The organism is Rhodophyticola porphyridii (assembly GCF_003688285.1).
Classification (GTDB): Bacteria; Pseudomonadota; Alphaproteobacteria; order Rhodobacterales; family Rhodobacteraceae; genus Rhodophyticola; species Rhodophyticola porphyridii.
Genome location: NZ_RCNT01000001.1, coordinates 331,193 through 385,802 on the forward strand (window position 1 = coordinate 331,193; position 54,610 = coordinate 385,802).

Sequence of the window (54,610 nt, forward strand, 5' to 3'; positions counted from 1 at the left end):
CGCCGGTGGTATCTGGCGCGAAATTCTTCTGTTTTTTCATGTGCCTGACCCCTTTAGCCTGAACTCACCTGAAGACCTTGCATGAAGTGCCGGCGCAGCACAAAGAACAGCAGGATCGTTGGCAGAGACGCCAATAGGGAGGCTGCCATAACGACGGTTTGGGACACGTCCGCATAGGCGCCCTGGAACACCTGCAACGTGCTCATCACCGAGCGGACTTCGACCCGTTGAGTCAGCACGGTAGAAAAGATCAGATCGTTCCAGATCCAGGTGAACTGCAACAGGAACAGCGCGATGAACGGACCCTTGCAATTGGGCAGGATGATCGAGAAGAACAGCCGAAACTCCGAACATCCATCCATCCGCGCCGCCTCGTCCATTTCGGACGACATCTGCGTAAGATAGTTGCGCATCACCAGAACCGGAAACGGGATGCAGATCGCGGTGTAGAACAGGATCATCCCGATCCGCGTGTCGAGCAGGCCGAGTTCCAGGTAGGTGAAGAACAGCGGGATGAGATACATCTGGAACGGGAAGATCGTGCCGGCGAAGATCAGCATGAACCAGAAGGTTCGCCCCGAGAATCTGTACCGTGCGAGCCCGTGGGCCGCCATGATCGCGATGAAGACCGCAACGCCGGCGCCCACGACCCCGTAAAGCAGAGAGTTCAGCACACCGAAGCCCATCCGCGCCTCCACCCAGGCATCGGTGACGTTGGCAAACAGCGGCATGATGCCCGAGGGCAGGGCGAGCGGATGCGAGGCCACATATTCGGCAGGTGATTTGAGAACCGACACGATGAGGTAATAGAAGGGCGCGAGCCAGACGATGCTCAGCACCATCATGAGGACGAAGACCCCCCTGTTTTCGCGATTGCGGCGCGCCTCGTCCCGGGCGATCACGCCATAGTCGAGGGTGGTGAGATCTACGGCCATCCTCATGCCCTCCTACTTGGTCATCCGGTCGATCCGGTCCTGCAGGATCACCTGCAGCCAGGTCACGCTCAGCACGATCACCCCAAGCACCACCGCGATGGCGGAGGCATAGGCCCAAGAGGACCGGTCGAAGGCCTCCACATACATGTAGACGGTCAGTGACAGTGTGCGTTTGCCCGGGAAATCGCGCGCCATGACCCAGATGTGGTCGAAAACCGTGAAGCCCGCGAGAACCGACAGGATCACCACCACCAGAATCGTCGGCAGCAGAAGCGGCAGCGTCACATGCCGGAAGATCTGCCACCGCGTCGCGCCTTCGACGGAGGCGGCCTCCAGCGGATCTTTCGGCACCGCCGCCAGACCAAGCAGCAGAAGCACCATCGCAAGGCCCACCGTCTGCCAGAGATAGGCTACGATGATCGAGGGTGTGACCGTGCTTTCGTTGTAGAGCCAGCCGATGGTGACAGGCTCGGCTGTAAAAAACGACAGGATCGAGTTGAGCACGCCATCCGGGGCATAGACGTAGAACCACATCACGCCGGCTGCGGTCGGGGCCAGAACACGCGGCAGAAAGAAGATGCTCTTGGCGGTTTCCTCCATTTTCTGGCCACGCAACATGACGGCGATGAAAAGGCCGATAGCGACCGGCAGGACCAGCGAAACCCCGACCCAAATGATGGTGTTGGCCATTGCCTCGGAGAAATTCGGATTGCCCAGAAGGCGTTGGTATTGAGACAGCCCGCCCCATTCATCGAAGCCGGTAAAGCGGCGCCAGCGGGTGAAGCTGATATAGACGTTGTAGGCGACCGGGTAGAGCAGGAAGAAGCTTACAAGGATTATCGCGGGCGACATGAAGCCGAGCGCAGTCCACATACTGCGGCGTCGTTCGCGGCGTTCCTGTTCAGCATAGCGCGAAAAATCGAGCTGCTGGAGGTCCGCGTCAGGCATGTTGTGTGGTGACGTCATCGGTCCGCTTTCCTGCGTCTGTCGCGGTATTTGTGGCCCCCGCCGGATGGGAGAACTCCGGCAGGGGCCGGATCAGGTCAACCTGGTCAGGTCACTGATCAGCCCAATAGTCGGCGTTGAATGCCTGCATGTTGGCCATGGCCTCAGCGGCTGTTTCCGGCGTTGGATCGAGCATGAAGCTCGACAGTTCCGCCACGATATCCCCCTGCAGGTCGGATGGTACGGCCTCCCACCAGCGCGTGATGGCCGTGTGGCCGCCGGCCTCGATGTCCGAGGAGATTTCCTGGATGATCGCGTTGGGCGCGGTCGCTGAGAGGTTGCCGGTGTAAAGGCTCTGTGCTTCGGCCCAGACATTCGCACCGTCGGTAGAGGCCCAGAACTCGTAGACCCTCCGCGCCTCGGGGTTCTCCCATGCTTCTTGTGAAATCAGGATCGGGGCCCCTTCGACGATCACGCCCGGCGCCTGGGATGGGTTGGCGTTGGGCATGATGAAGACACCGAGATCTTCACCGATGGTCATGCCGTTTTCGAGCAACGTGCCTGTTGCCCATTCCCCCATAAGATACATGGCGGCTTCGCCGCGGGCAAACTCCTCCACTTCCTCGTTCGAGCGGGGGTCCGAGAAGTAGCCGGCCTCGTACCATTCCAGCCATTGATCGAAGACCGCCTGAACTTCCGGTCCGTCATAGGGAACCGAACCGTCGTGCAGCCCGTGGTAGGCTTCGACATTCTGCCGGATCATGATTTCCGAGAACCAGATGAAGCCGCGCCATCCATCCTGAACGGTAGCATGGAACGGTGTGATACCGGCAGCATGCAAAGTTTCGGCGGCCTGTTCCAACTCGTCCCAGGTCGTGGGTTCGCTCAACCCATGCTCTTCGAACATTTCCATGTTGTAGAATACGACCCACCGCGCCAGCAGCATCGGTATCCCATAGGTCACGCCATCCACGGAAAAGAGGTCGCGCGTGCCTTCTGAAAACTCGCCAGCGGCGATGCGTTCATCCCACAGTTCACCCACATCGGCCACTTGCCCCGAGGCCACGATGTCGGCCAGGGCGTTGCCTGTCCACCATGTGAAGATATCGGGCGGGTTGTTTGCGGACATCGAGCTTTGCAGGAAGGCGCGGTATTGCTCGGTGACGTAGCCGGTATGTTCGAAGTTGCCGGCCTCGGCCATCACGTCCATGCCGTCGCGCCAGAAATCCTTGTCATGGGCCATCAAGACCTGGGCCTCAGCCGAAACGGTCATCGCCGCCGACAGGGCCAGCGCGCAAGCAGCCGTTCCCAGTTTCCAATTCTTCATCTCGTTCCTCCTCTGATATGTCTTTAGTCCGGGCCCCTGCGAAGGGTGGACCCGCTGTCCTGGTCAAAAAGATGGATCTTGCCGGTGTCTGCCTCGAAGGTCAGGATCTCGCCTTCTGCAACCGCTCTGGGTTGCTGCATCCGGGCGGCGAAACTGACGGTGCCGGTTTCGGCAAACAGAATGCTCTCGTTACCGAGCGACTCGCTAAGCGGTACGCTTGCCTGAAACTCGACGGGCCGTTCCGGCTGGACGCCATGGCCAAACGGCACGATGTCCTCGGGCCGCAACCCGATTGTTACAGGCTCGCCCGCGGCGGGAAGATCGAACCGCGCCGGATCGATCGGAAAGACCCCTTCGAGACCGTTGATCGTGACACCGCCTGCGACCACGGTGCCGTCGAAGAAATTCATCTGCGGCGCCCCGATGAAGCCCGCGACGAACTTGTTGGCCGGGCGGTTGAAGACATCCAGCGGGGCGCCCACCTGCTCGATATAGCCATCGCGCATGATCACGATGACATCGGCCATGGTCATCGCCTCGACCTGATCGTGGGTCACGTAGACGATGGTGTTGTGCAGCCGCTGGTGGAGCTTCTTGATCTCCACGCGCATCTGGTTCCGCAGTTTTGCGTCAAGATTCGACAAGGGCTCGTCGAACAGAAAGACCTTGGGCTCGCGCACGATCGCCCGGCCCATGGCGACGCGCTGACGCTGCCCGCCCGACAGGTTCGCCGGTTTGCGGTCCATGTAGGGGCCCAGTTCCAGCACATCGGCGGCAAAGGTCACGCGCCGCTCGATCTCGTCCTTCGCGACACCCGTGATACGCAACCCGAAACTCAGGTTCTTGCGCACGGTCATATGCGGATAAAGCGCATAGGACTGGAACACCATCGAGACACCGCGCTTTCGCGAGGGCAGATCGTTCACAACCTCGCCGCCGATAGAGATTTCGCCGTAAGAGATGCTTTCCAGCCCTGCGATCATCCGCAGCGTGGTTGATTTGCCACAGCCCGAAGGCCCGACCAGCGCCACGAAGGACTTGTCTTCGATCTTGAGGTTGATGCCCTTGACCGCGGGGTGGGTGCCATAGGCCTTTACGGCATTCTTCAGAACGACCTCTGCCATCTCAGGTCTCCGGTATGGTGAGAGACGCGGTTTTTACCGAAGGGTCGGCGTAGCGGCGTTCCGGAAACACCGAATACCAATCCGCACGGGCCGGGTCCCGATCATAGGGGTAGCCGCCCACCCGTTTGTAATACTCGCCATATTCGGCCAGCTTGTCGCGGTCGACCTCCACCCCGAGCCCCGGCCCCTCGGGAACCGCGATTGCGCCGTCGCGATAGCGGAGTTTGCCACCGGTGATGATGTCATCGCTCAGGTGGTGGTAATGGGCGTCTGCCGCGAAACTCAGGTTCGGCAGCGCTGCCCCGAGATGCAGCATCGAGGCCAGCTGTACGCCAAGCTCTCCCGAGGAATGAACCGCCGCGCCGTATTGAAAGGTTTCAAGCACCTGCCCGGCCTTATGCGCCTGTCGCAGGCCGCCCCAGAAGGTCGTATCCAGCAAGATCACATCAACCAGATCGTGGCGTATACATTGCGCAAGCTGCTCGAAGTTGACGACAACGGCGTTGGTTGCCGTTGGGATACGCACGAACTGCCGGACACGGCGCATACCTTCCAGACCCCAGGTGGGGTCTTCGAAATACTCGTTGTTCAGCCCCTCAATCGCCTGGCCGACACGGATCGCCTCTTCCACCGACCAGACGGAGTTTGGATCGAGCCTGAGACCATCTTCGGGAAATGCCTCCGCCAGCGCGCGAAACACTTCGACGTCGTGGTCGGGCGCGAAATGGCCACCCTTCAGCTTATGCGTTCGGAAGCCATATTGCTGCTTGAGCGCCTTGGCATGGGCGACAATTTCGTCGGCATTTGTCTCGCCGCCTTTTCCGGTTTCGGAGTTTTCGTAACGGTAGAAAATGTAGCTCGCGAACGGCACGTCCTCCCGCAACGCGCCGCCGAGCAGATCGCAGGCGCGCAGGCCCAGAGTCTTGCCTGCCAGATCGATGCTTGCCATTTCAAGGGCGGCATGGAGCTGCACCCGGTTGTTATAGAGCGACCCGACCGGATTCATGATCTTCCAGCGCATCTGCTCCAATTGCAGCGGGTCATGGCCCTCCAGATAGGGCTTCAGGGCCAGAATGGCGGCCTCTGCCGAGGCGCCGCCGCCGCCCATTTCGCCAAAGCCGCTCAGCCCATTATCGCCCACCACCTCGACGATGGTGCGCACGAAACGGCCCCAATGAGCCCCGTTGGAGTGCCGCAGCGGGGCCTCCAGCGGGACGGCGACGGTATAGGCTTTGAGATCGACGATACGCGTCATTTCGGATCCTTTGGAGTGCCTGCGATCTGGCTGAGAAGGCCGCCATCCACCCGCACGGTCTCTCCGGTTATGAAAGAAGCGTCGTCGGACAATAGGAAAGAAACGACGGCGGCCACCTCCTCCGCCCGTGCGATGCGACCCAGAGGGTGCATTGCGTTCAGCACATCCCGGACCTGGTTGGGCGCATCGGCCAAAGATACGGCCCAATCGAGCATCGGCGTCTGCACCGCACCGGGTGCGACCATGTTCACCCGGATGCCACGTTCGGCGAAATCCATCGCCATCGACCGGACAAGTCCCAACAGCCCGTGCTTAGAGGCCGTATAGGCGGCCACGTTCCTTTGCGAGGCAAGGCTTTGAACAGACCCCATGAAAACAAAGGCGCCCCGTGCATCCAGGACATGCGGCAGGGCGGCCTTCGCGACGTTGAACGCGCCCGTGAGGTTGACCGAAAGGACTTCGTTCCAAAGCTCCAGATCGGTATCGGCCGCGGTGCCGTAGCGCTGGATGCCTGCGTTGTGAGATACGCCGGAAAGCCCTCCGAAGGACTCAATGCCAGCGCGGACGGCATGCTCGCATGAGACGGGATCGGCCACCGACCCTTCTATAAGAGCTACTCGGGTCTCCGAGCCGGGCGGCAGTGCCTCCGGGTCGACAGGCCGGGCATCCAGCAATACGGCCTGTCCGCCATCGGCCAGAATGCGACAGGCAACAGCCAACCCAATGCCGCTTGCTGCGCCGGTTATCAAAACTGCTGCCATCCCGAATCTCCCTGTTGGTATGTCTACCATACTAGTTCATTTTGTAAACTTTCGATCTGTGCCAAGCCTATTGGCTGCATTTGGGGCTTCTTTGAGCGGATGCGTAAACGACAAGACGGAATGTTTTTCGGGATCTGCTTGTCATTTCAGAGAGTCGGGAGACCGTATTTCACAAGTCAGATGTTCTTTATTTGTTCTCAAATGTGCGGTAAGATTCCCGGACAATGCAACTTCTGCTCAACCTTGATGACCGAATGCGCGAGCTGGCCGATATCCACCAGCGCCTTGAGCAGCATTTTGGTCGTCAGGGGCCCTATCGGGAGCTTGATCCGATTAGCCAGCTGGTGATGGGGCTGATCGGTGGAAAGACCCGGGGCGACGTTTCGCTGTCCGCTTTTGAAGCTCTCGTCGCCCGGTTCGGGCATTGGGAGGCTGTGAGGGACGCGCACGTCGCCGAAATCTACGAAGTTATCCGAGGGGTCACTTTCGCGGAACTCAAGGCGCCGCGTCTCAAGGCATCACTTCTGGCGGTGACCCGGACCTACGGTGCCCTGACGCTCTCTCCTCTCGAAGACATGGCTGTTGAGGATGCTCTTGCATGGCTGGAACGTCTGCCTGGCGTCGGCCGGAAGGTCGCGGCTGCAACACTCAACTTAAGCACATTGCGGAAAGCGGCACTGGTCATAGATTCGCACCATTTGCGAGTGCTTCAGCGGCTTGGCTATGTCGGCTCGCGGACCGGCATCGCACAGGCCTATGATCTGGTCATGCCGCTGATGCCCCAAGGCTGGACCGCGATGGATTTCGATTATCATCATCAGTTCATGAAGGTTCTTGGTCAGGATATCTGTCGAAACGGCAGTCCGATCTGCGAGCGTTGCCCTCTGCGCGACATCTGTGCGACAGGGCTTCGCGATTGATCCACCCATTGTGAGCCAAGCGCAGATCCTGTTCGTGTGATGTCCTACTCGGTCTTTTCCAGGATCCGGTTCACCAACATGATCATGTCCCGCATGTTGAGCGGTTTCGCGATCTCCGCAGTCTCCTGCTCGAAGGAGAGCCGCTCTACGCGATAAGGGTTCTCCCGGCCGAACCGCGCGAAAAGCGCGTCATTCTCAGCCTCGAATGTCGCGACGATCGCGGCGCGATCTCCCTTGGAAATGTCCAGTTTGGGTCGCTCGGAAAAAAGGCCAAGGGCAATCCGAAACAGCCGCGCCTGCCGCTCGGCGGGCATGTCGATCATCTTTGAGAGGCGTATGATTTCGCCGACGATTCCGGGAACTCTCGGGTTGTCGCGTTGGAGCGGTGGCGCGAGGTGACCGGCCAGGCCGAGATGGTCGATAATGATGTCGACGGGGGATTTCGCTTCGTAGTCGAGTAATGTGACGTTGTCCTGGCCGAACAGCTCGATCCAGTTTCCGATGCATGCATTGGCCTGCATGTCGGGGTCGATCTCACGTGGGTTCTCAAGATAATATTTGATCGGCCGGCGAAATGAATTTCCAGGGTGCTTGATGTTCTGATTGTAAAGCGAAAGCAGCATGTCATCCGGTCTGCGCACGACCGCTATGATCCTGACCGGCCATTCGCCAAGCCGCTCGGCCAGAAGCCGAAGCTTGCCAAGCGGGATCGAGAACAACTCCTCGCTGGAGACGAAGACCTTTTCGGCTTTTGTCTCGGAAATTGCACGGCACAGCTCGTTGATCTGCTCTCGCGCCTCGGCACATCCGCCCGCCACTTCGAATGACTGGGCGCGAAGCGCGAAGGCCAGCCGATGCTGCGCATAATGGTACCAATTTGACTCGGGGTAGAGCACCCCACGCTCTTGCAGAAGCGCGCGGTTTTCCGCGAACAGCCGTTGCAGGGTGGTCGTGCCGGTCTTGTGCGCACCGATATGCAGGATGATTTCGGTCATTGTTCGGTCATCCCTTCAAATCTGTGCCACCAGGGCGGCATTGTCCTGCGCCATGCTGCGCAAAGCCTATCGGCATGATTGTTAACGATGGCTTGATGTCGATTCGATTTAGCCACTCCGAAGTTCAATCCAGAAAGCACAGTCCCGTTCTGCGGACAACGCGGCTGCGTTGCCTTGGGCTGCGATCGGGGGATGCCCGCCGATTGCCGGGGACAGTTGCAGACCGTGCGCCGCCAAGGTCTTGGTCGCGGTCAGCGGGCGAGGCCCTCCGCCTCAAGAAAACGCATCGACGCGGGAATTTTCGAGGCGTCCCGCAGTTCCATCACAAGACGCGGACGTACCGGCAGCGCCGCGATGGCTTCGAAAACCTGATGCCACCGGATCGTACCCTGACCAATGGACCAGTGCCGGTCTGCATAGCCGTCGCTATCCTGAAGATGGACATGGTCGAGCCGCGCGCCGGCCCGGGTGACAAAGTAATCGACAGGGGGTGCGCCGGTGGCATGATGGGCATAATGTGCATGCCCCGTATCAATCGAGAGCTTCACTGCATCCGAGCCGAAGCTTGCCGCCAACTCAGCCCGATCATCGGGCGCGATGTCTTCGATGTTTTCGATCACCAGCGTCACCCCTTGCGCCTCGGCGCGGTCGACCACCTTGCGCATGACGGCGTGAGTCTGTGCGATCTTCCGTTCTCGCGCTGAAGGGGAGTTACCCACACGCGGATTGTTGTCGAAGTTATTGTAATCCCATGTGGTGTAAGGCGAATGGACCACCATCTGAGTTGCCCCGAGCGCGGCACAGATATCGAGTCCGATCATGAACCGGCGTGTGATGATTGGCGCGATTTCCGGGTCGTCATTGTCGACCGGCACACCGATGAACGGCCCGTGAATGCCTAGCTGGCCCTCGAAACCATCGAGAAGAGATTTTGCAGCGTCCACCCGGGACTGCCAGTCGCCAAGGAGGATTTCTGTGTAGAGGAAATCCTGGAGTTCGAGATCGCGCTGCCCGCCGATCAGCCAGTCGCGGAAGGTGGGCAGATCGGCCGTGGTAAGGGCTGCACCGATCGTCAAAGGGGTCGACATCTGCGGGACCTTTCGTTCAGAACACACGTTGGCCGGCGCGCCATACCGCGCTGACCTGAGGCTGGTGCCCGACCAGCCGTATCGCAACCAGATCTGCGCGCAGGCCTTTTTCGATACGGCCCCGGTCGGTAAGTCCCGCAACCCGCGCCGGGGCATCCGTCACCATCGCCACGGTTTGTGGCAGGTCGTATGGCAGGGCCGGGTCACTGGCGATGGCGAAGGCTGCGTCAAGCGGGCTGCGGGGGACGTAATCGGAAGCCAGAACATCCACCAGCCCCTCGGCCAGCAGCTCGCGCACGGCGACATTGCCGGACTGGGATCCGCCGCGCAGATAATTCGGAGCCCCGGCAACGACCGTCTGGCCGTGGCTGCGGGCGCGGCGCGCCGCCTCGATTGTCGTTGGAAACTCCGAAATGGTGACACCTTCGGCCTGTGCCTGATCCACATGCGCCAGGGTGCGGTCGTCATGGGCCATCAGCGGGATGTCGTGGCGCTGAGCGGCGGAAACCACGTGGCTGCGGACCTTCGGTCCGAACCGCGCGGAGCGTTCCAGAAGTTCGGCCATCCGTTCGCGCCCCTCGGCCTCGCTCACTTCCATATCGCGGACCATGTGCCAGAACCATTTCTCGATGTTCGGGCTCTGCCTGTCGCCCGGCGTATGGTCCATGACCGAAATCAGATGGGCGATGTCGCGCGTTATATTTGCATCGACCAGCGCGATGGTCGTGGGATCCGACACCTCGCAGCGCATGTGCAGAAAGTGGTCGGCCCGGAACATGCCCTCGCGCTGACCATGCTCCAGAGCGTCGATCAGCGGACCGAGTATCGTTCTACGCTCTGGTCGCTGCATGGAAGCACCGACGGACAGGCTGTCGAAAACGGTTGTCGTGCCGCCCGAAATTACAACCGCATCATGGGCCATGAGGGCGGGCAGGAAGGCCCACTGCACGTGACTTCGCGGATGAATATGGGTCTCCACATGGTCGGTGTGCAGGTCGACGATACCGGGGATCAGGATTTGACCGCTCAGATCAAAGCCGCCGGTGATACCCGGGCCGATATCGGCGATCTTACCGGTCTCCACCGCCACGCCACCCGTCACGCACCCGGTCGGGGTTACCACGGTGGCGTTGCTGATCAGCAGAGGTCGATCGGCGGAGGCATCGAACATCGCATTGGTCCTTGTTCGGAGGTGGCGGGAAGGGTGTTCGGGATTCGGCCTTTTCTTGACAATGCTAGTGTAACGGATCGGTGCAAGGTCGGTGACAGTTTCATGACAAGGCCGGCTTTGTCTTCCGACGGGCGCGATATCGCGATTAGGGTCGCCTCAGACACACCATATCCCGCGAGACCAGCCGATGGACCAAACACGCCTGAGCCCCAGCCCGAGCATCCACCCCGAGGCGGAGGTGGCCGACGATGTCACCCTTGGCCGTTGGACCGAAGTGGGCCGCCGGACCCGTATCAAGGCCAGCGAGATGGGCGATTACTCTTATATCACCGAGGATGGTCACGTGGTCTGGACCACGATCGGTAAGTTCTGTTCCATCGCCAATGGCGCGAGGATCAACCCGGGCAATCACCCCACGTGGCGGGTTTGCCAGCATCACGCGATCTACCGGGCCGAAGCTTACGGTCTGGGAGAGGATGACACGGAGTTCTTCGAATGGCGCAAGGACAACTGGGTGACACTCGGCCATGATATCTGGATCGGCCACGGCGTGACCGTTACCGCGGGTGTCGCTATCGGCACCGGGGCCGTGATCGGCGCCGGCGCCGTCGTCACGCGCGATGTGCCACCCTACACGATCATGGGCGGCGTTCCGGCCCGGGAGATTCGGCCGCGCTTCTCCAGATCGCAGGGCGAGGCACTGATGGAAATTGCCTGGTGGGACTGGTCCCATGATCAATTGCGGGACGGTCTGCCCGATTTCCGGGCACTCGATATCGACGCTTTCATCGAGAAATACGGCCCCTGCGCATGACGCTTTGCTAGGTGTCGCATTGGAAAGCGCGGCTGCGTCAACGGCTTGCGCCCGCACTCGGCGGATTTGTCTAGGCGCGGTTTACAGAGGTTTAACAATTCCGTCGCCAAACCGTGATGTCAGGCCCCTACGCAGCCCCTGCACCTACGGGGACCGGGGCCATAAGGGACGGCCCTGGCTCTGAACACAGAAACGTTCAGGACAGGACAAACCAAATGCTCAAGATGACATTGACCGCCGCGATTATCGGCGCCACCGCATTGACCTCCACCGCGGCACTTGCCCAGGCCGCTGACTGGCGCGAAGAAGTTCCGGTTTTCAGGATCGGCATTCTGGGCGGGGAGAACGAGGCCGACCGTCTGCGCGAACATTCCTGCCAGCAGGCCTACTTGGAGGAGCGTCTCGGTGTTCCCGTCGAGCTTTATCCGGCATCCGACTACGCGGGTGTGATGCAGGGCCTTCTGGCCGGCCAGCTTGAGTTCGCCGGCCTCGGGTCCTCGGGTTATGCGGGCATCTCCCTGCAGAATCCCGACGCCGTCGAGCCGCTTTACACCACGATGCAGATCGACGGCTCGCTTGGCTATTACGCCGTGATGTATACCCGCGCCGACAGCGGCATCACCTCGCTTGAGGAGATGGAGGGCCACTCTCTGGCCTTTGCCGACCCCAACTCCACCTCCGGCTACCTGGTGCCATCCTACGAACTGGCCGCCGAAGAGGGTCTCGTGCTGGAGGCCTTCTTTTCGGAAACGGGTTTCGGGGGCGGTCATGAACAGGCGGTCATCGCGGTTCTGAACGGACAGTACGACGCCGGCGTGACCTGGACCTCGGGCGTTGGCGATATCAACGAAGGCTACAGCCGCGGCAACCTGCGCTCGATGGTGGACAAGGGCATGCTGGACATGTCCGAGATCCAGATCATCTGGCGGTCGAACCTGATCACCAATGGCCCCCGTGTGATCCGCTCCGACCTGCCGCAGGAACTGAAAGATCTGGTCATGGGCGCGATGATGCAGTTGCAGGTCGCTGATCGCGATTGCTTCGACGCGATCAATGATGGCGAGTCGATGGGCTACTGGCCGATCAACCATGAGTTCTACGAGCCGATCATCAACATGCGTCGCGAGCTTCAGGGCGATCGCTGAGCAAAACCGGTTCATATCGGGGCCGGGCCATGTGCCCGGTCCCGTTTCGTGTTTCACCTTCGCGTCAACCGACCGGGACGGTCACGGCGCGAGGTCTACTTCTTCAAGGGGACACCTTTAGATGCTGAAGCTAGACAACCTGACCCGCCGGTTTGGCGATACCGCTGCCGTCGACCGGGTGAATCTTGAAATTGCCGAAGGCCAGATGGTTGGCATCATCGGCAGGTCGGGGGCGGGCAAATCGACCCTTTTGCGCCTCCTGAACCGGCTGACGGATCCCTCGGAAGGGCAGATCCTGTTCGGAAACAGGGACATCGCGCAGTTGAAAGGCCGCGATTTGCGCCAGTGGCGATCGGACTGTGCGATGATCTTTCAGCAGTTCAACCTGGTGGGTCGCCTTGATGTGTTGACCAATGTCTTGACCGGTCGGCTTTTCGATTTGCCGGCCTGGCGGGCCCTGGCGCAGATCTATACGCCAGCTGAGCGTGCCTTTGCCGTTCAGGCTCTGGACCGGCTGACCATGGCGCATACCGCATTGCAACGGGCCGAGACGCTTTCGGGCGGCCAGCAGCAGCGTGTGGCCATCGCCCGCGCGCTCGCACAGGAGCCTAAGATCCTGCTGGCGGACGAGCCGATCGCGTCCCTTGATCCACTGAATGCGAAGATCGTGATGGACGCACTGCGTACCATCAACCAGCAAGACGGCATTACCGTCATCTGCAACCTCCACACGCTGGATACCGCCCGCGACTACTGCGACAGGATCATCGGCATGCAGGCCGGACGCGTGGTGTTCGACGGCACGCCCGCGCAACTCACGCAAGGCATGGCGCGGGAGATCTACGGGGCGGAAGCGGATCAGGCCTTCAATGAGGCCGCGACCTCCACCAGTCTGGCATCAGGTCCGCGGGCCCGCGCCAAGGAAGCGGTGTGAGGGTCCCGCGATGAGTGATCAGACCGCAGACAGCTCCGTTGCACTCTTCGAACGGCACAGGGCCGAGTTGAAGGCCTCCAAACGCACCATGAACCTGATCATGCTGGCGGCCTTTCTGGTCTGCCTCGCGCTCTCGGTCTGGATCAGTCAGTTTTATCCCGAGCGTTTGGCCAGCGGGATCCCGAGAATATTCGAATACTTCGGTACGATCATCCCGGATCTGAGATGGGACACCCTGCTGGACGGTCGGACGGAGGAGGGCCGCGCTGTACCGGGCTCCATCACCTACTGGTACACGGATTTCTGGGTCTATCTGGAACTGATCTGGGAAACGATCCTGATGGCTATCACGGCAACTTTGCTCGGAACGGCAGTTGCCTTTCTACTCAGCTTCCCTGCCGCGGCCAACCTCGCGCCCAACAGCTGGATCTATTGGGTGTCGCGTCGCTTTCTCGAAATTTGCCGTGGCATCCCCGAGATTCTGTTGGCGCTCGTCTTCGTGTTCATGATCGGGATCGGCCCGCTTGCCGGGGTGATTGCCATCGCGATCCATTCGGCCGGTGCATTAGGTAAACTTTTCGCCGAAGTGAACGAGAACGCCTCGTCGCGCCCGGTGGAGGGGATCACGGCGGTTGGCGGCACATGGGTGCAGAAAATGCTCTACGGTGTGGTGCCGCAGGTCACGCCGAATTTCGTGAGCTACGCGCTGCTGCGGTTCGAAGTGAATGTCCGCGCCTCCTCGATAATCGGTTTCGTCGGCGCTGGCGGCATCGGTCAGGAACTCAACCGGGTGATCAGCTTCTATTCCGATGACCGGGTGCTGGCCGTCCTTATCCTCGTTGTGCTGACAGTGACGATCATCGATCTGCTGAGCGAGCGTTTGCGCCTTGGCTATATCGGGCGGGAGAATTTCGCATGACCCTGGCTACCGTTACTGCAGTCTCCGATGCCGAGATCGCGGCAATCCGCGCACAGCATCCCGGCGTTTTCGATACACCCGGCAAGATCGTCAGACGCTGGGCTCCCTGGGCTGTCGCCGTCCTCTACGTGTTCTGGTCGCTCTGGTACTTCGACATCGCGCGGTTTTTCGAGACGTCCGACCGTGTTCTGTCGCTTCTTCGGGCCTTCGTGGTCTGGGAGGATATGGCCAACTGGCAATATGCCAACATCTATCGCGGGATCGCCGAAACGCTCGCGATGGCCTTTCTGGGCACGCTTCTGGGTACGATCGGCGCCTTGTTCGTAGGGTTCATGGCGGCCCGCAACATCGTGACCTTCGCGCCGCTTCGGCAAGTGGTGCGACGGTTTCTCGACATTCTGCGCGGCATCGACCAACTGGTCTGGGGCCTTGTTTTCGTGCGGGCCGTTGGGTTGGGGCCGCTTGCCGGCGTGCTGGCGATCTTCGTCAGCGACGTGGGCACATTGTCCAAGCTATATTCGGAGGCTATCGAGAACATCGATCGCAAACAGGTCGAGGGCGTGAAATCCACCGGGGCAGGGCCGCTTCAGGTCATCCGCTATGGCTATATTCCCCAGGTTCTGCCGGTATTCATCTCCCAATCGCTCTATTTTCTGGAAAGCAACACGCGCTCGGCCACGATTCTCGGCATCGTCGGCGCGGGGGGTATCGGGATGATCATCATCGAACGGTTCCGGGCGTCGCTCTACGATCAGGTCGCCTTTGTCGTTCTGAACGTGCTGATCCTTATCTTCGCCATCGACTGGCTCTCGAAACGGGTACGGGGCTGGGCCATCGGGGCGCAGGAACGCTAGATCTTTGCTGCTCTGACACGGTCGCTCCGGTCGCAGAACTTGCGTCTGCCCATAGTTGCATGCTCAATCATTCCCGATCGTAGGGGAGGAGAGCATGAACACGGCCCAGTGGTTGTTGCGAACCGCCGGTGTTGCGGGTGACTGCCCCGCCTTGATGCGGGGCGCGGAGCCGGTGGCGAGCTATGCCGAATTTGCCGCGCGTGCTGAGGCTCTGGCCCGCGCACTTGCCGATGGCGGGCTGATGCCGGGGGACCGCATCGGGCTTTTCATGACCAATTGCCCGGATTACCTGATCGTCTGTTACGGCGTCTGGCTTGCCGGTGGCGTCGTCGTGCCGATCAACGCCAAGCTTCATGCGAAGGAGGCTGCGTGGATCGTGAAGGACAGCGGCGCGCGCGGGATCTTTGTGACCCCGGATCTGGCGGAGGCCTTTGCCGCCGAGACGGATACCGACCTGATCGATATCTCCGGCAGCCGCTTTGCGCGCATGATCTCGGGCGGTCGGTTCCCGCCGGTCAGCCGGGGTTCGGACGATCTGGCATGGCTGTTCTACACCTCGGGCACGACCGGCAAGCCCAAGGGAGTACAGATAACCCACGGGATGCTGGCCGCGACCTCGCTCTGCTACCCTATCGATGTCGATCCGGTCAGCCCGGAAGACGCTGCATATTACGCGGCCCCGATGAGCCACGGGGCGGGCTTGTACGCCCTGATCCATGTGCGCATGGGCGCGCGGCATATCTGCCCGGTCGGCGGCGGGTTCGACCCGGTGGAACTGCTGGAGCTTTCGGAACGTCTCGGTCCGACCTCGATGTTTCTGGCGCCAACCATGGTGCGTCGTCTGACGGATGCGGCTAAGGCGACGGGCCGAGACGGCAGTGGGATCAAGACCATCATCTATGGCGGTGGCCCGATGTATCTGGCCGATATCGAAGAGGCGGTCGACTGGTTCGGCCCCAAATTCGTTCAGATCTATGGACAGGGCGAATGCCCGATGGCCATTTCCTCCCTGTCGCGCGTGGATGTCGCGGATCGGACGCATCCGAACTGGCGGGCGCGGCTTGCCTCGGTCGGTCGGGCCCAGTCCATGGTGGAAATCGTCATCGGGGATGACACCGGCACGCCCTTGCCGCATGGCACGCCCGGCGAGATCATGGTGCGTGGCGCGCCTGTGATGCCCGGATACTGGAATGCCCCCGACACGACGGTGAAAACCCTGAAAGACGGCTGGCTGATGACCGGCGATATCGGACAGCTGGACGCCGACGGTTACCTGACGCTGCAGGACCGGTCAAAGGACGTGATCATTTCCGGCGGCAGCAATATCTACCCCCGCGAGATCGAGGAGGTGCTTTTGCAGCACCCGTCGGTGCATGAGGTTTCTGTTGTCGGGCGTGCCTCGGCGGAGTGGGGGGAGGAGGTGGTCGCCTTTGTGGTCAGCGCGCCGGGTGAGGAGATGGACCCGGCAGTTCTGGAGGCCCATTGCATCGAGTATATCGCCCGGTTCAAGCGCCCGAAATGCTTTATCTCGATGCCGGATCTGCCCAAGAACAACTATGGGAAGATCCTCAAGACCGAACTGCGCAGATTTCTGGAGGAAGAGGCATGACCGATCTGAGAGGGAAAACCGCGCTGGTCACCGGCTCGGTCCAGGGTATCGGACTGGCGATTGCCGAGGCGTTGGCCGGCGCCGGCGCCCGGATCGCGGTTCATGGGCTGGCGGGCGATGCGCAGATCCATGAGGTTTGCGAGCACCTTCGCAAGCTTGGTGCGCCGCAGGCGGAGTTTTTCAACGGGGATCTGCGCCACCCCGACCGCATCGCGGAGTTGATGGAGGCGGTAGAGGCATGGGGTGGCGCGGATATTTTGGTGAACAATGCAGGTATCCAGCATATAGCACCCTTGGCCCGGATGCCGCGTGAGGCATGGGAGGCAATCCTTGCGGTCAACCTTTCCGCGGCGTTTCACACGATGCAGTCGGCCCTGCCGGGCATGGCCGAGCGGGGCTATGGCCGGGTCATCAACATCGCTTCCGTTCACGGGCTGGTCGCCTCGACGGAAAAGGCGCCCTATGTCGCGGCGAAATTCGGGCTTGTGGGGCTCAGCCGCGTTGCAGCCCTGGAATATGCGACAGCGGGTTCCAGCGCATCGGGTGGCGTGACGGTCAATTGCATCTGCCCGGGCTGGACCGAGACCGCGATCATCGCGCCGCAGATCGAAGCGCGCGCCAAAGCGCATGGCGATGACCGTGACGCGGGGATCGCCGATCTTCTGGCAGAAAAGCAACCGACACTCAGGATGTCAGATCCGGCTGAAATCGGGGCGCTGGCGCTGTGGCTCTGCGCGCCGGTGGCCCATAACATCACGGGGACCTCAATTCCGGTGGATGGTGGCTGGACCGCGCAATAGCGGCTACCCCGTGCCAACGCGCTCCTGGGTGACCGACATGGATTTCACGATGGCATGCAGCGCCAGCCCGGGTTTCAGGCCAAGCGCGCGGACAGATCGTTTGGTGACCCGCGCGACTAGAGCCTGACCCTGATGATCCAACCTGACCAACGCGCCCGAGCCGGGCCCTGCCGCGATACCCAGAACCGTCGCGGGAAGGACATTCAGTGCACTGATCCCCTGCGGTAGCTCGCGCATCAACATCACGTCGCGGGCATCCAGCCTCAGCCGCAGCCGGTCGCCAACCGCGCCGACACGCCCCGGCACCCAGATCGGATGCTGACCAATTCGCGCTTCCGTCAGACCGTCCCGCTCGTCATATCCGGCGACAATGACATGCAGGATCGCCCCGGCCACATCCCGGCTGATCTGGTCGCCGGTCTCGCCGCCCGCGAACACATCCGCCGCCGGGCCGATTGCGCGCATCTGCCCCTTTTCCATCAGGATGACGGTATCTGCGAGGCGCGCAACCTCGCTCACATCATGACTGACATAGAGGATCGGAACTCCGACCTGATCGCGAAGCCGTTCGAAATAGGGCAGAAGCTCCGCTTTTCTTCTCGTGTCGAGGGCCGAAAGCGGCTCGTCCATCAGCAGAAGATCCGGGGCCGACAGCAACGCGCGGCCGAGGGCGACGCGCTGGCCTTCGCCTCCGGACAGTGTGGCGGGACGACGCTTCAGCAGATCGCCAAGGCCAAGCAGAGCGACCAGAGGGTCGAACCCGAGAGGCAGGGCGTGGCCCTTTGCGCGGGCCTCGCCATAGCGCAGATTGGCGGCAACGGTCATATGCGGGAACAGGCGGGGTTCCTGAAAGACATACCCGATGCGGCGATCCGCCGTGGCCACGCTGATACCAGCTCCGGTGTCCAGCAGCAGGCGTTCGCCGATCTGGAGTCGACCCTGATCGGGATGCAGCAAACCGGCGACTGCGCGCAGTACGCTTGTCTTACCCGCACCTGAGGGGCCGAAGATGGCCGTCAGCCCGCCCTCCAACGTGCAATCGATGGAAAGCTCCATATCCGGAAACCTATGATGCAGGCTCAACAGAATGCTCATGACCCGCGCACCCGTTTCGCCATGTTGCGCGCCAGCCATTCCGAAGCGACGAGAGCTGCCGCCGACAGGGCGATGGAGATCAAGATCAGCCGCAGCGCCGCGTTCTCCTGCCCCGGAACCTGCAGCAGGCTGTAGATTGCCGTGGGGATGGTCTGGGTCTGCCCGGGGATGTTGGAGACGAAAGTGATCGTCGCACCAAATTCGCCCAACGCTTTTGCGAAGCCCAGAACGCTGCCGGCCAGTATGCCCGGCAGCATCAGGGGCAGGGTAACGGTTGCAAAGATGTGCAGACGGGAGGCTCCAAGCGTGGCCGCGGCCTCTTCCAGCTTCGGGTCCACCGCTTCAAGCGCCAGACGGATCGCGCGAACCATCAATGGGAATGCCATGATCGCGCAGGCCAACGCCGCCCCGGTCCAGCGGAAGGCGAAGGTCAGGCCAAGGGTGGTCTCGAAAAAACGCCCCAAAGGCCCTTGGCTGCCAAACAGGACCAGAAGAAGGTATCCGGTCACCACAGGCGGCAGCACCAGCGGCAGATGAACCGCGATGTTCAGCACCTCGCGCCCCCAGAACCGGCCCCGGGCCAGTGCGATCGCCGCAAGGATGCCGAACGGCAGGCTTGCGAGCGTTGCCCAGATTGCAACCTTTAGCGACAGGTTCACAACCTGCCATTCCGCCGGGCCAAGTCCAAGCGTCATTCCGGCACCTCGAACCCGTGGGATCGAAAAACCGCCATGGCCTGGGACGAGGTGAGAAATGCCAGAAACGCAGCCGCTTCCGGGTGCGTGCTGGCCGTTGTCAGAGCGGCGGGATAACGGATCGGGTCATGCAGCGTCTCGGGGATCAGCACCTCGATCGCGACGCCGGGCTCCGCCAGGGCGTCGGTGCGGTAGACAATTGCGCGTGCGACCTCGCCACGCGCGGCAAGGGCGAGGGCTATGCGCACATTTTCGGTCTGGACAATCCGGGGCATAAACTCTTCAAGCACATCCGCGGCCTCCAGCGCCTGACGCGCGTATATCCCCGCAGGGACAGACTCCAGAAACCCGGTCGCAATCCAGGCATCTCCTGGCAGCGCGGCCAGTGCAGCGACAAGATCGTCGAATGGATGAACGGCATCCGCTGGCCCTGCGAGGACCAGCCGGTTAGAAAGCAGTGCGACAGTCCGTGAGGGGTCGGTGATGCCGCGTTCGGCCAGGTGTTCGATCCAGGCCATGTTGGCGGACAGGAACACATCCGCCGGCGCTCCTGCCTCGATCTGCCGGGCGAGGGCGGAACTGCCGGCATAGGAAACCGAAAGAGGCGCGCCGGTCCAAATGGCTCCCACATCGTCCAGCGCTTCGCGCAGGCTGGCGGCTGCAAAGACCAGGATATTGTCGGCGCGCGCCTGGCCTGCCCAGACAAAGGGCGCAACGGTCATGCAAAGGGCTGTCAGAGCCGTCAGAAGACAGCTCGCAAAAGCTCTGGAATGCGGGCGGCTGGAGGGTTCGGATCTTGCACTCATCGGCGCAATTGCGCGTCAGTTTCGAGCCAAAGTCCAGCGCCGATGACGGTTTTTCCGGCCCTGCTGCCACATGACGGGCACATAGACCCTATTTCTTGGGGCTGTGCCTTGTTCGGACCCGGCCTGCAGGCTACATGCCGTCCCATGAAACGCTTCATACCATTCATGAAAAACGACCCTCTGGTGGCGATCGTACGCCTTCATGGCGTGATCACCGGAGCGGGCCGGGGGCCAGTTCTGAGTGATGCAGCGATGGGTCCGATCCTCGAAAAGGCTTTCGCCCGCGGCAAACCGTCGGCGGTGGCGCTGTCGATCAACTCGCCGGGCGGTTCGGCAGTGCAATCCTCGTTGATCGGGGCCCGTATCAGGCGTTTGTCCGAAGAAAAAGACGTGCCCGTTCATGCCTTCGTGGAAGATGTCGCGGCATCGGGCGGCTACTGGCTGGCCTGTGCGGCCGAGAAGATCTGGGTCGATGCAAGCTCGATCGTGGGCTCGATCGGAGTAATTTCGGCAAGTTTCGGGCTGCATGAGTTTATCGAGCGCTTCGGGATTGAACGGCGTGTTCATACCGCGGGCAAGGACAAATCCATGCTCGATCCTTTTCGCCCGGAACGGGAGGAAGACGTGGCGCGCCTGAATGCGATCCAGAAACAGATTCACGGGGCGTTCATCAAGCATGTCAAGGACAGCCGCGGTGCGCGGCTCGGAGAAGCTGAAGATCTCTTCACAGGTGAGTTCTGGGTCGGACAGAAAGCGGTTGATCTGGGGCTTGCCGATGGTCTGAGCCACCTGCGCCCGAAGATGAAAGAGATTTACGGAGACAAGACCCGGTTCGCGCTTTACGGACCGAAGCGGGGACTTCTTCAGAGATTTGGCGTTCAGATCGTGGAAGAGGCGGTGGGCGCGCTGGATACCCGCGCGGCTTATGCCCGGTACGGTCTTTAACTCATGGTTAAGATCGTCACCCTGTTTCTGATCGGCATGGTAGTTCTGGCACTGTTTGGCCGTTTGCGGCTGCCGCGGATCGGGCGGGGCGGTCGGCCCGGCGGTCTGCCGAAACCGCGGCTGTGCCCCGAATGCGGGCGTTACAATCTCAAGGGCGGGTCGTGCCGCCACTGTTCCGAAGGGCAGAGCTAAGCGATGATCATCGAGTTCTTGCTGGCGGGCCTTGGCCTGGTCATCCTGCTCTTGGCGGGTGACGTCCTTGTCCGCGGCGCGGTGAATCTCAGCCTCAGGCTCGGCATCCCGGCGCTGATCGTCAGTCTGACCGTGGTGGCTTTCGGCACGTCGGCACCCGAACTGCTCATCTCGATTCAGGCGATCCTCGACGGTGTGCCGGGTCTGGCTCTCGGCAATGTGGTGGGCTCCAACACGGCGAATATCCTGCTTGTTCTGGGGGTGCCCGCCCTGATCTCTGGGCTCGATACCCGCAAATGCGAGACCCGGCGGACCTATCTGATGATGATCGCAGGCACGTTCCTGTTCATTGGTCTCGCCTATGCCGGGCCGTTTCTCTGGTGGCACGGCCTTGTTCTTCTGGCCGCGCTCGGGCTGGTCCTGGGCGACGCGTTTCGCGATGCGCAGGCCCATCGCGCGGCGGCGAATGGCGTATCCCCCGAGGAAGAGCTTGAAGAGGCCGACCCGTCGATGCCCGGCTGGAAGATCGGCCTTTATCTGGTTCTGGGTCTGGTCGGATTGCCCTTGGGGGCCAGCCTGCTGGTCGACAGTTCGACCGCGATTGCCCGCGCCTACGGTATCAGCGAGACGGTCATCGGGCTGACCCTCGTGGCTGTCGGCACCTCTCTGCCGGAACTGGCGACAACGGTGATGGCCGCGATCCGCAAACATGCGGAGGTGGCGCTCGGCAATGTCATCGGGTCCAACATGTTCAACCTTCTGGCGATCATCGGGGTTGCCGCGCTGGTCGGTCCGATCCCGGTCGATCCCTCGTTCTTCGCGTTCGATTTCTGGGTGATGCTGGCGGCCTCGCTCGTGCTGGCGCCGTTCGTCTTCCTGAAGCTGGGAATGGGGCGGGTCGTGGGGCTGGCATTCGTGGCACTTTACGTCATTTATATCGCGATGCTTTTGGCCTGAGGCGGGGAGGCGGCGACATGGCTGCATTGGTGACCGGAGCCGGCAAGCGTATTGGCCGGGCCATGGCCCTGACGCTTGCGGAGATGGGCTATGACGTGGCCGTGCATTTCGCCAGTTCGCACGCGGAAGCCGCCGAGACGGTCAACGAGATCAGGGAACTTGGCCGGAAGGCGGTTTCCCTGCAGGCAGACCTTTTGTCGGAAGAAGAAACGGTCGGGTTGATCTCCCGCGCGGCGGAGGCTTTGGAAGCGCCGGTTACCGTGCTCGTCAACAACGCCTCGATCTTCGAGTACGACACCTTGTCGAGTGCGACGCGCGAAAGCTGGGACAGGCATATCGGATCGAACCTGCGCGCACCGTTTTTGCTGACACAGGCCATGGCCGCACAGATGCCCGCCGCCCTCCGGCGGGAAGGCGAACCCGTGGCCGAGGGGCTGGTCGTCAACATGATCGACCAGCGTGTGCGCAAACCGACGCCCGAATTCATGACCTACACCATCGCGAAAATGGGCCTTTGGGCCTTTACCCGGACCGCCGCGCAGGCGCTGGCCCCACGGATCCGTGTGAACGCCATAGGTCCCGGTCCCACGATGCAAGGCGCCCGGCAGTCGGCGGAGCATTTTGCGGCGCAACGCGCGGCCACGCTTCTGGAACGCGGCGCAGACCCGGCCGATATCTGCAATGCGCTCCGGTATCTGATCGGTGCCCCGGCGGTGACCGGGCAGTTGATCTGCGTTGACGGGGGGCAGCATCTGGCATGGCAGACGCCGGATGTGCTTGGGGTTGAATAAGGCCAGATCTGTCGTACCTGCAGCGTGATCGGCCAGTTGTCCACCGCGTCTGACAGTGTAACACGGCGATCACGCTTTTATGACGGGGCTGTGACCCCACGGCAAACGGGAAAAATTATCATTACAAAACAAGCAGTTGATAATGTGCCCAAAAAATAGGCAAATCGATGAAGGGGGCCAAAAACAAGGAGAAAATTGTCCTGACCAAGATTTATCCTGAGGCTTGTCCACAGGAACCGTGGAAAGCTTTGGGGTTGAACCCCGCCTCCTCTCATTGCAGCGAGGCAGAGAATCGCCGAGACCTTTGAGACATGCCTGAAAACCGTGCAGAAGCCGTGCCGACCGGGCACACCGTGATCCAGTCCTATCTGAAGGTGCTCGACAACTCTCCGGGTGTCTACAGAATGCTCGATCCGCAATCCCGTGTGCTTTACGTGGGAAAGGCGCGCGCGCTCAGGAGGCGGGTTTCGAGTTACGCCAAACCGGCGGGGCACGATCCGCGGATCGCCAGGATGATCCGCGAGACGGCATCAATGATGTTCCTGACCACACGCACGGAAACCGAAGCGCTGCTTCTTGAACAGAACCTGATCAAGCAGCTCAAGCCGCGCTATAACGTGCTGCTTCGGGATGACAAGAGTTTCCCCAATATCCTGGTCTCCGCCGAACATCCCTTTCCCCAGATCAAGAAGCATCGCGGGGCAAAGAAGGAGAAGGGCGGCTATTTCGGGCCTTTTGCCAGCGCGGGGGCGGTCAACCGGACACTGAACCAGTTGCAGAAGGCGTTTCTGCTCCGCAACTGTTCGGATGCGACATTCGACAGCCGGACGCGGCCCTGCCTGCTTTATCAGATCAAGCGCTGTTCCGCGCCCTGCGTCGGCTACATCTCCGAACAGGATTACGCCGCCTCGGTCAAGGATGCGGAACGGTTTCTGTCGGGCAACAGCACAAAGATACAGGAGACGCTGGCCGGCGAGATGGCAGCCGCATCCGAGGCGATGGAGTTCGAGCGTGCCGCGGCGCTTCGCGACCGGATCCGCGCCCTGACCAACGTGCAGTCGGCTCAGGGCATCAATCCCAAAGGCGTAACCGAGGCCGATGTCATCGCGCTCCATATGGAAGGCGGGCAGGCCTGCGTGCAGGTCTTCTTCATCCGCGCCAATCAGAACTGGGGCAATCGCGATTTCTATCCGCGGGTTTCAGGGGCAGAGGCGCCCGAAGTCCTTGAGGCTTTCATCGGCCAGTTCTACAGCACCAAAGATCCGCCACGGCAATTGCTCCTGTCGCACGGTATCGAAAACGATGATCTGATGGCCGAGGCGTTGAGCGAGAAACTCGGCCGGAAGGTGGAGATCCTCGTGCCGCAACGGGGCGAGAAGATGGAGCTTGTCGCAGGCGCCGCGCGAAACGCGCGCGAGAGCCTTGCGCGCAAGATGGCCGAGACCGCGACCCAGTCGAAGCTTCTTGCCGGGCTGGCCGCGGCTTTCAATCTCGATGCCCCGCCGAAACGGATCGAGGTCTATGACAACTCGCATATCCAGGGCAGCAACGCGGTCGGAGGAATGATCGTCGCGGGACCGGACGGATTGATGAAATCGCAGTATCGCAAGTTCAACATCAGGGGTACGGATATCACGCCGGGCGATGATTTCGGCATGATGAAAGAGGTTCTGACCCGCCGGTTCCAGCGGCTGCTGAAAGAGGATCCGGACCGCGAGAGCGAAGCGTGGCCCGATCTGCTTCTGATCGACGGGGGGGGCGGGCAGATCAGTGCCGTGGCAGAGATCATGGGCGATCTGGGTGTCGATGACATTCCCTTCATCGGAATCGCGAAGGGTATCGACCGGAATGCGGGAAAAGAGGAGTTCCACCGCATTGGCACCCGGCCCTTCGCGCTCAGGCATAATGATCCGGTGCTATATTTCATCCAACGTCTTCGCGACGAGGCGCACCGCTTCGCCATTGGCGCACATCGTCAGAAACGGGCCAAGGGGGTCTCGGCCACGCCCTTGGACGATGTGCCCGGCGTCGGCAGCACCCGCAAACGCGCGCTTCTTGGCCATTTCGGCAGCGCCAAGGCGGTGGCCCGTGCCGGTCTCTCCGATCTCAAGGCGGTGGACGGGATCTCCGATGCGATGGCGGAAACGATCTATGACTTCTTTCACGAGCGTTGAGGCGGCCATGCGCTATAAGGACCCGATGCGGCCTCCGCGCGGGATGCCTCCGCCGGAGGTGCAGGGCCGGCTTCGGGATCGGATGCCCGGCCCTCGCCCGTCATGGCCCAACCCGTTAACTAGGTGATGGCATTCGGGCGCGGCGGCATTTACACCTAGCTTCATGACTTGGACATTGCCCAATATACTGACTGTCTTCCGGCTGATCGCGGCGCCGGCCCTGGGCCTTGTTTTCCTGCTTTTTGCGCGGCCCTACGCGGACTGGCTGGCACTGATCCTGTTCATCACCGCATCGCTGACCGACTATGTCGACGGATATCTGGCGCGCAAATGGGGCCAGGTCAGCAAGTTCGGCGCGATGCTCGATCCGATTGCCGACAAGGCCATGGTGGTGATCGCGCTGGCGGTGTTGCTGGGTATTCTGGGCGTGACCGGCTGGCTGATGATCCCGGTCGTGGCGATCCTGTTTCGCGAGGTTTTTGTCTCCGGCTTGAGGGAGTTTTTGGGCGATACGGCAGGCACGCTCAAAGTGACGCAACTGGCGAAATGGAAGACAACCGTGCAGATGGTCGCGATCTCGCTGCTGTTCGCCTGGGGATTGTTCGAACATTTCTTCGGAATGCAGATCTATGGAATGGACGGCGAGATTGTCCGCGATGTTCTGGGCGGCCTCGTGGAGGACGAGTTCGGGCTGCTCTGGAAATACTATGGCTTGCTTCTGACCTCATGGGGCGGGCTGGCGCTGTTATGGCTGGCCGCGGGCCTTACACTGATCACCGGGGGGGACTATTTCTTGAAGGCGATGCCCTATCTGCGGGAGGAATGACCGGATGGATCTGCGCTATTTCGCTTGGCTGAGAGAACGGATCGGAACCGGCCATGAAAAGGTCGAGACCGAGGCTACGACGGTCGCCGAGCTGATCGAAGAGTTGAAACGACGGGATGAGGCCTATGCCTTCGCCTTTTCCGATCTCACGGCGATTCGGGCCGCCGTGGATCAGGATCTGGTCGAACTCGACGCACCTATTACCGGCGCCCGCGAGGTCGCGTTTTTCCCGCCGATGACCGGAGGCTAGGGGCGATGATCCGCGTTCAGGCCGAACCGTTCGACATGGGGGCGGAGCTGACCCGCTTCACCGGTTCCGTATCCGGGGCCGGTGCGGTGGTCAGCTTCTGCGGTCTTGTCCGGGATGTGGCCAGCGGTGATCTGGACCGGATGGTGATCGAACACTACCCGGGCATGACCGAAAAGGCCCTGGCCGGGATCGCGGATCAGGCGCGCGCGCGCTGGTCTCTGGCCGGTGTCTTCGTGCTGCACCGTTATGGCGAGATGCGCCCGGGCGAGCTGATCATGATGGTCGCCACCGCGTCCCGGCATCGGGCGGATGCTTTCGCGGCGGCCGAGTTCCTGATGGACTACCTGAAATCCCGCGCGCCTTTCTGGAAACAGGAAATCACGGCCGATGGCGGCCAGTGGGTCGCGGCGAAAGACGAAGACGAAGCGGCACTCAGACGCTGGTAATGCGCCCCTGTTCCGCTTCTCGGCCTCGTTGGCCTCTCAGCCCTGTCCCTGATTGACGCGTTCCACATAGGCGCGCAATTCTTCGGCCTCGTGGCGCGCCTCGCGCAATCCTTCCATCGCGGCGCGCAGCTCCGCCTCGGTCTGGCTCAGCTGATTGGTCAGCTCGGCCTCCCGCTGCTGAAGATAGATGATCGCCTGATCGCGGGTTTCCTCCGCATCGTGCAGCGCCCTGGCCATCTCGTCCATTTCACTCAGATCCGCGCCGGTCACGCGGCTGAACCGATGCACCAGCCAGTTTGCGAACCAGCCAAGGGCAAAGGCCACAAACAGGATGATCGCGATGGCAACGATAAACTCAGTTCTGTTCATCCGGGTCCTCTTCGGCGGGCGGTTCTTCCGCCTCCGCCGGGGCGGTTTCGACGGGTTCCTCCGTGTCTGACCTCTGGCTAGACGGCACACCGCCCGCAAGCAACCGGAATTCGATGCGGCGATTGCGCTCGCGGCCCTCCTCGGTGTCATTGGTGTCGATCGGCTGCGTTTCGCCGTAGCCCTGTGCCGTCAGGTTCGAAATCAGAACACCGCGCGCCAGAAGACCGTTCAACACCGCATCCGCCCGCGCCTGGGACAGGTTGAGGTTCATGGTTTCGCGGCCCTGGCTGTCGGTGTGCCCACCGATCTCCATCCGCGCATGACGGCAATCGGGCAGGATCTCGGCCACACGGTCCAGAATCGCGCCGGATTCCTCGTTGATCTCGACCGACCCCGGATCGAAGGTGATCTTGCGTTCGGAAAGCAGCGTGCGAATCCGCTCCACGCATTCCTCCGCTGTCGGGATATTGGCGGTCGGGTCCAGCAATTCCTGATAGGTCACGTCGATCTCGAAATTCTGCGCCTCGCCCAGCTTCTCCGACAACAGCCGCGACAGGTCCGACACCGCGTTCTGGCTGCCGGTATTGCCCCGAACCGTGACGAGCCCGGGATCAATCGTCACGCTGCCGTTGTTCAGCATCGCCAGAGCCTCAAGCCCCGCCAGAACCCGTACGGACCAGCCATCGGGCAGGTTGTCGTCTCTCCGGGTGGCCAGATAGGTATCGTCGCCGCCAAGCGTGGCGCGGGCGTATGCGTAGACCACGCGCTCCGCCTGATCATCCGGCAGGCGCCCGCGCAGCTGGACATAGCCCTCGGGGCTTCGCGTCGCGACAAAGCTGGGTGGGCCGTCATTTCCCGCGCCTTCCGGCGGATCGGGCAGGACACCGTGAACCGAGAAGACCGCGGGAAGATCCGCGTCCAGCTCTCCGACGACCCGATCGAACAGGCCCTCCGGCGTGCCTTCCGCCGCGATCAGAGTCACATCGGCGTCTGAGAAGGTCAGGGTTCCGGCACCCAGTGCGGTGAGCGCCTGCATCCCGGTTTCCACCGCCTGCGCCCATTGCGGCGAGGGTACGCCGATACCGATCTCGCACTCCTCAGGGCCGGTCAGCCCGGCATTTCGAGCAGCGCGCAGAATGACGGTACGCGCCATTTCGGTATCGGCGGAACAGGCCTCGAACCGGGCCCCGTCGAGGCTGCGCACAAACCGCAGGGTGAACGGTGTGATCACCGGGCGGGGGGCCGAGATATCCATCACGACCTCTATACCTTCCGGCATTGCCCTGTTGAGAGCAGCTTCGAAGCGTGCGCGTTCTTCGATGCTTTCGCTGACGGCGGTGATCGTCACCTGTCCGTCAAAGACCGAAATCTGGGACCTCGGCAACTCGTTCAGCGCGCGCAGACCGAACTCCATCGCTGCCCGCCAGTCGGAGGGAACGGGGTAGCTTGCGGTTTCCACCATATTGGCCACTTCGACCCCGTTGCGAATGCCCGCTATGCCCTCGGCCACGGCCTCCCGGCCGATTTCTTCAGGGATCAGGCCGATCAGTGAAATCCCGTCGCCGTTGCGCAACATCTCAAGTGAAAATCGCGGCGGGGCCACGCTGTCGGCTTCGGCTACATCCAGCGCGTCGATGATCCGGTCGGCATCCACAACGGCGCCCGCCCGGCTCAGCGCGCGGAAGCGGGCGGCTTCATCGGGCGCGGTGCCGGTCAGCTCGACCTGCAAACCGTTGGCGGTGACGACCACCCAATCCAGACCCTCCTCACGCATGGAGAACGTAACCGCCTCGGTCGAGCGGTCCTCGATCGTGTTCGCCGCCATCACTGCCACGCCGACAAAGAGCAAGCCGGCGATCAGGAATGCTAAGACAGCGACGAGGGTGGAGGTTTTGCTCATGTCTCAAGGTCCGACTTTGCCCAAGGGAGTGGCCTTGGCCTTAACGCCTTGGCGAAGGGCGTTCAATCAAAGCAATGCCGACAAGGCGAAAAACAGCGCAACAAGCAGTCCGGGGTCCCTGTTGCTACGGAACAGGTGCATGCAGGTCTCCGGCTCGTCGATCTGAAGTCGGCTCAGTTGCCACGCCATGTGCCAGCCAAAAGCCCAGGCCCCGGCCAATGCAAGTGTCAGCGCCAGAAAGTTGCCGCCCGGGATCAGCGCCAGAATGATCGCAACCGCCATCAGGATAACCGACGCCACCATGAAACCGCGCAGCCACGCCTTGCTGTTCTCGCCGAACAGACGAGCGGTTGATTTCACCCCGATCAGCGCGTCGTCTTCGCTGTCCTGATGGGCATAGATCGTGTCGTAGAACAGGGTCCAGGCGATACCCGCCAGATAAAGCGCTACTGCTGGCCAGGCCAGGCTGCCGGAATGCGCCGTCCAGGCCAGAAGCGCTCCCCAGTTGAAGGCGAGGCCCAGAAAGACCTGCGGCCACCATGTGAAACGCTTGGCGAAGGGATAGATCGCCACCGGCAGAAGCGAGAGAAGCCCGAGCAATATGGCATTCAGATTGAAGGTCAACAGAATCCCGAGGGCGAGCAGCGATTGGACCACCAGCCAGACAAGGGCCTGTCTGACACTTACCTGACCCGACGGGATCGGGCGCAACCTCGTGCGTGCCACGGCGGCATCGAACTCCCTGTCGGAAATGTCGTTCCAGGTGCACCCGGCCCCCCGCATAAGGAATGCGCCGATCGCACATCCGACGATGATCCACAGATCGAACAGGCGCAGGCCGTCCGGATCAGCCGAGGCTGCCAGCAATACGCCCCACCAGCAGGGTAGCAGCAGCAACCATGTGCCGATGGGCCGGTCCGCCCGGCTGAGCCTGAGATAGGGCCGCGCCGCGGCGGGCGCATACGTATCGACCCAGTTGCCACGAACGGCATCGGCCACTTGCCCCTCTGGCGTTTCCCCGGTCCCGGCCATAGGTTTTGCTCCATGTCGACGCATGCGAAAATCAGGCTTTATGTAGAGCACCCTTTGGGGGCAGGGCAAACGGTCCCACTGTCGCGGGACCAGGCGCATTATCTCTTCGGGGTGATGCGGCAGGTCGTCGGCGGCGCGGTTCTGCTGTTCAATGGGGAACATGGCGAGTGGCGTGCAGAGATCGTGGAGGCGGGTAAACGCGGCGGCGTTCTGTCTTGTATCGAGCAGACGGCGCCGCTGCGGCTGCCGCCGGATCTCTGGCTGCTTTTCGCGCCGATCAAGAAGGCGCGCACCGATTTCATCGTCGAAAAAGCGGCTGAACTGGGGGCGGCCCGCATCTGCCCGGTGCAGACTGACTTTACCAATGCCGAGCGTATCCGTCAGGACAGGCTGCAAGCCCATGCCATCGAGGCGGCGGAGCAATGCGGCGGGACATATGTGCCCCACGTGGCTGCGATGCAGCGTCTGGAAAAGACACTGTCGGATTGGCCCGCGAACCGCAGGCTGATCTTTGCCGACGAGGCGCTTGTTGGTGCGAGAGCCGTGCTTGAAGCTGCTCCGCGATCCGACAAATGGGCCATCCTGATCGGCCCCGAAGGTGGGTTCAGCCCCACCGAGCGTAACCGTCTGCACGATTTGCCATTCGTCACTCCGATCAGCCTTGGCCCGCGCATTCTGCGGGCGGACACGGCTGCGGTGGCGGCTCTGACGCTGTTTCAGGCCACGCGGGGGGATTGGGAATGACGCCTGCCCAACCCGCGGACCGGGACGCTATTGTCGAGTTTCTGAGCCGTCATGTCCTGAACTCCATGTTCCCGCTGTCCAACCTGATGAGACACGGGATGGAAACTGGGCACCCCCATGCCACGCGGTTCTGGATGATCAGGCGGGCGGGGCGGATTACCGACGTGATTGGTCTGACCGGGAGCGGTATGGTTCTGCCGCAATGCCCAAGCGAACCCTGGCAGGCTGCACGCCGTACCCTGAGAGGCACGCGCGTGACAGGAATTGTGGGGCCTGCTGATCAGGTTCGCCCGCTCAGCGAAGCACTCGGTTTATCTCGCCACAAGATGTTGATCAGCGCGGACGAACCGCAATACGTGCTTGATCTTGAGCGCCTTGTGATACCGTCCGGTCCCGGATGGCTGATCCCGGCCGGGAAGGCGCAACTTCCGGTTCTGCTGGACTGGCGCGCGGCATATCAGATGGAGACCCTTGGGCACGGCGCGGAAGCCGCGAAGGCCGATGCCGCCTCCACCGTTTCGGGCTGGATTGATGAGCGATCGCACATGATCCTGACCGACGGGAAAGACCTGCTGGCGCTGACCGGGATCAACGCATCGGCGATGTCGGTCGTGCAGGTCGGCGGAGTTTATACGCCGCCCGCCCTTCGGCGGCGTGGGCATGCCAGGCGGGCCGTAGCCCTGCACCTGGCCCAACTGCGCGATGCCGGCCGGGCGGATCGGGCAACCCTCTTCGCCGCCAGCGAGGCCGCGGCACGGGCCTATATGGCGATCGGATTCCATCACATCGGGACCTTCACGATCAGCTTGCTTGAGGAGCCGGCGCATGTCTGATCATCCCTGTCTGAAGCCGCGCGGGCGATGCGGGGCTTGCGCCGGTGATCCGACATGACCGCGCCGCGCCTGCATGTCATACCCGCGATCGGCTGCCACAAGGCCCTTGTGCTCAGACGCGGGCCGACCGATCAGGTCGCCAGCCTGATATGGGACAGGCGCAACGGTGTGGTGACACTTGGCCAATGGCTGAAGGGTGGGATCTATGAATACCGGAGCGATCTGTCGCCGGATGCGCGGCATATGATCGTCTTTGCGGGCAACGGAGCGCGCTGGTGGACCGCGATTTCGAGGGCCCCCTGGCTGACCGCGCTCAGCGTCCGGGTGCAAGCCGATGCCTGGCACGGTGGTGGTGCGTTCACGCCGGAGGGGCGGATATGGCTAAATGGGGCCGAGCCGTTGTCCGACCCGCCGGACGGGCTGCGCGCGGCGCAGGTCGATGCCTATCCCCACGCCACAGACGGCTTGCACATGGGTGGGCTTTACCTTGCGATGATGGGCGCGCGCGGCTGGACGCATGCAAACGGCGACGCATATCATGCCGAACTGGTCAAACCCCTTGCGAATGGTTGGCAGGTGACCCTGCACTTTGAAATCGGGCAGAAAAACCGTGCGCTGATCAGCAATCGCTATGCTCTGGTGCGAAGTGACGGGGTGAGGATGCCACAACCGGACTGGGAGTGGGCCGAGCCCTGGGATGGCGGCCTGCAACTGGCGCGTGACGGTGCGCTCTGGTTTGCGAAGCCGGGGAAAGACGGGCTGGAAGAGGTTGCGCGGATATATGATTTCAAGGGCATGAGATTCGATGCGCGCCCCGCACCCTATGCCGGGGTCAACCGATCATGAGCGGGTTTCTTCGCCCCGAGGTCCGGCGCATGCTTTATCGCTGGCGCGAGGTGCTGGCCGCAGTCACGCTGGCGGCACTCGGCCTTTGGATCGCGCTGGATCACGGGCGGATCGTTCCGGGATTCGGTTGGGTTCTTGTGGCGCTTGCCGTGCCTCTGGGCGCCATCGCGCTGCGCCGGGCACGATTTGCCGGTTCCGGGGACGGTCCGGGCGTGGTCGGCCTGATCGAGGGGAAAGTCACCTATATGGGTCCTTACTACGGGGGGGCGGTTTCACTGGATGATCTGACGGCCTTGTCGCTGCGGCGGGGCGCGGACGGCAAATCCTTCTGGGTCATGGCCGAGGTGGAGCAGGTTCTGGTGATCCCCACCGATGCCCATGGTGCGGACGTGCTTTACGATGCGTTCACGCGCCTCGACGGGCTCTCCACCTCCCATCTTCTGGCAAGCCTGCGCGGGACCGGGCCCGGAACCGTCACGCTCTGGCGCCGCGACACTCTCCCGGCCTTGACTTGACCCCGCGCGCGGGCCAGTCCTTGCCCCCACGATCAGCCAACAATCCCGGAGCCAATTTCCATGTCCATCCCCCAATCCGGCGGCGGCCCGATCGAACGGCATGAGCAACTGGCAGAGTATCTTGCCGAGGGGTGCAAACCGAAAGACGCCTGGCGCATCGGTACGGAGCACGAGAAATTCGGATACTGCCAAGACACTCTGAAACCGCTGCCATATGAGGGGGAGCGATCGATCCGGGCCGTTCTGGAGGGGCTGCGCGACCGGTTCGGCTGGTCGCCCGTGACCGAGGGCGGCCACATTATCGGGCTGGAAAAGGACGGCGCGAACGTATCTCTGGAACCCGGGGGCGCGCTTGAGTTGTCAGGCGCGCCGCTGGAGACGATCCACCAGACCTGTGATGAGGTGAACGACCATCTGCGGGAGGTCAAATCGGTCGCCGATGAAATCGGCGTCGGCTTCATCGGTCTGGGGGCGGCCCCGATCTGGACCCATGATCAGATGCCGCTGATGCCCAAGGGGCGCTACAAGCTGATGGATGCCTATATGCAGCGCGTCGGCACCATGGGCACAACAATGATGCGGCGGACCTGTACGGTTCAGGTGAACCTCGATTTCGGGTCCGAGGCGGACATGGTGCAGAAGTTCCGCGTCGCCCTGGCCTTGCAGCCCGTGGCAACCGCACTTTTTGCCAATTCCCCGTTCTTCGAGGGCAAGATCAACGGTCACAAAAGCTGGCGTAGCCGGGTGTGGCGGGACCTGGACGCGGATCGGACCGGCATGCTGCCCTTCGTGTTCGAAGATGGCTTCGGGTTCGAGGCCTATGCGGACTATGCGCTCGATGTGCCGATGTATTTCGTCTATCGCAATGGCGTCTATGTGGATGCCTTGGGGCAGAGCTTCCGCGATTTTCTGAAAGGTGAGTTGCCGGCGCTGCCCGGCGAAAAACCCACCCTGAGCGACTGGGCGGATCACCTCACCACGATTTTCCCCGAGGCCCGGCTGAAGAAATTCATCGAGATGCGGGGCGCCGATGGTGGGCCCTGGCGTCGGCTTTGCGCGCTTCCGGCCTTCTGGGTCGGGCTTACCTACGATCAGGGCGCGCTGGATGCAGCCTGGGATTTGGTGAAGGGCTGGGACGCGGAGACGCGGGAAGCGCTGCGCATTGCGGCCTCTGTCGAGGGGCTTCAGGCCCAGGTCGCAGGGATCAGCATGCACGACCTGGCGCGCGAGGTCGTGCAGATCGCCGAGGCGGGTCTTGCCGCCCGCGCGATGCCGGGCGCGGGCGGGCTGATCCCGAACGAGACCCATTTCCTGAATGCGCTGAAGGAGAGCGTTGACAACGGGCAGGTGCCAGCGGACGAGCTTCTGGAGCGGTATAACGGGGATTGGGGCGGGAACTTGACCCGCATCTACAAGGAATACAGCTACTAGCCGTCAGCGATCGGATTGGGCCCGTATTCGTTTCTGCCGTCCTGACTTGGCTGGATGTACCAGAAGATCAGGATCAACCCGCCGATCAGCGGGATAAACGCAAGAAGCAACCACCAGGCCGACCGGCCGGTATCATGAAGCCGTCTTGCGCCGACTGCGATAAACGGCAGCAGCACCGCCAATGAATAGATGACCCCGAGTACGCTGTTGGTTAGGCCGGTTGTCATCGAAGCACCGAAGATCGTGCGGTCGATGATGTTCAGGATGGCGCTGACACCGATATTGAACAGAAAGAACCACCAGAATTCCGATCGTCGGGCGCGGCCCGAAAAGGTGGCGTATTTGTCCAGAAGAACGGTACGGACGGCTGTCTGAAAATCCATAATAAACCTCGTGAACAAGGCCTCAGCTTAATAGGGCAGGCCTATCAAAACAAGGTCATTTGCCTATTCTGGGTTCGCTGCCGTCTCGAATGCGTTCGATGTTCTTCTGATGCCTGACAAAGATAAGTGCGGCCAGAGCGACGGTGACCAGATTGGCCTGTGGCATGCCAAGAATCGTCATCCAGACCGGGGCAAGAAAAGCCGCGACCAGCGCCGACAGCGACGAAATCCGGCTTATCGCGGCGGTGGCGGCCCATGTCAGGCAAGCGGCGATGCCCGCAGGCCAGAAGAGCGCAAGAAGCGTGCCAAGAAAGGTGGCCACGCCCTTGCCGCCCTTGAACCCGAGGAAAACCGGAAAGCAATGGCCCATGAAGGCCGCGAAGCCCGCCACCTGGGCCGCATCCTCGGCAAAAAGCCATCTGGCAAGCAGCACGGCGATGCCGCCTTTGCCCGCATCGAGGATGAGCGTCAGGAACGCCGCCGGTTTGTTGCCGGTGCGAAGCACGTTGGTGGCCCCGATATTGCCCGAACCGATCCGCCGGATATCGCCCAGCCCGAAAAGCCGCGCCATGACCAGTCCAAATGGAACCGATCCCAGAACATAAGCCGCCAGACCGACAAGACCTAGAACCGCCATCGGGGTCTGGAATTCCGGGATCATGACGCCCCCCTGCGGTAGACGATATCGCCGCCGACCAGTGTCGTCTCGACCCGGCCTTGCATCCGCTGCCCGTCAAACGGGGTATTTTTCGATTTCGACCGAAGCCTGGCCCGGTCAAGCACGAAAGGCACATCCGGATCGAACAGGACCAGATCGGCGGGGGCGCCAACTCTGAGCCGTCCGCCCGGCAGGCCTAACCGGCGCGCGGGATTGAGAGCCATGGCGCGAAACAGAACAGGCAGCGTCAGCTGCTCCGCGTGGTAAAGCCGCAGCGCGGCTGGCAGGAGCGTTTCAAGTCCGACGGCCCCGCTTGCTGCGGCCTCGAACGGCAGGCGTTTGCTTTCCTCGTCCTGGGGTGTGTGCATGGAGCAGATCACATCGATCAGCCCATCCCGTACCGCGTCGATCATGGCGATCCGGTCCGTTTCGGCACGAAGCGGCGGCTTGATCTTGAAAAAAGTCCGGTAATCGGCCACATCCAGCTCATTCAGGGTCAGATGGTGGATCGAAACGCCCGCGGTTACATCCAGGCCCTCTGCCTTTGCGCGTGCAAGGGCGGGCAGGGCGCTGGCGGTACTGATCTGGTCGGCGTGGTAGCGTGCGCCCGTCATCTGCACCAGCGCGAGATCCCGTTCCAGACCCATCTTCTCGGCCGTGGGCGAGACCGCCGGTAGCCCGCGCAGCGATGCGAACTTGCCCGAGGTGACGGCCGCCCCCTCGCTCAGCCCGGGATCCTGGGGATGGGCCACGATCAGCGCGCCGACCGAGCGCGCATACCTCATGCAGCGGCTGAAGACCTTGGTGTCGGCGACGACGTGATCGCCATCGGTGAAGGCGACGGCGCCGGCATCCAGCAGGAAACCGATCTCGGTCATCTCGCGGCCCGCCCGGGCCTTGGTCAGCGCGGCCATCGGGAGGAAGCGGACCGCCGCGGCCTCTTGTCCCCGCCGGCGCACAAAATCGAGCACTTCGGGCGTGTCGATCGGCGTTGTCGTGTCGGGCCGGGTAACGATTGTCGTCACCCCGCCAGCTGCGGCCGCGGCGCCCGCCGTGCGAAAGCTTTCCTTGTGGCGTTCGCCGGGCTCACCCACCTTGACACCCAGATCGACGATACCGGGGGCCAGACACAGCCCGCCACAATCCACGCCGCCCGCCCGGTCGCCATCGCCGATCTCTGCGATCACTCCGTTTTCGATGCGCAGCCAGCCAAGAGTCTCGGTCTGGGCTTCGGGATCGATCAGCCTGGCGTTGCGGTAAAGCGCGTTGGTCATGAGGAAGGCCCGGTTGCGCCGCCGCGCGCACGGTCGATATCGGTAATCACAGCGGCGGGGTCGGCCTGATACTTCAGCAGATGTTTGTCGCCGCCCTCGGTCACGACCTGTACCGCGCCGAGCAGGCTGCGGGTCACGGCGATACTTTCCAGCGGGATGCTGCGTGTTCCGGGGCCAAGCAGGCGCCGATTGGTCAGATCCCACCGCGCCTTGACCTCGTCGCTGGCAAGATAGAACGCACGTACAGCGATGGCGGCAAGCCCGCCGATGGCTCCGGTCCAGATATGCGCGTTTCCAAGAGCGGCCAGGATCGCCATCCCGAGCGCCATGGCAATCGCCGCCATCCAGGCATGGGCCCGCCAATAAGTCGCCGTATCCCCGGTGAAATGCGCAATCACATGTTCCCCATCGGCCAGTTCGGAGGTTGGCGTCATCGGCGTATGCGTCTGTGACGTGTCGCTCATCTCAAAACCCACCAGATCAGCAAGGCCAGTGCCGCGGCCAGCAGCAAGCCCAGAAGAACCGTACCAGTGGAACCGGCACGGCCGGTCTCGGCGGGCGTGGCCCGGGCGGGCGGTTTGCGCGCAAGGCTGGCCGCTGGCAGCTCCGCGGCATGATCGGCCCGCGCCATGGGCAATGAGGCGATCAGCGTGGCCTTGGCGCCCGGCTTTGGTGTCCGATCCACGGCAGAGGACGGGACGAGTAGGACAGAGCCTTGCAGCGCATCCATTCGCGCGGCGGCTTCGGCCATCGCGTCCTCCTCCAGCTCAAATGCTGCCTCGGCGTAACTGCTGAGCGGCATGCCCGCGAGATCCTCAATCGGAAACATCTCTATCAGATCGGTATCGAGATCTGCGACACCGATCCACTCGGCGAGCGGCGGCAGATCGGGGCGCGCACCCTGCTGCCGGGTCAGATGGGTATGCCGCGTGTCGACAGGCATGTTCAGCGCGAGGATGTGAAGCGTTGTGACGGTCACGCCATCACCCCCTGTGGGGTCCGGCAGGCGCGCAGGTTCCGGGCCAGAAGATCCATCACCGCCATGCGCACGGCGACCCCCATTTCAACCTGTTCCTGAATAACGCTTCGGTTAATGTCGTCGGCGATGGTGCCGTCGATCTCCACTCCCCTGTTCATCGGACCGGGGTGCATTACGATGGCGTCGGGCTTGGCGGCAGCCAGCTTCTCGGCATCGAGCCCGAAGCGATGGTAATACTCGCGTTCCGACGGGATGAATGCGCCGTCCATCCGTTCTTTCTGAAGCCGCAGCATCATGACCACATCGCAACCTTCAAGCCCTTCGGCCATGTTGTCGTAAACCTCCACGCCCCACTCCGCCACGCCCGCCGGCATCAGGGTCGGCGGCCCGATCAGCCGGATCCGGTTTTCCATCTTTCCAAGCAGCAGGATGTTCGATCGTGCCACCCGCGAATGGGCGATATCGCCGCAAATTGCGATGTTGAGGCGATGAAGACGCCCCTTCGCACGGCGGATCGTCAACGCATCCAGCAAGGCCTGCGTCGGGTGTTCATGCCGTCCGTCGCCTGCATTCAGGACGGCACAATTCACTTTTTCGGCCAAGAGGTTGACCGCACCTGAATGCGGGTGCCGGACAACCAGCAGGTCCGGATGCATCGCGTTCAGGGTCAGGGCGGTGTCGATCAGCGTTTCGCCCTTTTTCAGGGAGCTTGCCGCCATCGCCATGTTCATCACATCCGCTCCGAGGCGCTTGCCCGCGATCTCGAAACTGGCCTGGGTCCTGGTGGAGGCCTCGAAGAACATGTTGATCTGGGTGAGGCCGGTGAGCGCGTCGCCATGTTTCTGGGTGCCGCGTTCCATTTCGGCATAGCGGTCCGCAAGATCGAGAATTGTGGTGATCTCCTCCGACCGCAGAGGCTCGATTCCAAGCAGATGCTTCTGGCGAAAACTCATCGGACCCTCGCAGCTTCGGCCGGTTATAGGCATCCGGACCGCGTGCTGGCAAGGCTCCGGACATCCGCAGATGGTGGCGTATTCCGGCGCTGTCGGAAAAGGCGGACCGGACCGCGTGGCGGGGCGCTGCGGCCCGGGGCCGCAATGTCGAATGTAGTCGCGATGGCCATTTACCTTGGTCTCAGGCGGGCCTAGCTTGGATCCATGGATCAGTCACTGGATTTTCATACCGCCAAGGCTCTTCTGGAATGGCAGGTGGAGCTTGGTGCCGATGAAGCGATTGGCGATGTTCCGATCGACCGCTACGAACTTGAAGACACGGCTCCGAAGCCTGCGCCGAACGCCGATCCGGGGTCTGGTGCCGTCGGAGCGCCGCCGCATGCGGCAAGCCCCCGAGCCAGACCTGAACCCGGGCCGGCTGATGCGGTGGCCGATGCTGAGCGGATGGCGGCGGCCGCGGCTGATCTGGGCGCGCTTCGCGATGCCATGGCGGAGTTTTCCCATTGCGACCTGAAAAAAGGCGCGCGAAGCCTCGTCTTTGCCGATGGTGACCCCTCGGCGCGTGTGATGATCATCGGCGAGGCCCCGGGCCGGGACGAGGATGTTCAGGGAAAACCTTTCGTGGGCCGGGCCGGACAGTTGCTGGATCGGATGTTCGCCGCGATCGAGATGGGCCGGGCACGCGAAGATGACGGTGCGCTCTACATCACCAACACTCTGCCGTGGCGCCCGCCGCAGAACCGCGACCCGAGCCCGGACGAAATGGCGATGATGCTGCCTTTCGTGAAGCGGCACGTGGCGCTGGCCGATCCCGATATCCTGATCCTGATGGGCAATGTGTCCTGTCAGGGGATACTGGGCCGCAAAGGGATAACGCGGATGCGCGGGCAATGGACCGATGCCTTGGGCAAGCCGGTCCTGCCGATGTTCCATCCCGCCTATCTGCTCAGAAATCCGATCATGAAACGGGAAGCCTGGGCCGATCTGCTGAGCCTCAGGGCGCGGTTGGAGGGGGAGGCATGAAGATCCTGGCCTTCTCGGACCTGCATCTGAACACTGCCGCGCGCGATGCGATCCTCGCAGCCGCGCAGGAGGCCGATGTCATCATCGGCGCCGGAGATTTCGCGCAGCGCCGGGAGGGGCTCGAGAGTTTCATGACGGGGCTGTCCGCCATCGACGGCAAGGCGATCTACGTCGCCGGCAACAACGAAACGGTGGCCGAACTGAAGGCGGTAACCGGGGCGCCCGTGCTCCACGGCGATGCGGTCGACCGCGACGACATCACTTTTGCCGGCATCGGCTGCGCGGTTCCGCCTTTGCCGCCTCTGCCATGGGGATCGGCCGATCTGACCGAGGATCAGGCCCGCGCTCTGTTCGATCGGATCTCCCATGCGGATGTGCTGATCTCGCACTCGCCGCCGAAAGGTGTGGCCGACACGCACAGCAAGGGCGGACAGATCGGATCGGTTGCAGTGAGAGAGGCGGCGGAGCGTCTCCAGCCCCGGCTTCTTCTGTGCGGGCACGTCCATGATTGCTGGGGCGTCTCCGGAATGATCGGCGCGACGCGAGTGCACAACCTTGGGCCCTCGCCGACTTGGTTCGAGGTGCATGCATGAGCAGGATTGACGAAAGCAAGGAGTTTGTTCCGGTCAGGATCGCCGTTCTTGCCGTATCGGACACGCGCGGGCTGGCCGAGGACAAATCGGGGGACGTTCTGGTGGCGCGCCTGACCGACGCGGGCCACCATCTGGCCGCGCGCCATATCCTCCGGGACGAGCGGGACCAGATTGCGAACCAGTTGCGGGTCTGGTGCAACGATCCCGAGATCGACGTGGTCATCACCACGGGCGGCACCGGACTGACGGGCCGCGACGTGACGGTCGAGGCGCATCGCGACGTCTATGAAAAGGAGATCGAGGCGTTCGGAACGGTCTTCACCATCGTGTCGATGCAGAAAATCGGCACCTCGGCGGTGCAGTCGCGGGCCACGGGCGGCGTTGCGAACGGCACCTATCTGTTCGCGCTGCCCGGCAGCAGTGGGGCCTGCAAGGATGCCTGGGACGAAATCCTGCGCTGGCAGCTTGATTACCGCCACCGCCCCTGCAATTTCGTGGAGATCCTGCCGCGTCTGGATGAACACAAGCGACGGAAATGACCCGAATCCACGTGAAAGCCCCTATAAGGCCATAGACTTGGACTGTTTCAGCCCGAACACTACCTTTCTGTGTAACGGCACCTGATAGGCACCTTAATGCGATTTTTCCGACGCTCCCTGGTGGGCCTGTTTCTCATCTCGCTGACCGTGGGTCTTCTGGCTCTGGCCGGCAACGCCATCTATTCCGGGCTACAATCGCGTTGGGCGGAGGAAAGCCGGCCGGGCGACATGCGCGAGCGGGTGTTTACAGCCGAGGTCGGTGTCATGGCGCCGCAGACGATCACCCCGGTTCTGACGGCCTTCGGAGAGGTGCGGAGCCGGCGCACGCTGGAATTGCGCGCGCCCGCCGAAGGTTTGGTGATCGAGCTGGCAGACGGGTTTGAAGATGGCGGTGCGGTCGAGGCCGGTCAGGTGCTGCTCCGGATCGACCCTGCGGAGGCGCAATCCACGCGGGATACCGCCGCGGCCGATCTGAGGGAGGCGGAGGCGGAGTTGCGCGATGCCACCCGCGCGCTGGATCTGGCGCGCGAAGATGTCGCCGCCGCGCAGGCCCAGGCCGATCTGCGCCTGCGCGCGCTTACCCGGCAGCAGAATCTGGCGCAGCGCGGGGTCGGCAGCGCCTCTGCGGTGGAAACCGCGGAACTGGCTGCCGCAACGGCGACACAGGCCGTGTTGTCCCGCAGGCAGGCTCTTGCCCTCGCGGAAGCGCGCGTGGATCAGGCGGCCACCGCGATCGACCGGCGCCGTATCACCTTGGCCCAGGCCGACCGGGGTCTTGCCGAAACCGAACTGACCGCCGGGTTCTCCGGTGTGCTGGCAGAGGTGAACGTGGTGGCCGGGCGTCTCGTCAACCGGAACGAACAGATCGCCCGGCTGATCGACCCCGATGCGCTGGAGGTCGCGTTCCGTGTGTCGACCACGCAGTATTCGCGCCTGCTCGATGACGACGGGCGTCTGCCGCGTCTCGATGTGACCGTGGTGCTGGATGTGTTCGGGCTGGACATCACCGCGCCGGCCGTTCTCACACGCGAAAGCGGCGCTGTGGAGGAGGGGCAGTCGGGCCGGCTGCTGTTTGCGCAATTGCAGGAGGTGCGCGGATTCCGCGCGGGCGATTTCGTCACGGTGCAACTGGAAGAGGCCCCGTTGAGCGGTGTCGTCCTGCTGCCATCGACGGCGGTCGATGGCGATGGCCGCATCCTCGTGCTGGGGGAGGAGAACCGGCTTGAGGAAGCCGAGGTGACCGTGCTGCGCCGACAGGGCGACGATGTGATCGTCCGTGCGCCCGATCTTCATGGCCGCGAGGTCGTTCAGGCGCGCACCCCGGTGCTTGGGGCGGGCATTCGCATCAACCCCCTGCGCCCGGCGGACGCGGAGGAACAGGCCGGCGCAACGCCCGAAACGCTTGCGCTTGACCCCGAGCGCCGCGCCCGGCTGATCGCTTTTGTCGAAGGCAACAGCTTCATCCCCGCGGATGTGAAAGAGCGGATGCTGCTTCAGCTCAATCAGGACGAAGTTCCGGCCCGCATGGTTGCGCGGATCGAAGCCCGGATGGGGAGCTAGGGCGGTGCGGCGACTTCCCGGGCGCGCGGGCGGAATCCTGTCCTATTTCACGCGTCACCGGACAGCCGCGAACCTGCTGCTGGTCACGCTGATCGTGCTTGGTCTGGCGGCGTTTCCGAACATGCGCGCGCAGTTCTTTCCCGATGTGGTGGTCGACGAGGTCACCGTGACCGTCAACTGGGACGGGGCGGGAGCCGAGGATGTGGATGAGGCGATCATCGCGGTGATCGAGCCGCGCCTGCTGGTGGTCGAAGGGGTGACGCAATCCAGCTCGACCGCGCGCGAGGGGCGCGCCTCGATCGAGCTGGAGTTCGAGCCCGGCTGGGACATGGGGCGTGCCGCCGATGACGTGCAGGCGGCGGTCGATGCGATCTCCGATCTGCCCGAGGATGCCGAGGATCCGTCCGTAAGGCGGGGCGCGTGGCGTGACAGGGTCACCGATGTGGTAATCACCGGGCCCGTCGGTGTGGAGCAGATCGGGCGTTTTGCCGATGAATTCGTGGCGCGCCTTTTCGCCGAGGGGGTCACGCGGGCGACGATCCGTGGGGTGGCCGCGCCCGAAACCGTGGTGGAAGTGCCCTCTGCATCGTTGATCCGGCACGATATCTCCATGGCGGAGATCGCCGATGCAATTGCGGCGGAAGCCGAAACCGCCCCGGCAGGAGACGTGGACAGCGCCAATGCGCGGGTGCGCACCGGCACCGCGCGACGCAGCGCCGACGAGATCGCGGGCATCGTTCTGCGCACCAACGCGGATGGATCGACCCTGACCATCGGCGAAATCGCCGCGATCACCACCGAAGGGGTGGACAGGGAACGGGCCTATTTTGTGGGCGAGAACCCGGCCATTTCGATCCGGGTCGACCGGACGGATCAGGGTGACGCCATCGGTATCCAGGAGATCGTGCAGTCGGTGGCCGACGAGATGCAGCTGACGCTTCCCGAAGGCGTCACCATCGATCTGATCCGCACCCGGGCCGAATCGATCTCCGCCCGTCTGAACATCCTGCTGGATAACGGGTTGGTGGGGCTCGGTCTCGTCGTCCTGCTCTTGTTCCTGTTTCTCAACGCACGCACCGCGTTCTGGGTGGCCGCTGGCATCCCCGTGGCGATGCTGGCCGCGATTGCCTTGATGTATGTGGCGGGGCTGACATTGAACATGATCTCGCTCTTTGCGCTGATCATCACGCTCGGGATCGTGGTGGACGACGCGATCGTCGTGGGGGAGCATGCGGATTTCCGGGCCCGAAACCTCGGGGAGTCACCGGTGGTTGCAGCGGAGAATGCGGCGAAGCGGATGGCCGCGCCTGTGTTTTCCGCGACCATCACGACCATTCTCGCCTTTGCCGGGCTGGTGGCCATCGGCGGCCGGTTTGGGGAGTTGATCGCGGATATTCCGTTCACTGTGATCGTCGTTCTGGCGGCCAGTCTTGTTGAATGCTTCCTGATTCTGCCCAATCACATGGCCCATGCATTGGCGCATTCCGCCAAGGAACACTGGTATGACTGGCCGTCGAGGCAGGTGAACCGCGGTTTCGAATGGGTCCGCGATACGCTTTTCCGCCCGGCGATGCGGCTGGTGATCAAGGCGCGCTATCCGGTGCTGGCCGGTGTGATTCTGGTGCTTGCGACGCAGGTGGCGGTATTCGTTCGCGGCGATGTCACGTGGCGGTTTTTCAACGCGCCGGAGTTGTCCAGCGTGTCGGGCAACTTCGCGATGCTGGATGGGGCCACCCGGGAGGACAGTTTCGCGATGATGCGCGAGATGCAGCGCGCAGCCGATGCGGTCGCCGCCCGATACGAGGCGGAGCATGGCACCAACCCGCTGCTTTACGTGCTGGCAGAGGTCGGCGGCACCACCGGGCGCGGCCTGACCGTGGCCGACAACAAGGATGCGGATCTTCTGGGCTCCATCGCGATCGAGCTGATCGATGCCGATTTGCGCTCCTATTCCTCGTTCCAGTTTGTGGCCGATCTGCAAGACGAGGTGCGCCAGTTGCCCCTGACCGAGGCGGTTTCGTTCCGCGGCTGGCGTGGCGGGCCGGGCGGCGATGCGCTGGACGTTCAGTTATTCGGGGCCGACACGGATGTGCTGAAGGCCGCGGCCGAGGCGGTGAAGACGGGCCTGATCGGGTTTCCCGAGGTTTCGGCACTGGAGGACAGTCTTGCCTATGACCGGGAGGAGTTGAGCCTGGAACTGACACCCCAGGGTCAGGCATTGGGGTTTGACATCGGCACGCTCGGGCGGGTGTTGCGCAACCGGCTTGGCGGGATCGAGGCGGCGAGTTTTCCGGTCGGCATCCGCACCGGTTCGATCCGTGTGGAACTGCCCGAAGGGGAACTGACCGCCGATTTTCTGGACCGGACGCTGTTGCGGGCGGAAAGCGGCGAGTATGTGCCTCTGGCCGATATCGTAAGTGTCAGTTCCCGCACCGGATTTTCGACCATCACCCGTGAAAACGGCCTTCGCGTCGTCTCGGTGACAGGCGATCTTTCCGAAGACGATCCCGCCCGGGCAGAGGCCATCATGGACGAACTGCGCGATGTGATCCTGCCCCAGGTGGAGGCCGACTACGGCGTGGCGTGGGTGCTCTCGGGCCTGGCCGAGCAGGAGCGCGATTTCCTGAGCGACGCGGCGGTGGGTTTCGCGCTTTGCCTGATCGGCATCTATCTGGTGCTGGCCTGGATCTTTGCGAGCTGGACACGGCCTGTCGTGGTGATGGCGATCATTCCCTTCGGCCTGATCGGAACGATCTACGGTCATGCAGCATGGGATGTGCCGCTCAGCATGTTCACCGTCGTGGGCCTGATCGGGATGACCGGCATCATAATCAACGATTCCATCGTTTTGGTGACCACGATCGACGAGTATGCCGAAGACAGGGGACTGATCCCTGCAATAGTTGATGGCGCGACGGACCGCCTGCGGCCTGTCCTTCTGACCACACTCACCACAGTGCTTGGCCTTGCCCCGCTGCTGTTCGAAAGCTCTCAGCAGGCGCAATTCCTGAAACCCACGGTGATCACTCTGGTCTATGGGCTGGGGTTCGGGCTTGTGGTGGTCCTGCTTGTCGTTCCAGCAATTCTTGCGATGCAGCAGGATGTGGGCAAGCAGGTTCGCGCGCTCCGCCGGTCGTTGGGCGGATTTACCAGGGCTCCGGGGCTTGGTGCGGTTATCGTGGCCCTGAGCCTGGCCGTGGCTGCCTGGTTTGCCGCGACAATGGGCGCGGTGATGATGACCGGAGAGGTCGCGGATCCCGTGGCCGCCCTGGTCCCGCTTGGAGAGAGTCCGTCTCTGGGCGCGCTGATAGTCTTCGTAACCGGAACGGCGGCCCTATGCGTGGTTGCGTGGATCGCCGCGGCGATCACTCACGGCCTCTCGACCCGCAGGCAGGCGTGATCAGCCGGTACAGCCCAACAGTTCCACCGCCATGCGTGTGCCCAGAACGGTAATCCGCAAATCGGATCGGTTCATGGCAAACGGGCCTGCATCGGCCGGTACCACATCGGCGGTTGCGGTGACCGTATCGCCGTCCCGTTGCATCGAAGCACCGGAAATCCAGATGCCCGGATCGGGCAGTTCGAACACGACGGTTTCGTCATTGCCCACGGGCGGCACGCGCATCTGCGCCTCGACCCTCAGCCCATCAGAAATCGGTGTGATCCGGCAGGTTGCGGCGCCCGCGCCCGCCTCGGCACGGGTCAGGGGACGGTCCGACAAAGCCGCCGCGATCAGTGCATCACGACTGCCCTGAGGCGGCAATAACCCTTCAAGATCAAGCGTTACAGGCATGCACACATCTTCGCAGACACCCAGATCGATCCGGCCGTCAATCTCGATGGCGCCACTATCTGACACCGAAAACTCGATCGGCAGGATCACATCGTCGCGATAGCCGATACTGCGGATGCCATTGGCGAAAAACACCTCGGGTCGGGGCCAGTGGATCCGCATTCCGGTGACGCCCTCGGCCCGATCCAGCCGGACCCGGGGCGGAATGCCGCCTTCGCCTGGCGCGCGCCAATAGGTCTTCCAGCCAGGCGCGAGCGTGATCTGGATCGCGGCCATATGGCGGCCGTTTTCGATCCGCCAGCCCTCCATCAGGCGCACCTGCACCACATCATCGGCCGACCGGCCCAAAAACTGGGCCTGTACGGCATTGCCGAGCGGCAAAAGAGTGAGGGCGGTGGCGAGAAGCGCACGGAGGATCGGTCGATTTTTCATATCATGCACCTAGGGGCTGAACTCTGAAATGGAAAATCACGTTTCGGCGAAACCTCGCTGTCATGCGGCAGAACCGGCCTTGAACGAAAACGCCATCGGTCACATGGTTGGCGGATGACCCCTGAAACGGTGCCCAGTGATCTGACCGGTCAACTTCTTATCGCAATGCCCGGCATGGGCGATCCGCGCTTTCACGGCAGCGTGGTTTTTCTGTGCGCACATTCGGAAACCGGAACAATGGGCCTTATCGTCAACAAGGCAATCACCGAGCTGACCTTTGCGGAGATGCTGGAGCAGCTCGAGATCCCGGTGGACGCGGCGCCCGATCTGCCCGTCTGCTTCGGCGGGCCGCTCGAAACGGGCCGTGGGTTCGTTCTGCATTCCGCGGAATATGCGCCGCGCACCCGCGATGCCGCCGAGGATGGCACGCTGCGCGTGGATAACCGGTTTGCAATGACCGCGACGCTGGATGTGCTGCGCGATCTGGCCGACGGCCATGGGCCGAAACAGGCGCTCCTGGCGCTTGGGTATGCCGGTTGGGGCCCCGGACAGTTGGAAAGCGAGATCCTGCGAAACGGATGGCTGACCTGCGCGGCCTCTCCCACATTGGTCTTCGGCCGGCGAATGGACGGGAAGTGGGAGGCCGCGCTGGACAGTATGGGGATCGATCCGCTGATGCTGTCCTCCGAGGCGGGGCACGCCTAGGGCGCGGCTGCGCGGCGAAGCCGGTCGTTTATGGCCCGGCCAAGCCCGGTCTCCGGCACGGGGGCGACGTGGATGGCCGATTTCTGTCCCGCGCAGGCCATTGCATCGGCGAGGTGCAGGACATGAAAGAGCGCGGCTGCCGCCTCAACCAGATCGCCGGAGTGAGACAGATACAGATCCCCGCCATCGGCCTTGGTGAACCCGACGCGCACCGCCGACGCGTCATCCAGCGCGCTGTTGAGCGTCACCGGGACCGAGGGCGCATAATGGCGGCTCAACTGGCCGGGCGCCTCGATCCGGCCCGGCGTGGTGTCGACAATCAGCGGCCCTGTCAGCGGCTCGATGGCTTCGCGGGGCAGGCCGCCTTCACGCAGCAAGCGCGTGCCTGCCTCCGACGGGGCGAGAATGGTGGACTCCACCCCCACCGCGCAGGGCCCGGCGTCGAGAACGGCGGCCACGCGGTCGCCAAGCCCCTCGGCAACATGGGCCGCCGTTGTCGGGCTGATCCGGCCGGAGGGATTGGCCGACGGTGCGGCGACCGGCCCGCCAAACGCCTGCAAAACGGCGCGCGCGGTCGGATGTGCAGGCAGGCGGATGGCAACACTATCCATCCCGGCTGTCACTAGTGGCGACAGGCCGTGGCCGGGCTTCAGCGGCAGAACCAGTGTCAGCGCGCCGGGCCAGAAGGCCTGGGCGAGATCGCGGGCAACGGGCGACAACTCGGCGATCTGCGAGACCTGCGAAATGCTGACCAGATGCACGATCAGCGGGTTGAAACGGGGCCGGCCCTTGGCCTCGAATATCATCGCGCAGGCGGCATCGTTTCGCGCGTCCGCGGCCAGCCCGTAGACGGTTTCGGTGGGTAGTGCGACCAGCGCACCGCGTTTCAGGAGCGCGGCGGCGCGGGTGACCCCATCGTTTTCTTCTACAAGAAATTCAGGCTGGCGTTCAGGCATCCGTGACGTAACGTATCGGTTGAAGGAAGCGGTGCCGGTTTCCTAGCTACCGCAAGAGCAAGGCCGTCGGGACATAGCGTGAAGCGCCCTTCGGTGCAATGCGCCGCCCGCAGTTGGAGGATCTGATATGCCATATCGCGCCCCGGTATCCGAGTTCGCGTTTCTGATGGACCATGTGGTCGGCATGGACCGTGTCGCCGCAACCGAGAAATTCGCTGAGGCGACGCCGGATACCGTGCAGGCCGTTCTGACCGAAGCCGGCAAGATGGCGGAGGAGGTTCTGGCCCCCCTGAACAGGACCGGCGACCTGCAGCCTGCCCGGCTTGAAAACGGCGTGGTGCGCACATCCCCGGGTTTCGCCGGTGGCTACCGCGCAATTGCCGAAGGCGGCTATGTGGCGATTTCCGCGGACCCGGAATATGGCGGGCTTGGTCTGCCCATGTCGGTGACCACGGCGGTCAACGAGATGATCGCCTCGGCCTGTTTGTCGTTGCAGCTCAACCCGTTGATGACGCAAGGCCAGATCGAGGCGCTGGAGAACCACGCCTCCGACGAGATCAAGGAGCTCTATTTGCCCAAGCTTGTCTCGGGCGAATGGTGCGGAACGATGAACCTGACTGAGCCGCAGGCCGGATCGGACGTGGGCGCGCTCCGCAGCCGGGCCGAGCCCAAGGGGGACGGGACCTACGCGGTGAGCGGGCAGAAGATCTACATCTCCTGGGGCGACAACGACTTCACCGAGAATGTGGTTCATCTGGTACTGGCGCGCCTGCCGGATGGCGGGCCGGGCACCAAGGGGATCAGCCTGTTTCTGGTGCCCCGCAACCTCCCCAACGCAGACGGATCTGCCGGCGTCGGCAACAGTCTGAAGGTCGTGAGCCTTGAGCATAAACTGGGCCTTCACGGCTCTCCCACGGCGGTGATGCAATATGATGGCGCGACCGGCTGGCTGGTGGGCGAACCCCATGAGGGAATGGCGGCAATGTTCACGATGATGAACAACGCGCGGCTCGGGGTGGGCGTGCAGGGCGTGGGTATCGCCGAAGCCGCCTATCAGCATGCGCTGAATTACGCACTGGAACGCAAGCAGGGCCGGGTGCCGACCGACGAGGGTTTTGGCACCATTCTGGACCATGCGGATGTGCGGCGCATGTTGACCGGCATGAAGGCCGAGGTGTTCGCGGCGCGCGCGCTGACACTCGATCTGGCGGTGTCGATCGACCTTGCCCATGCCACAGGCGATGCAGACATGACCGCCCGCGCGGCGTTTCTGACACCGATCTGCAAGGCCTATGGCACCGATACCGGCATTGCGGTTGCCGATATGGGCATTCAGGTTCACGGCGGCATGGGCTTCGTGGAAGAGACCGGTGCCGCGCAATATCTGCGCGATGTGCGGGTGACCGCAATCTACGAGGGCACCAACGGCATTCAGGCCATGGACCTCGTGGGACGCAAGATGATGGATGGGGGCTCTGCCGCCAAAGCATTGCTGGCGGAGATCGCGGCAACCGCGTCGGCCAGCGATATCGGCGGCCCGCTGACCGACGCGGTGGCGGCGCTCGGCGAGGCAACCGATATGCTGACGGGTATGGAGATGAATGACCGCTTCGCCGGATCCGTGCCCTATCTGCGGGCTTTCGCGCTGGCGCTTGGCGGGCATTACCACCTGAAGGCCGCCATGGCCGAGTCGGGCGGCGTTCGGGCCAAACTGGCCGAGAGCTTCCTTTTGCGGCAGCTGCCCGAACTACACAGCCTGCTGGCGCAGGTGCGGCTTGGCGCAGAAGACCTCTATGCGCTGCGCGACGATGATTTCGCCGCGTGATCCGATATCCCTTCGACAGCCCGCCTGAAACCGGCACGGCGACAGAGATCGCCGATGGTATTCTCTGGATCCGGCTGCCGCTTCCCATGGCGCTGGATCATGTCAACATCTATGCGCTGCGCGATATGGCGGGCTGGACGCTGGTCGATACCGGATTCGACAGCCGCAAGGCGCGGGGGATCTGGGCCGATCTTCTGGCGGGTCCACTTGGTGGCGACCCCGTAACGCGCGTTATCGCCACTCATCATCACCCCGATCATATCGGCCTGGCCGGCTGGTTCGTGGAAAACGGGGCGGCACTGCTCACGACCCGCACTGCGTGGCTGATGGCCCGGATGCTGGTTCTGGACGAACAGGAGCGCCCGACCGCGGAAACCCTTGGGTTCTGGCGCAGCGCCGGGATGGAGCCCGGGCTACTGGCGCAACGGGCGCAGGAACGTCCGTTCAACTTTGCCGACATGGTGCATGCCCTGCCGCTTGGCTATACCCGGATCGCCGAGGGCGACGTGATCACGGCGGGCGGGCGCGACTGGCATGTTCGGATAGGTCACGGCCATGCGCCCGAGCACGCGACGCTCTGGTCAGACGGGGACGACCTCGTGTTGGGTGGGGATCAGTTGCTGCCATCGATCTCTCCCAATCTGGGGGTTTACGCGACCGAACCCAATGCCGACCCGGTGCGTGAGTGGCTGGAGAGTTGCAGCGCCTTTCAACCGCACGCGACCGAGGATCAGTTGATATTGCCCGGCCACAAACTGCCCTATTGCGGCTTGCCTGACCGGCTTCGGCAAATGATCGAAAATCATCATGGCGCGCTGGATCGTCTGCGTGGCCACCTGAGTGTTCCGCGCACGGCGGCGGAGTGTTTCGCGCCGCTGTTCAAGCGGAAGATCGACGCCGGAACCTATGGTCTGGCTCTGGTCGAATCGCTGGCGCATCTCAACCATCTGCTTGCCCTTGAGGAGATCACCCGGGAAAAGCGGGGTGACGGCGCGTGGGTCTGGCAAATGAAAGGTAAGTGATGGACGATGAAATCATGACATCCGCGGAGGTGATGGAAGGTTCGGCGCTGCCCGATGCGGGCGCAGTTCATTGCGACCCGAATGCCCCCAGATCAGCCGAACAGATACCTTTGCCCGTGGCGGTGACACAGAAACCCGTGGATCAGAAATCCGCTGCCGAATGGGCCTACGAGCGGATTATCCTCTACATCAAGAGCTTCGAGGAGCAGCTGGATGCCGAGCATGAAGCCGCGATGGGCTTTGCGGGCAGCGATGCGGGCCTGCTCCGAATCGAAGGGATGGGCGTTTTCTCGCCCGATATCGTGACCTTCTACGGGACCGACACGGCCGGGCTCAAGACGCAGCTTATCCAGCATGTCAGCCAGTTGAACGTGACTTTGCGTGCCCTTCCCAAGGCGACCGATGCCCCGGCGCAGCGCATCGGGTTCCGGCTTGTGGCGGATCTCGAAGAAACGTGACACCTGCGGCGCTTTGGGGCCCGTGACAGCCAGTGTGAAATCGGGTATCGCGAAAACAACGAATTTGACCGGATCTCTGGAGACAACGAATGGCTGAGAAGCAGCACAAACACGGCGAAATGGACATTACCGAGCAGGAGAAGACCTTCAGCGGTTTTATCCGCTGGTTGGTGAACGTGGGGATTGCCTGCATCGTGATCGTGATATTTCTGGCGATTTTCGCTCGATGAATTTCCGCAGAGTGTACGTGCTGCTGGTCGCGCTGACGGCCTTGTCGGCCTGCGCGGCAGAATCGGTCTGGGCGCCGGATGAGGCCGTTGCTCGGGCGAGTTACGTGCCGCCCGGACCTTCGACGGTGACCTTGCTGACCGCGATCAACAACAGGTCAGGTTCGGGCGGGCATTCCGCGCTGCTGATCGACGGCGCCGAACGGCTTCTGTTCGATCCTGCTGGCAGTTGGCACCACCCAAACGTCCCCGAGCGAAACGATGTGCTGTTCGGCATGTCTCCGCAACTGTTCGACTTTTATATGGATTACCATGCGCGTGAGACCTACCACGTGGTTGTGCAGGAAATAGAGATTTCGCCTGAGATTGCTGCGCGCCTGTCACAGGCCGTGCGCGAATACGGGCCGGTCTCGCAAGCGCAATGCGCTTTGTCGATCTCGCGGATCCTGTCGGAAACGCCGGGTTTCGAAAGCATCGGCACCGGCTGGTTCCCGAACCGGATGATGGATCGGTTCGAAGAGCTGCCGGGGGTACGGACCTCCAGGGTTTATGACGATGATTCAGACGACAATCTGGAGCTGTTGCAGGCCCAGGGTCGTGCGCAGCTTTACCTGCCGGACGAATTCCGAAGGGAGTAGAGAACCCCGGAAACGATAAACCCCCGGGCCGGTCGGCGCGGGGGCATCTCATGGGCGGTCAAACCCGCCTGTTCGCATATCGACGGATGATTTACATCATGCCTTCGCGCTGCGCTTTTTTCCGAGCCAGTTTGCGGGCCCGGCGGATCGCTTCCGCCTTTTCGCGCGCTTTTTTCTCGGAGGGCTTTTCGTAATGTTGCTTGAGCTTCATTTCCCGAAAAACGCCTTCGCGCTGCAGCTTCTTCTTCAGCGCACGGAGCGCCTGATCGACATTGTTGTCGCGAACACTAACCTGCATGTGGTGTCACCACCTTCCTAAGTTTGAGTTGCAAGAGATTGCAGGAGGTGGCCGTATAGCAAAGCCCCCCTAGCTTGTCCAGCAATGCACATCCATCCAATTCGCGGAGAGTTCCATGGCAGATCCAAGTAACAGACTGATTGATGCAGCACTGGACCATGTGCCATTCGACGGGTGGTCCGAGGTTACGTTCAAGGCGGCGATGCAGGATACCGAGATCGATGAAGCGACCGCCCGGGCGTTGTTTCCGCGCGGTCCGGTCGATCTGGCGCTGGCGTTTCATCGCCGGGGGGACGAGGCGTTGAGAGACCTTTTGCGCACGACCGATCTCAGCGAGATGCGCATTCGTGAACGGATTACCTTTGCAGTCCGCAAACGGCTGGAGCTGATCGAGGATCACAAGGAGGCTGTGCGCCGCGGCTCAACCCTCTTTGCGTTGCCGCTTTATGCCGCCGATGGTGCCCGGGCCGTCTGGGAAACCTGTGACGCCATCTGGGATGGGCTGGGCGATCCTTCCGATGACATCAACTGGTACACGAAACGCGGCACACTCTCGGGCGTTTACAGCGCGACCGTGCTTTATTGGCTGGGCGATCAGTCCGAGGGGAATGCGGCGACATGGGCCTTTCTGGATCGGCGAATCGAGAATGTGATGCAGTTCGAAAAGTTCAAGAAACAGGTGAATGACAACAAGCTGCTGAAGCCTTTTCTGGCCGGGCCGAACTGGCTGTTGAGCCAGGTGAAGGCGCCTGCCAAGATGCCCCGAGTTGACCTGCCCGGCAGTTGGACCGGACGGGGTAGAACCGATACCTGACAAGGAACTGCCAATGCCCCTGCCTTCCGTGATGCGCGCCGTCGAGATCAGCAGCCCCGGAGGGCCGGAGATGCTGCGCGTGACCGAACGCCCGGTGCCCGAACCGCTGGCGGGGCAGATCGTGATCGCGGTCGATTTCGCGGGTGTGAACCGCCCCGATGCGTTGCAACGGGCCGGCAATTACGCACCGCCCCCCGGTGCTTCCGACCTGCCGGGTCTGGAGGCCGCAGGGGTGGTTGCCGCGGTCGGGCCGGGTGTGACGAAATGGGCCGTTGGAGATGCGGTCTGCGCGTTGTTGCCCGGAGGGGGCTACGCGGAATTTGCGCGGACCCATCAGGACCATGCATTGCCTGTGCCGACGGGAATGTCGATGGACCGGGCGGCGGCGCTGTGCGAGACGTTTTTCACGGTTTGGTCCAACGTGTTCATGCGCGGGCGCCTGTCCGGAGGAGAGCGGTTTCTCGTACATGGGGGATCGAGCGGGATCGGGACGACGGCGATCCAGCTTGCGAACCATTTCGGAAACAGGGTGTTCGCTACGGCAGGAACGGCGGAAAAATGCGCCGCATGCATGGAGCTTGGCGCCGAACGGACGATCAATTACCGCGAGGAGGACTTCGTGGAGATCCTGCGCGCGGAAGGCGGTGCGGATCTGATCCTCGATATGGTTGGGGGCGACTATATTCCGCGCAACATCAAGGCTTTGGCAGATGACGGGCGGCTGGTGCAAATTGCCTTTCTGCAATCGCCCAAGGTCGAGATGAATTTTGCGCCACTGATGGTTCGCCGTCTGACGATCACCGGATCGACCTTGCGGCCGCAAAGTGATGCCGCCAAGGCCGATATCGCGGACCAGCTTCTTGAAAAGGTGTGGCCTTTGCTGGATGCGGGCCGGATCGGGCCTGTCATGGACAGCGAGTTTCCGCTCGACGATGCGGCGGGTGCTCATGCGCGGATGGAAAGCAGCGCTCATATCGGGAAGATGGTGCTCAAGGTGCGGTAACCCAGGTATGCGCGGGTGACATCGCCATGCCCCG

Annotated in this window: 59 protein-coding genes (1 of these 59 only partly in view); 34 read left to right on the top strand and 25 right to left on the bottom strand. The window is 62.6% G+C overall.

What is annotated here, in order from left to right; all coding sequences use genetic code 11:
• The 7 genes from D9R08_RS01660 to D9R08_RS01690 form a co-directional block, all read right to left on the bottom strand.
• Positions 1-40, bottom strand: the 5' portion of a protein-coding gene (locus D9R08_RS01660; RefSeq protein ID WP_121896252.1) for a GntR family transcriptional regulator. The gene continues 698 nt to the left of window position 1, outside the view; the window shows 40 of its 738 coding nt (coding positions 1-40); the start codon lies at positions 38-40; its stop codon lies off the left edge, out of view.
• Positions 41-53: 13 nt separating this feature from the next.
• Positions 54-935, bottom strand: coding sequence for a carbohydrate ABC transporter permease (locus tag D9R08_RS01665; protein WP_158598907.1), 882 nt, complete (start codon positions 933-935; stop codon positions 54-56).
• A gap of 12 nt (positions 936-947) precedes the next feature.
• On the bottom strand, positions 948-1,808 hold the full coding sequence (locus tag D9R08_RS01670) for a carbohydrate ABC transporter permease (protein WP_158598908.1): 861 nt from the start codon (positions 1,806-1,808) through the stop codon (positions 948-950).
• A 184-nt stretch (positions 1,809-1,992) separates the two neighbouring features.
• On the bottom strand, positions 1,993-3,207 hold the full coding sequence (locus D9R08_RS01675; RefSeq protein ID WP_121896255.1) for an ABC transporter substrate-binding protein: 1,215 nt from the start codon (positions 3,205-3,207) through the stop codon (positions 1,993-1,995).
• 23 nt (positions 3,208-3,230) lie between these two features.
• Positions 3,231-4,331 carry an ABC transporter ATP-binding protein gene (locus D9R08_RS01680; protein ID WP_121896256.1) on the bottom strand — a complete coding sequence of 367 codons (1,101 nt, stop codon included), beginning with the start codon at positions 4,329-4,331 and terminating at the stop codon, positions 3,231-3,233.
• A 1-nt stretch (position 4,332) separates the two neighbouring features.
• Entirely contained in the window at positions 4,333-5,586 is a 1,254-nt protein-coding gene (locus D9R08_RS01685; protein WP_121896257.1) for an enolase C-terminal domain-like protein, read from the bottom strand.
• A complete protein-coding gene (locus D9R08_RS01690) occupies positions 5,583-6,377 on the bottom strand; it encodes an SDR family NAD(P)-dependent oxidoreductase (RefSeq protein WP_325048851.1) in 795 nt (264 codons plus the stop codon). Before D9R08_RS01690 ends, D9R08_RS01685 begins: the two co-directional genes overlap by 4 nt.
• 224 nt (positions 6,378-6,601) lie before the next feature.
• Between D9R08_RS01690 and D9R08_RS01695 the strand changes: the two genes are divergently transcribed.
• Positions 6,602-7,267, top strand: a complete 666-nt coding sequence (locus tag D9R08_RS01695; protein WP_147450603.1) for an endonuclease III domain-containing protein — start codon at positions 6,602-6,604, stop codon at positions 7,265-7,267.
• A gap of 44 nt (positions 7,268-7,311) precedes the next feature.
• Here D9R08_RS01695 and D9R08_RS01700 read toward each other — a convergent pair whose 3' ends face one another.
• The 3 genes from D9R08_RS01700 to D9R08_RS01710 form a co-directional block, all read right to left on the bottom strand.
• On the bottom strand, positions 7,312-8,262 hold the full coding sequence (locus tag D9R08_RS01700; protein WP_121896260.1) for a sulfotransferase domain-containing protein: 951 nt from the start codon (positions 8,260-8,262) through the stop codon (positions 7,312-7,314).
• Between the two features lie 251 nt (positions 8,263-8,513).
• Positions 8,514-9,350, bottom strand: coding sequence for a sugar phosphate isomerase/epimerase family protein (locus D9R08_RS01705; RefSeq protein WP_121896261.1), 837 nt, complete (start codon positions 9,348-9,350; stop codon positions 8,514-8,516).
• A gap of 16 nt (positions 9,351-9,366) precedes the next feature.
• On the bottom strand, positions 9,367-10,521 hold the full coding sequence (locus tag D9R08_RS01710; protein ID WP_121896262.1) for an alpha-D-ribose 1-methylphosphonate 5-triphosphate diphosphatase: 1,155 nt from the start codon (positions 10,519-10,521) through the stop codon (positions 9,367-9,369).
• A 187-nt stretch (positions 10,522-10,708) separates the two neighbouring features.
• On the opposite strand from D9R08_RS01710, the gene D9R08_RS01715 reads away from it, so the two are divergent.
• The 7 genes from D9R08_RS01715 to D9R08_RS01745 all read left to right on the top strand — a co-directional run bounded on the left by D9R08_RS01715 (position 10,709) and on the right by D9R08_RS01745 (position 17,596).
• Positions 10,709-11,335, top strand: a complete 627-nt coding sequence (locus tag D9R08_RS01715; protein WP_121896263.1) for an LbetaH domain-containing protein — start codon at positions 10,709-10,711, stop codon at positions 11,333-11,335.
• A gap of 215 nt (positions 11,336-11,550) precedes the next feature.
• On the top strand, positions 11,551-12,480 hold the full coding sequence (phnD, locus tag D9R08_RS01720) for a phosphonate ABC transporter substrate-binding protein (RefSeq protein ID WP_233557160.1): 930 nt from the start codon (positions 11,551-11,553) through the stop codon (positions 12,478-12,480).
• Between the two features lie 121 nt (positions 12,481-12,601).
• Entirely contained in the window at positions 12,602-13,414 is an 813-nt protein-coding gene (gene phnC / locus D9R08_RS01725) for a phosphonate ABC transporter ATP-binding protein (RefSeq protein ID WP_121896264.1), read from the top strand.
• A 10-nt stretch (positions 13,415-13,424) separates the two neighbouring features.
• On the top strand, positions 13,425-14,333 hold the full coding sequence (phnE, locus tag D9R08_RS01730; RefSeq protein ID WP_121896265.1) for a phosphonate ABC transporter, permease protein PhnE: 909 nt from the start codon (positions 13,425-13,427) through the stop codon (positions 14,331-14,333).
• The gene (gene phnE / locus D9R08_RS01735) at positions 14,330-15,187 is read left to right on the top strand and encodes a phosphonate ABC transporter, permease protein PhnE (protein ID WP_121896266.1); all 858 of its coding nucleotides are present in this window, start codon (positions 14,330-14,332) and stop codon (positions 15,185-15,187) included. The genes phnE (D9R08_RS01730) and phnE (D9R08_RS01735) overlap by 4 nt, the downstream gene beginning before the upstream one ends.
• Before the next feature lie 94 nt (positions 15,188-15,281).
• Positions 15,282-16,796: a class I adenylate-forming enzyme family protein gene (locus tag D9R08_RS01740; RefSeq protein ID WP_121896267.1), complete on the top strand. Its 1,515-nt coding sequence runs from the start codon at positions 15,282-15,284 to the stop codon at positions 16,794-16,796.
• Positions 16,793-17,596 carry a 3-hydroxybutyrate dehydrogenase gene (locus tag D9R08_RS01745; protein ID WP_121896268.1) on the top strand — a complete coding sequence of 268 codons (804 nt, stop codon included), beginning with the start codon at positions 16,793-16,795 and terminating at the stop codon, positions 17,594-17,596. The genes D9R08_RS01740 and D9R08_RS01745 overlap by 4 nt, the downstream gene beginning before the upstream one ends.
• 3 nt (positions 17,597-17,599) lie before the next feature.
• On the opposite strand, the gene modC is transcribed toward D9R08_RS01745, so the two are convergent.
• The 3 genes from modC to modA are packed head-to-tail and all read right to left on the bottom strand — an operon-like array spanning position 17,600 to position 20,108.
• Positions 17,600-18,691 (bottom strand): molybdenum ABC transporter ATP-binding protein, encoded by a 1,092-nt coding sequence (gene modC / locus D9R08_RS01750; RefSeq protein WP_121896269.1) that lies wholly within the window; start codon positions 18,689-18,691, stop codon positions 17,600-17,602.
• Complete coding sequence (modB, locus tag D9R08_RS01755; protein WP_121896270.1) at positions 18,688-19,386, bottom strand: molybdate ABC transporter permease subunit; 699 nt, start codon at positions 19,384-19,386, stop codon at positions 18,688-18,690. The genes modC and modB overlap by 4 nt, the downstream gene beginning before the upstream one ends.
• Positions 19,383-20,108, bottom strand: coding sequence for a molybdate ABC transporter substrate-binding protein (gene modA, locus D9R08_RS01760; protein ID WP_158598909.1), 726 nt, complete (start codon positions 20,106-20,108; stop codon positions 19,383-19,385). Before modA ends, modB begins: the two co-directional genes overlap by 4 nt.
• Positions 20,109-20,336: 228 nt before the next feature.
• Here modA and D9R08_RS01765 point away from each other — a divergent pair, with 228 nt between their 5' ends.
• The 8 genes from D9R08_RS01765 (at position 20,337) to D9R08_RS01800 (ending at position 26,773) form a co-directional block, all read left to right on the top strand.
• Positions 20,337-21,137 carry a S49 family peptidase gene (locus D9R08_RS01765; RefSeq protein ID WP_121896272.1) on the top strand — a complete coding sequence of 267 codons (801 nt, stop codon included), beginning with the start codon at positions 20,337-20,339 and terminating at the stop codon, positions 21,135-21,137.
• 3 nt (positions 21,138-21,140) lie between these two features.
• Complete coding sequence (locus tag D9R08_RS01770; RefSeq protein ID WP_121896273.1) at positions 21,141-21,329, top strand: hypothetical protein; 189 nt, start codon at positions 21,141-21,143, stop codon at positions 21,327-21,329.
• Between the two features lie 3 nt (positions 21,330-21,332).
• Positions 21,333-22,286: a calcium/sodium antiporter gene (locus tag D9R08_RS01775; protein WP_199709209.1), complete on the top strand. Its 954-nt coding sequence runs from the start codon at positions 21,333-21,335 to the stop codon at positions 22,284-22,286.
• A gap of 17 nt (positions 22,287-22,303) precedes the next feature.
• The gene (locus tag D9R08_RS01780) at positions 22,304-23,077 is read left to right on the top strand and encodes an SDR family oxidoreductase (protein WP_121896274.1); all 774 of its coding nucleotides are present in this window, start codon (positions 22,304-22,306) and stop codon (positions 23,075-23,077) included.
• A gap of 311 nt (positions 23,078-23,388) precedes the next feature.
• Positions 23,389-25,251 carry an excinuclease ABC subunit UvrC gene (gene uvrC, locus D9R08_RS01785; protein WP_121896275.1) on the top strand — a complete coding sequence of 621 codons (1,863 nt, stop codon included), beginning with the start codon at positions 23,389-23,391 and terminating at the stop codon, positions 25,249-25,251.
• 163 nt (positions 25,252-25,414) lie between these two features.
• Positions 25,415-26,077: a CDP-diacylglycerol--glycerol-3-phosphate 3-phosphatidyltransferase gene (gene pgsA / locus D9R08_RS01790; protein ID WP_121896276.1), complete on the top strand. Its 663-nt coding sequence runs from the start codon at positions 25,415-25,417 to the stop codon at positions 26,075-26,077.
• Between the two features lie 4 nt (positions 26,078-26,081).
• Positions 26,082-26,327, top strand: coding sequence for a molybdopterin converting factor subunit 1 (gene moaD / locus D9R08_RS01795; RefSeq protein WP_121896277.1), 246 nt, complete (start codon positions 26,082-26,084; stop codon positions 26,325-26,327).
• 5 nt (positions 26,328-26,332) lie between these two features.
• A complete protein-coding gene (locus D9R08_RS01800) occupies positions 26,333-26,773 on the top strand; it encodes a molybdenum cofactor biosynthesis protein MoaE (RefSeq protein WP_121896278.1) in 441 nt (146 codons plus the stop codon).
• A gap of 36 nt (positions 26,774-26,809) precedes the next feature.
• Here D9R08_RS01800 and D9R08_RS01805 read toward each other — a convergent pair whose 3' ends face one another.
• From D9R08_RS01805 to ubiA, 3 genes are all read right to left on the bottom strand, one after another.
• A complete protein-coding gene (locus D9R08_RS01805; RefSeq protein WP_121896279.1) occupies positions 26,810-27,142 on the bottom strand; it encodes a hypothetical protein in 333 nt (110 codons plus the stop codon).
• Positions 27,129-29,042 (bottom strand): OmpA family protein, encoded by a 1,914-nt coding sequence (locus D9R08_RS01810; protein WP_121896280.1) that lies wholly within the window; start codon positions 29,040-29,042, stop codon positions 27,129-27,131. The genes D9R08_RS01805 and D9R08_RS01810 overlap by 14 nt, the downstream gene beginning before the upstream one ends.
• A 66-nt stretch (positions 29,043-29,108) precedes the next feature.
• Positions 29,109-30,074 carry a 4-hydroxybenzoate octaprenyltransferase gene (gene ubiA, locus D9R08_RS01815; protein WP_233557164.1) on the bottom strand — a complete coding sequence of 322 codons (966 nt, stop codon included), beginning with the start codon at positions 30,072-30,074 and terminating at the stop codon, positions 29,109-29,111.
• Positions 30,075-30,086: 12 nt separating this feature from the next.
• On the opposite strand from ubiA, the gene D9R08_RS01820 reads away from it, so the two are divergent.
• The 5 genes from D9R08_RS01820 to D9R08_RS01840 are packed head-to-tail and all read left to right on the top strand — an operon-like array spanning position 30,087 to position 34,443.
• Positions 30,087-30,818, top strand: coding sequence for a 16S rRNA (uracil(1498)-N(3))-methyltransferase (locus D9R08_RS01820; protein ID WP_121896804.1), 732 nt, complete (start codon positions 30,087-30,089; stop codon positions 30,816-30,818).
• Positions 30,815-31,651: a GNAT family N-acetyltransferase gene (locus tag D9R08_RS01825; protein ID WP_121896281.1), complete on the top strand. Its 837-nt coding sequence runs from the start codon at positions 30,815-30,817 to the stop codon at positions 31,649-31,651. The genes D9R08_RS01820 and D9R08_RS01825 overlap by 4 nt, the downstream gene beginning before the upstream one ends.
• 54 nt (positions 31,652-31,705) lie before the next feature.
• Entirely contained in the window at positions 31,706-32,497 is a 792-nt protein-coding gene (locus tag D9R08_RS01830) for a hypothetical protein (protein ID WP_121896282.1), read from the top strand.
• On the top strand, positions 32,494-33,012 hold the full coding sequence (locus D9R08_RS01835) for a hypothetical protein (protein ID WP_121896283.1): 519 nt from the start codon (positions 32,494-32,496) through the stop codon (positions 33,010-33,012). Before D9R08_RS01830 ends, D9R08_RS01835 begins: the two co-directional genes overlap by 4 nt.
• Positions 33,013-33,072: 60 nt before the next feature.
• Positions 33,073-34,443: a glutamate--cysteine ligase gene (locus tag D9R08_RS01840; RefSeq protein ID WP_121896284.1), complete on the top strand. Its 1,371-nt coding sequence runs from the start codon at positions 33,073-33,075 to the stop codon at positions 34,441-34,443.
• On the opposite strand, the gene D9R08_RS01845 is transcribed toward D9R08_RS01840, so the two are convergent.
• The 6 genes from D9R08_RS01845 to D9R08_RS01870 are packed head-to-tail and all read right to left on the bottom strand — an operon-like array spanning position 34,440 to position 38,690.
• Positions 34,440-34,826, bottom strand: coding sequence for a DUF805 domain-containing protein (locus D9R08_RS01845; protein WP_121896285.1), 387 nt, complete (start codon positions 34,824-34,826; stop codon positions 34,440-34,442). The genes D9R08_RS01840 and D9R08_RS01845 overlap by 4 nt on opposite strands.
• Positions 34,827-34,881: 55 nt before the next feature.
• A complete protein-coding gene (plsY, locus tag D9R08_RS01850) occupies positions 34,882-35,484 on the bottom strand; it encodes a glycerol-3-phosphate 1-O-acyltransferase PlsY (protein ID WP_199709238.1) in 603 nt (200 codons plus the stop codon).
• Complete coding sequence (gene pyrC, locus D9R08_RS01855; RefSeq protein WP_121896287.1) at positions 35,484-36,758, bottom strand: dihydroorotase; 1,275 nt, start codon at positions 36,756-36,758, stop codon at positions 35,484-35,486. Before pyrC ends, plsY begins: the two co-directional genes overlap by 1 nt.
• Positions 36,755-37,222, bottom strand: a complete 468-nt coding sequence (locus tag D9R08_RS01860; RefSeq protein ID WP_121896288.1) for a hypothetical protein — start codon at positions 37,220-37,222, stop codon at positions 36,755-36,757. Before D9R08_RS01860 ends, pyrC begins: the two co-directional genes overlap by 4 nt.
• Positions 37,219-37,737 carry a hypothetical protein gene (locus tag D9R08_RS01865; protein ID WP_121896289.1) on the bottom strand — a complete coding sequence of 173 codons (519 nt, stop codon included), beginning with the start codon at positions 37,735-37,737 and terminating at the stop codon, positions 37,219-37,221. Before D9R08_RS01865 ends, D9R08_RS01860 begins: the two co-directional genes overlap by 4 nt.
• The gene (locus D9R08_RS01870; RefSeq protein ID WP_121896290.1) at positions 37,734-38,690 is read right to left on the bottom strand and encodes an aspartate carbamoyltransferase catalytic subunit; all 957 of its coding nucleotides are present in this window, start codon (positions 38,688-38,690) and stop codon (positions 37,734-37,736) included. The genes D9R08_RS01865 and D9R08_RS01870 overlap by 4 nt, the downstream gene beginning before the upstream one ends.
• 204 nt (positions 38,691-38,894) lie before the next feature.
• Between D9R08_RS01870 and D9R08_RS01875 the strand changes: the two genes are divergently transcribed.
• The 5 genes from D9R08_RS01875 (at position 38,895) to D9R08_RS01895 (ending at position 45,805) form a co-directional block, all read left to right on the top strand.
• On the top strand, positions 38,895-39,713 hold the full coding sequence (locus tag D9R08_RS01875; RefSeq protein WP_121896291.1) for a uracil-DNA glycosylase: 819 nt from the start codon (positions 38,895-38,897) through the stop codon (positions 39,711-39,713).
• Positions 39,710-40,306, top strand: a complete 597-nt coding sequence (locus tag D9R08_RS01880; protein ID WP_121896292.1) for a metallophosphoesterase family protein — start codon at positions 39,710-39,712, stop codon at positions 40,304-40,306. Before D9R08_RS01875 ends, D9R08_RS01880 begins: the two co-directional genes overlap by 4 nt.
• Positions 40,303-40,845: a molybdenum cofactor biosynthesis protein B gene (gene moaB / locus D9R08_RS01885; RefSeq protein WP_121896293.1), complete on the top strand. Its 543-nt coding sequence runs from the start codon at positions 40,303-40,305 to the stop codon at positions 40,843-40,845. The genes D9R08_RS01880 and moaB overlap by 4 nt, the downstream gene beginning before the upstream one ends.
• A gap of 96 nt (positions 40,846-40,941) precedes the next feature.
• Positions 40,942-42,405: an efflux RND transporter periplasmic adaptor subunit gene (locus D9R08_RS01890; protein ID WP_121896294.1), complete on the top strand. Its 1,464-nt coding sequence runs from the start codon at positions 40,942-40,944 to the stop codon at positions 42,403-42,405.
• Positions 42,406-42,409: 4 nt separating this feature from the next.
• Positions 42,410-45,805, top strand: a complete 3,396-nt coding sequence (locus D9R08_RS01895; RefSeq protein WP_121896295.1) for an efflux RND transporter permease subunit — start codon at positions 42,410-42,412, stop codon at positions 45,803-45,805.
• Here D9R08_RS01895 and D9R08_RS01900 read toward each other — a convergent pair whose 3' ends face one another.
• Positions 45,806-46,630: a protein-disulfide reductase DsbD domain-containing protein gene (locus D9R08_RS01900; RefSeq protein WP_121896296.1), complete on the bottom strand. Its 825-nt coding sequence runs from the start codon at positions 46,628-46,630 to the stop codon at positions 45,806-45,808.
• 114 nt (positions 46,631-46,744) lie between these two features.
• Here D9R08_RS01900 and D9R08_RS01905 point away from each other — a divergent pair, with 114 nt between their 5' ends.
• Positions 46,745-47,335 (top strand): YqgE/AlgH family protein, encoded by a 591-nt coding sequence (locus D9R08_RS01905; protein ID WP_121896297.1) that lies wholly within the window; start codon positions 46,745-46,747, stop codon positions 47,333-47,335.
• Here D9R08_RS01905 and D9R08_RS01910 read toward each other — a convergent pair.
• The gene (locus tag D9R08_RS01910) at positions 47,332-48,291 is read right to left on the bottom strand and encodes an L-threonylcarbamoyladenylate synthase (protein ID WP_121896298.1); all 960 of its coding nucleotides are present in this window, start codon (positions 48,289-48,291) and stop codon (positions 47,332-47,334) included. The genes D9R08_RS01905 and D9R08_RS01910 overlap by 4 nt on opposite strands.
• A gap of 127 nt (positions 48,292-48,418) precedes the next feature.
• On the opposite strand from D9R08_RS01910, the gene D9R08_RS01915 reads away from it, so the two are divergent.
• The 5 genes from D9R08_RS01915 to D9R08_RS01935 all read left to right on the top strand — a co-directional run bounded on the left by D9R08_RS01915 (position 48,419) and on the right by D9R08_RS01935 (position 52,461).
• Positions 48,419-50,116, top strand: coding sequence for an acyl-CoA dehydrogenase (locus tag D9R08_RS01915; protein WP_121896299.1), 1,698 nt, complete (start codon positions 48,419-48,421; stop codon positions 50,114-50,116).
• Entirely contained in the window at positions 50,116-51,138 is a 1,023-nt protein-coding gene (locus D9R08_RS01920; RefSeq protein WP_233557237.1) for an MBL fold metallo-hydrolase, read from the top strand. Before D9R08_RS01915 ends, D9R08_RS01920 begins: the two co-directional genes overlap by 1 nt.
• Positions 51,138-51,596, top strand: a complete 459-nt coding sequence (locus tag D9R08_RS01925; RefSeq protein ID WP_121896300.1) for a DUF6173 family protein — start codon at positions 51,138-51,140, stop codon at positions 51,594-51,596. The genes D9R08_RS01920 and D9R08_RS01925 overlap by 1 nt, the downstream gene beginning before the upstream one ends.
• Before the next feature lie 89 nt (positions 51,597-51,685).
• Positions 51,686-51,826, top strand: a complete 141-nt coding sequence (locus tag D9R08_RS01930) for an aa3-type cytochrome c oxidase subunit IV (protein ID WP_121896301.1) — start codon at positions 51,686-51,688, stop codon at positions 51,824-51,826.
• Complete coding sequence (locus D9R08_RS01935; protein WP_121896302.1) at positions 51,823-52,461, top strand: hypothetical protein; 639 nt, start codon at positions 51,823-51,825, stop codon at positions 52,459-52,461. The genes D9R08_RS01930 and D9R08_RS01935 overlap by 4 nt, the downstream gene beginning before the upstream one ends.
• Before the next feature lie 91 nt (positions 52,462-52,552).
• On the opposite strand, the gene rpsU is transcribed toward D9R08_RS01935, so the two are convergent.
• Positions 52,553-52,759, bottom strand: coding sequence for a 30S ribosomal protein S21 (rpsU, locus tag D9R08_RS01940; RefSeq protein ID WP_121896303.1), 207 nt, complete (start codon positions 52,757-52,759; stop codon positions 52,553-52,555).
• Positions 52,760-52,874: 115 nt separating this feature from the next.
• Between rpsU and D9R08_RS01945 the strand changes: the two genes are divergently transcribed.
• Both D9R08_RS01945 and D9R08_RS01950 read left to right on the top strand, forming a co-directional pair.
• Complete coding sequence (locus tag D9R08_RS01945) at positions 52,875-53,573, top strand: COQ9 family protein (protein WP_121896304.1); 699 nt, start codon at positions 52,875-52,877, stop codon at positions 53,571-53,573.
• Between the two features lie 13 nt (positions 53,574-53,586).
• A complete protein-coding gene (locus D9R08_RS01950) occupies positions 53,587-54,576 on the top strand; it encodes an NAD(P)H-quinone oxidoreductase (protein WP_407690585.1) in 990 nt (329 codons plus the stop codon).
• Positions 54,577-54,610 lie beyond the last annotated feature (34 nt).

What these genes read in the sequence shown, in the direction of transcription:
- D9R08_RS01665 (WP_158598907.1), bottom strand. Translation starts at nt 935, where the DNA reads ATGGCCGTAGATCTCACCACCCTCGACTATGGCGTGATCGCCCGGGAC.
- D9R08_RS01670 (WP_158598908.1), bottom strand. Translation starts at nt 1,808, where the DNA reads ATGTGGACTGCGCTCGGCTTCATGTCGCCCGCGATAATCCTTGTAAGC.
- D9R08_RS01675 (WP_121896255.1), bottom strand. Translation starts at nt 3,207, where the DNA reads ATGAAGAATTGGAAACTGGGAACGGCTGCTTGCGCGCTGGCCCTGTCG.
- D9R08_RS01680 (WP_121896256.1), bottom strand. Translation starts at nt 4,331, where the DNA reads ATGGCAGAGGTCGTTCTGAAGAATGCCGTAAAGGCCTATGGCACCCAC.
- D9R08_RS01685 (WP_121896257.1), bottom strand. Translation starts at nt 5,586, where the DNA reads ATGACGCGTATCGTCGATCTCAAAGCCTATACCGTCGCCGTCCCGCTG.
- D9R08_RS01690 (WP_325048851.1), bottom strand. Translation starts at nt 6,377, where the DNA reads ATGGTAGACATACCAACAGGGAGATTCGGGATGGCAGCAGTTTTGATA.
- D9R08_RS01695 (WP_147450603.1), top strand. Translation starts at nt 6,602, where the DNA reads ATGCGCGAGCTGGCCGATATCCACCAGCGCCTTGAGCAGCATTTTGGT.
- D9R08_RS01700 (WP_121896260.1), bottom strand. Translation starts at nt 8,262, where the DNA reads ATGACCGAAATCATCCTGCATATCGGTGCGCACAAGACCGGCACGACC.
- D9R08_RS01705 (WP_121896261.1), bottom strand. Translation starts at nt 9,350, where the DNA reads ATGTCGACCCCTTTGACGATCGGTGCAGCCCTTACCACGGCCGATCTG.
- D9R08_RS01710 (WP_121896262.1), bottom strand. Translation starts at nt 10,521, where the DNA reads ATGTTCGATGCCTCCGCCGATCGACCTCTGCTGATCAGCAACGCCACC.
- D9R08_RS01715 (WP_121896263.1), top strand. Translation starts at nt 10,709, where the DNA reads ATGGACCAAACACGCCTGAGCCCCAGCCCGAGCATCCACCCCGAGGCG.
- phnD (WP_233557160.1), top strand. Translation starts at nt 11,551, where the DNA reads ATGCTCAAGATGACATTGACCGCCGCGATTATCGGCGCCACCGCATTG.
- phnC (WP_121896264.1), top strand. Translation starts at nt 12,602, where the DNA reads ATGCTGAAGCTAGACAACCTGACCCGCCGGTTTGGCGATACCGCTGCC.
- phnE (WP_121896265.1), top strand. Translation starts at nt 13,425, where the DNA reads ATGAGTGATCAGACCGCAGACAGCTCCGTTGCACTCTTCGAACGGCAC.
- phnE (WP_121896266.1), top strand. Translation starts at nt 14,330, where the DNA reads ATGACCCTGGCTACCGTTACTGCAGTCTCCGATGCCGAGATCGCGGCA.
- D9R08_RS01740 (WP_121896267.1), top strand. Translation starts at nt 15,282, where the DNA reads ATGAACACGGCCCAGTGGTTGTTGCGAACCGCCGGTGTTGCGGGTGAC.
- D9R08_RS01745 (WP_121896268.1), top strand. Translation starts at nt 16,793, where the DNA reads ATGACCGATCTGAGAGGGAAAACCGCGCTGGTCACCGGCTCGGTCCAG.
- modC (WP_121896269.1), bottom strand. Translation starts at nt 18,691, where the DNA reads ATGAGCATTCTGTTGAGCCTGCATCATAGGTTTCCGGATATGGAGCTT.
- modB (WP_121896270.1), bottom strand. Translation starts at nt 19,386, where the DNA reads ATGACGCTTGGACTTGGCCCGGCGGAATGGCAGGTTGTGAACCTGTCG.
- modA (WP_158598909.1), bottom strand. Translation starts at nt 20,108, where the DNA reads ATGACCGTTGCGCCCTTTGTCTGGGCAGGCCAGGCGCGCGCCGACAAT.
- D9R08_RS01765 (WP_121896272.1), top strand. Translation starts at nt 20,337, where the DNA reads ATGAAACGCTTCATACCATTCATGAAAAACGACCCTCTGGTGGCGATC.
- D9R08_RS01770 (WP_121896273.1), top strand. Translation starts at nt 21,141, where the DNA reads ATGGTTAAGATCGTCACCCTGTTTCTGATCGGCATGGTAGTTCTGGCA.
- D9R08_RS01775 (WP_199709209.1), top strand. Translation starts at nt 21,333, where the DNA reads ATGATCATCGAGTTCTTGCTGGCGGGCCTTGGCCTGGTCATCCTGCTC.
- D9R08_RS01780 (WP_121896274.1), top strand. Translation starts at nt 22,304, where the DNA reads ATGGCTGCATTGGTGACCGGAGCCGGCAAGCGTATTGGCCGGGCCATG.
- uvrC (WP_121896275.1), top strand. Translation starts at nt 23,389, where the DNA reads ATGCCTGAAAACCGTGCAGAAGCCGTGCCGACCGGGCACACCGTGATC.
- pgsA (WP_121896276.1), top strand. Translation starts at nt 25,415, where the DNA reads ATGACTTGGACATTGCCCAATATACTGACTGTCTTCCGGCTGATCGCG.
- moaD (WP_121896277.1), top strand. Translation starts at nt 26,082, where the DNA reads ATGGATCTGCGCTATTTCGCTTGGCTGAGAGAACGGATCGGAACCGGC.
- D9R08_RS01800 (WP_121896278.1), top strand. Translation starts at nt 26,333, where the DNA reads ATGATCCGCGTTCAGGCCGAACCGTTCGACATGGGGGCGGAGCTGACC.
- D9R08_RS01805 (WP_121896279.1), bottom strand. Translation starts at nt 27,142, where the DNA reads ATGAACAGAACTGAGTTTATCGTTGCCATCGCGATCATCCTGTTTGTG.
- D9R08_RS01810 (WP_121896280.1), bottom strand. Translation starts at nt 29,042, where the DNA reads ATGAGCAAAACCTCCACCCTCGTCGCTGTCTTAGCATTCCTGATCGCC.
- ubiA (WP_233557164.1), bottom strand. Translation starts at nt 30,074, where the DNA reads ATGGCCGGGACCGGGGAAACGCCAGAGGGGCAAGTGGCCGATGCCGTT.
- D9R08_RS01820 (WP_121896804.1), top strand. Translation starts at nt 30,087, where the DNA reads ATGTCGACGCATGCGAAAATCAGGCTTTATGTAGAGCACCCTTTGGGG.
- D9R08_RS01825 (WP_121896281.1), top strand. Translation starts at nt 30,815, where the DNA reads ATGACGCCTGCCCAACCCGCGGACCGGGACGCTATTGTCGAGTTTCTG.
- D9R08_RS01830 (WP_121896282.1), top strand. Translation starts at nt 31,706, where the DNA reads ATGACCGCGCCGCGCCTGCATGTCATACCCGCGATCGGCTGCCACAAG.
- D9R08_RS01835 (WP_121896283.1), top strand. Translation starts at nt 32,494, where the DNA reads ATGAGCGGGTTTCTTCGCCCCGAGGTCCGGCGCATGCTTTATCGCTGG.
- D9R08_RS01840 (WP_121896284.1), top strand. Translation starts at nt 33,073, where the DNA reads ATGTCCATCCCCCAATCCGGCGGCGGCCCGATCGAACGGCATGAGCAA.
- D9R08_RS01845 (WP_121896285.1), bottom strand. Translation starts at nt 34,826, where the DNA reads ATGGATTTTCAGACAGCCGTCCGTACCGTTCTTCTGGACAAATACGCC.
- pyrC (WP_121896287.1), bottom strand. Translation starts at nt 36,758, where the DNA reads ATGACCAACGCGCTTTACCGCAACGCCAGGCTGATCGATCCCGAAGCC.
- D9R08_RS01860 (WP_121896288.1), bottom strand. Translation starts at nt 37,222, where the DNA reads ATGAGCGACACGTCACAGACGCATACGCCGATGACGCCAACCTCCGAA.
- D9R08_RS01870 (WP_121896290.1), bottom strand. Translation starts at nt 38,690, where the DNA reads ATGAGTTTTCGCCAGAAGCATCTGCTTGGAATCGAGCCTCTGCGGTCG.
- D9R08_RS01875 (WP_121896291.1), top strand. Translation starts at nt 38,895, where the DNA reads ATGGATCAGTCACTGGATTTTCATACCGCCAAGGCTCTTCTGGAATGG.
- D9R08_RS01880 (WP_121896292.1), top strand. Translation starts at nt 39,710, where the DNA reads ATGAAGATCCTGGCCTTCTCGGACCTGCATCTGAACACTGCCGCGCGC.
- moaB (WP_121896293.1), top strand. Translation starts at nt 40,303, where the DNA reads ATGAGCAGGATTGACGAAAGCAAGGAGTTTGTTCCGGTCAGGATCGCC.
- D9R08_RS01890 (WP_121896294.1), top strand. Translation starts at nt 40,942, where the DNA reads ATGCGATTTTTCCGACGCTCCCTGGTGGGCCTGTTTCTCATCTCGCTG.
- D9R08_RS01900 (WP_121896296.1), bottom strand. Translation starts at nt 46,630, where the DNA reads ATGAAAAATCGACCGATCCTCCGTGCGCTTCTCGCCACCGCCCTCACT.
- D9R08_RS01905 (WP_121896297.1), top strand. Translation starts at nt 46,745, where the DNA reads ATGACCCCTGAAACGGTGCCCAGTGATCTGACCGGTCAACTTCTTATC.
- D9R08_RS01910 (WP_121896298.1), bottom strand. Translation starts at nt 48,291, where the DNA reads ATGCCTGAACGCCAGCCTGAATTTCTTGTAGAAGAAAACGATGGGGTC.
- D9R08_RS01915 (WP_121896299.1), top strand. Translation starts at nt 48,419, where the DNA reads ATGCCATATCGCGCCCCGGTATCCGAGTTCGCGTTTCTGATGGACCAT.
- D9R08_RS01925 (WP_121896300.1), top strand. Translation starts at nt 51,138, where the DNA reads ATGGACGATGAAATCATGACATCCGCGGAGGTGATGGAAGGTTCGGCG.
- D9R08_RS01930 (WP_121896301.1), top strand. Translation starts at nt 51,686, where the DNA reads ATGGCTGAGAAGCAGCACAAACACGGCGAAATGGACATTACCGAGCAG.
- D9R08_RS01935 (WP_121896302.1), top strand. Translation starts at nt 51,823, where the DNA reads ATGAATTTCCGCAGAGTGTACGTGCTGCTGGTCGCGCTGACGGCCTTG.
- rpsU (WP_121896303.1), bottom strand. Translation starts at nt 52,759, where the DNA reads ATGCAGGTTAGTGTTCGCGACAACAATGTCGATCAGGCGCTCCGTGCG.
- D9R08_RS01945 (WP_121896304.1), top strand. Translation starts at nt 52,875, where the DNA reads ATGGCAGATCCAAGTAACAGACTGATTGATGCAGCACTGGACCATGTG.
- D9R08_RS01950 (WP_407690585.1), top strand. Translation starts at nt 53,587, where the DNA reads ATGCCCCTGCCTTCCGTGATGCGCGCCGTCGAGATCAGCAGCCCCGGA.